The following is a 56439-nucleotide window of genomic DNA, read 5'->3' on the forward strand; positions in this document are numbered from 1 at the left end:
CTGAGGCACGGCTTCGGACTGGACCGCTGCACGGCCGCGGAAGGCTGGATCGACGAGGCGGCCACCTTCTGGAAGAGGCCGCGCGGCAGGCAGCAGGCCCAGCAGAGCCCGGCCTCTATAATGAGCTGAGGCAACGCAGCACTATGTCCCATTTCGCGCCGGCCCTTCCGGGTCAGGCCTTTTTCTAAACAAGGAGAAGCGGATGGCTGAGCATCTTCTGAGAGAAGGCGCGGCGGATTTCGCCCGCAAAGTGTTCGATGACGTAAGAGAATTTTCGAAGGACCCGGTGATCGGCATCTCGCGCCAGGGCTACAGCGAGAAGGAGAACAAGGTCCACGAGTACGTGAAGGCCTGGGGCCGCAGCATGGGGCTCGAGGAGAAGGTGGACCGCTGCGGCAATCTTTTTCTCACGCTGCCCGGACGCGACCGGTCGCTGCCGTGCTACATGACGGGCTCGCACGGCGACAGCGTCCCGCAGGGTGGGCACTACGACGGACTCGCGGGCGTCGTGGCCGGCATGACCGTGATCTACTGGCTCAAGCGCCAGGGCGTGACGCTCCGGCGCGACCTCACCCTCGTCGTCTTCCGGATGGAGGAGAGCTCGTGGTTCGGCAAGGCCTACGTGGGGTCGCTTGCGATGACCGGACAGCTCACCCGCGCCGACCTCGCGCTGCGGCACCGCAGCAAGGACCAGACGCTCGCCGACGCAGTGCGCGAGGCGGGCTTTGACCCCGAGGACATGATAAAGACCGAGCCCTCGATCGACCTGTCGAGGATCGCCGCCTTCACGGAGCTGCACATCGAGCAGGGCCCGGCCCTCGACTCAAACCCGAAGGCGCGCGTGGGGATTGTGACCGGTATCCGCGGCAACCTCCGCCACAAGCTCTGCCGGTGCCTCGGCGTCACGGCCCACTCCGGGGCGGTCGACAAGCGCTACCGCCACGACGCGGTCATGGCCACCGCGGAGCTTCTGTCCCGGATGGACCGGCACTGGGACGCCTGGCTCGCGCGCGGCGAGGACCTTGTCTTCACCACCGGGGTGCTCAGCACCGCGAAGTCCGCGGCGATCTCCGTGATCCCGGGAGAGGTGAGCTTCACGCTCGACATCCGCAGCCTCTCGATGGACACGCTCCGGCGCTTCCTCGCGCTCTTTGAGGCCGAGGCGGCCGCCGTCGGGGCCGACCGGGGCGTGAAGTTCGAGTTCGACAAGACGCTCGCCACGCAGCCCTCGAAGCTTGACCCGGAGCTCGCCGCACACCTTGAGGAGTCGGCCCGCAGGACCGGAATCGCCGTGGTGCGGCTGCCGTCCGGCGCGGGCCACGACACGGCCGTGCTCTCGAACAAGGGCATCCCCGCCTCCATGATCTTCGTGGCGAACCAGGACGGCTCGCACAACCCCTATGAGAAGATGAAGCTCGAGGACTTCATGCTGGGGGTCGAGGTGCTCTACGCCTCGATCGCCTCCTACGACGACTAAGCACCGCGCTCGCCTCCTCCCCAAAGGCCCGGGCGCCGGATCTTTCCGGCCCGGGCTTTTCTGCGCTCCGGGTTTTTCATTGATATTTTTATTGTATTTTTCAAAAAGAGATTAATATACGGATATCCGCGTTTTCTCCCAATGAGGAATTCAAAATGGATGAAAAGCCAGACAACGCCCCATCCCCGCGCGGGGGAAGCCGCCCGGGGGCCGGGCGCAAGAAAGGCGGGGGGCAGCATCTGACCGAATCTCTCCAGGTGAGCGTCACCCCGGAGCAGAAAAAGGTCTTCACGGCACTCGGGGGCACCAAGTGGATCCGCTCAGTAATCGACCAAAGGCTCAACGCCCTGCCGCCCGGGGCGGCGAGGCTCTCGAGAAGCCCCTCGAGGCTTCGCATCCGGCTCATGGACTCGCCCGTGCAGGCGGGGTTTCCCTCGCCCGCGACCGACTACGTCCAGGACGAGATCGACCCGGTCTCGTTGCTCACCGAACACGCCGAGAGCACCTTTTTCCTGCGCACTAAGGGCGAATCCATGATCGGCGCGGGCATCTTCCCGGGCGACCTGCTGGTTGTTGACCGGGCGCTCGAGCCGCGCAGCGGCGACGTCGTGATCGCGAACGTGAACAACGAGTTCACAGTAAAGCGCTACTACCACAGAGGCGGAGTCCTGGAGCTGCGCCCCGAGAACCCGGAATACCCGGTGCTGCGGCCCCGGGAGGGCGACGAGTGGTCGATCGTGGGCGTGGTCACCCGCTCAGTGCACCCATTCCGAAAATGAAGGAGAAAAGGCCGCGGCCCGTCTTCGCGCTTGTCGACGCAAACTCGTTTTACGCCTCCTGCGAGCGGGTGTTCCGACCGGACCTCGCGAACCGGCCGATCGTGGTGCTCTCCAACAACGACGGGTGCGTCGTCACGCGCTCGGCGGAAGCCAAGAAAATGGGCATCAGAAACGGAACCCCGGCCTTCAGGCTCGCCGGCCTCATCCGCTCGGGGGCGCTGGTCGCCTTCTCCTCGAACTACGAGCTCTACGGCGACCTCTCGGCGCGGATGATGAGGACGGTGGCGGGGATGGTGCCGCGCATCGAGCCCTACTCGATCGACGAGTGCTTCGCCGACCTCACGGGGATGCCGGGTGATCTTGCGCCGCTGCTCGCGCAGATCAGGGCCCGGGTACTCAAGTGGATCGGGATCCCCACCTGCGTGTCCTGCGCACAGACCAAGACGCTCGCGAAGCTCGCCAACCACCTCGCGAAGACCTACCCGGCGCTCGGGGGAACGCTCGACTGGACGGCGCTTGCCGCCCCGCGGCGCGAAAAGGCGCTCTCGCTCGTGCCCGTGGGGGAGATCTGGGGCGTGGGAGGCCGCAACGTCGAGGCGCTGCGGCAGATGGGGGCCCGCACGGCGCTCGAATTTGCGAGGCTTCCCGCCTCGGCCGTGCGCCGCAGGTTCGGGGTCGTGCTCGCGCGCACCCATGCGGAGCTCAACGGCCTGCCCTGCATCGAGCTCGAAAGCGCCCCGCCGCCGCGCCGGCAGATCATGCGCTCGCGCTCCTTCGCCCGCCCGAGCGGCGAGTTCCAGGACGTGGCGGCAGCGCTTGCCTCGCACACCGCGGCCGCCTGCCGGCAGCTGCGCTCCCATGGGCTCGCCGCCCGCACCGTGAGCGTCTTTTTCCAAACCAATGTCTTCGACCCAAAGGCGAGGCAGTGCTTCGCGGAGCAAAGCTGCGGACTCTCGCGGCCTTCGGCCGACACGCTCGTGCTCACCGAGGCCGCGGTGAAGGCCGCGCGCCGGGCCTGGCGCAGGGGGTTCGCCTGGAAAAAGGCGGGCGTGATGCTCTCCGGGCTCGAGCCCGAGGGCGAGGCTCAGCCGGATCTCTTCGAGGCGGAGTCCGATGCGCGCTCGCGCCGCCTCATGACCACGCTCGACCGGCTCTCCGGACGCTACGGCCGCAGCGTACTGCAGACCGGCACCGAGAGAGCCTCGGACGAATGGGCCATGAGCCGCAGGCTCAAGTCGCCCTGCTACACCACGCGCCTTTCCGACCTTCCCCGGGTGAGTTAGGCCCCGGCCGCGATGCGCTTCTTCACGTCCCGCAGCGGCGGCTGGCCGAAGAGCCTCTTGTACTCGCGCACGAACTGCGTGGGGCTTTCGTAGCCCACCTCGTAGGCGGCGGAGGAGACGTTCGCGCGGCCGGCCATCAGGAGGCGCTGCGCCTCGTAGAGCCGCAGCCGCTTCACGTACTGCAGGGGCGAGAGCCCGGTGACCGACTTGAACTGGCGGCGGAAGGCCGAGGGCGACATGTGGACGCGCTCGGCAATCTCCTCGACCTTATGCTCGCGCGTGAAGCTGCCGCGCAGCCACGAGAGCGCCGTGTACACCGCGTGGCTGCGGGTGCCCGCGGTCAGCAGCGAGCGCAGCTGCGGGCCGCACTCCGAGCGGGTGAGCAGGTAGTGGATCTCCCGGCTGTAGATCGGGGCGAGCGCCCTGATGTCCCCGGGCCGCTCAATGAGCTCGAGAAGCCGCAGCGTCGCGTCAAGGAGCCGCTCCCCGGACTGGAAGACGAAAACGCCCGAGCCGACCGACAAAGGAGGAGGCTGCAGGTCTTCGGATCTCCCGAAATCGGCGAGCATCTGAGGGTCGAGCGCGAGGCTTGCCGCATAGAAGGGCCGCCCGGCGCTCGCCCCCACCGCGTGGAAGGTCGAGGGAACGGCCGCCCCGCACACGAGGCACTCGCCTTCGCGGTAGCGGTAGACGCGGTCGCCCACGGTCGTCATCTTCTCGCCCTGCACCACCACGGAAAAGGAGACGTAGCCCAGGCTGCTGCCCAGGGTGTTCGAGTTCTCCGCCCGGTAGACTGAAAGCCCCGGCACCGGCGAGGCTTTCGTCGCCACCGCTTCCGATCCGAAGTCCATGCGGCCGAGGATCTGCTGCATGGCGCGGATTTTCGGGCTCACGGCGCTCTCTGTCATGGCTTTCTCCCTCCTCCCCTAAAAGGCGCGGCCTTTCCTCCTGCGCTTCCCGGAAACGCGGGAAGGAGGAAAGAACCGATTCAATTGTGTTCATTTTAGGCAGAATTAATATGGGAAAGAAGCCTGAAACGATTCCATTTTTATCAAAAATGGCAAGCCTGAGCCCAGCCCGCGGGGATGACGGCCCGGAACGAGGCGCAGCAGCAGGAAAAGCCCCCTCTGGATTTTCAGGCAAATCTTCCTTCCAAAAGCACTCACCTTTTCCCCCCGGCCCGTCTATAGTTCATGTCTGTCACCCGGCGGGATCCGTCCCATCGAGTACCGGGACAGGCGGCGGATTCTGCTTCATGCATCCCGCACTGCGGCCCTTCAGTTGATAAAAGGAAAGAAAAACATGCATTCCTACAATCTTTACCTTCCCACGCGTCTCGTCTTCGGCGAAAACGCGATTGAAAAGCTCCCCGAGCTCACGAAGGGCTTCGGCAGGAAGGTTCTCATCGTCTACGGCGGCGGCAGCGTCAAAAGAAACGGGATCCTGGATCGCGCCAAAGAGCTGCTGAAAGACCGCGAGGTCTTCGAGCTCTCCGGAGTCGAGCCCAACCCCCGCATCACGACGATCCGCAAGGGCGTTGAACTCTGCAAGAAAGAAGGCATCGAGTGGTTGCTCCCGATCGGCGCGGGCAGCGTGATCGACTCCGCCAAGGCGATCGCGGCCGGCGCCTTCTACGAGGGCGACGCGTGGGACCTCGTGCTCGACTCCTCGAAGATCAAGAAGGCGCTCCCGATCTTCGTCGTCCTCACCAACGCCGCGACCGGCAGCGAATATGACGCGGGCGGCGTGATCTCCAACCTCGAGACCGACGAGAAGCTGCCCATCACGTCGCCGCTGCTCTTCCCCGTCGCCTCGATCATGGATCCCGCCTACACCTGCACGGTGCCCCCGAAGCACACCGCCGCGGGCGCGGCCGACATCTTCTCGCACACGATCGAGCAGTACATCGTGATGGACGGCAACATCCTCACCGACGCGATGTGCGAGGGGATGCTGAAGACCGTGATCGAGTGCACGCCGAAGGTTCTGAAAAACCCGAACGATCTCGACGCGCGCGGCCAGCTCATGATGGCGAGCTCCTTCGGCTGCTGCGGGCTGCTCTCGATCGGGCGCTCGCCCTCGCCCTGGCCCTGCCACGGCATTGAGCACGAAATCTCCGCCTGGCACGACATCACGCACGGCGAGGGGCTCGCCGTGATCACTCCGCACTGGATGCGCTGGAGCCTCACGGAAAAGACCGCTCCGCGGCTCGCGCAGTACGGCGTGCGGGTCTTCGGCCTGGACCCCGCGGCCCCCGCGATGGAAAACGCTGAAAAGGCGATCGAGAAGACGAGCGAGTTCTTCCGCTCGATCGGGATCCCGGCGACCCTGTCCGAGCTCGGCGTCACCGACGAGCACTTCGAAGCGATGGCCGATCACGTGATCAGCCACTGGCGGCCTCTTTCCGGGGCCTTCCGGCCGCTCGACCGCGAGGGGATCCTTGCGATCCTGCGCGCCTCGCTTTAAAAAGCGCCTGAAAGGAGCGCCCTTCGGGGCGCTGGCGCGGCGGCCGCAGAACCGGAGTTTCCAGCCCGGGAAGCGGCCGCCTTCTTTTTTGCCTTTTCCAGTCAAACTTTCAAAAAATTCACCAGAAGGTCATTTAAGGCAATTTTAAGCGCATAATCTGTTCTTTTTTAGGTTCTGAAGCGCATATATTGTTCACATCCGAAAGGATCGCGCACCACTTCAGGCGCATCGCAAAAAGAACCTAAAATGACACACAGCTTCTTCTCTTCCCGCCGCAGCCTCTTCAAGGCCGCCTGCGCTCTTGCCGCCGCAGGCCTGCCCGCGCTCGCCCAGGCCGCGTCCGGGCGTAGCATCGTCATTCTTTTCAGCCGCACGGGAAACACGGCGTTCCTGGCCGAAACAGTAGCGAAGGAAAAAGGGTTTCCGCTTCTGCGCCTGCAGCTGCAGAAGCCCTACGCCTCGAACTACAGCGACATGACAGACATCGCCCGCGACGAACTGCGCCGCGACGCGAGGCGAGAGATTTCAACCCGGATCCCGGATCTCTCCGGCTACAGCAACGTCTTCATCGCAACGCCGCTCTGGTGGGGGCATGCCTCGATCCCGATGAGAACTTTCCTCAAAGATCACCCTCTGGCCGGGAAGAACATTTTCCCGATCATCACCTCGGGGAGCTCCACCCCTGAGGACGTGGTGGCCGACATCCGGCACTTCTGCCCGAAGGCCAGCGTGCGCAAGGAATTCTGGGTGCCGGGCTCCCGCGCCGCGGGCTCGAGGAAAGAGCTCCTCGCCTGGCTCAAGGCTTCAGGCTTCTGAAGCGGGCAGCCTGCCATCCCCTCATTCTCTTTTTTGAAAAGGAAAAAACACAATGCATCCCTACAATCTTTACCTGCCCACACGGCTGGTCTTCGGCGAAAACGCGATTGAAAAGCTCCCCGAGCTCACGAAGGGCTTCGGCAGGAAGGTTCTCATCGTCTACGGCGGCGGCAGCGTCCGCCGCAACGGCATCCTCGAGCGGGCCCGGGAGGTTCTGAAAGACCGCGAGATCTTCGAGCTCTCCGGGGTCGAGCCCAACCCCCGCATCACGACGATCCGCAAGGGCGTCGAACTCTGCAAGAAAGAAGGCATCGACTTCCTGCTTCCGATCGGCGCGGGCAGCGTCATCGACTCCGCTAAGGCGATCGCGGCCGGCGCCTTCTACGAGGGCGACACGTGGGACCTCGTGCTCGACTCCTCGAAGATCAAAAAGGCGCTCCCGATCTTCGTCGTCCTCACCAACGCCGCGACCGGCAGCGAATACGACGACTCTGGCGTGATCTCCAACCTTGAGACCAACGAGAAGCTGCCCATTATGTCGCCGGTTCTTGCCCCGGTTGCTTCCGTGATGGATCCCGCCTACACCTGCACGGTGCCCCCGAAGCACACCGCCGCGGGCGCGGCCGACATTTTCTCGCACACGATCGAGCAGTACATCGTGATGGACGGCAACATCCTTACCGACGCGATGTGCGAAGGGATGCTCCGGACCGTGATCGAGTGTACGCCGAAGGTTCTGAAAAACCCGAACGATCTCGACGCGCGCGGACAGCTCATGATGGCGAGCTCCTTCGGCTGCTGCGGGCTGCTCTCGATCGGACGCACGCCTTCGGTCTGGCCCTGCCACGCGATCGAGCACGAGCTTTCCGCCTGGCATGACATCACGCACGGCGAGGGGCTGGCGGTGATCACCCCGCACTGGATGCGCTGGAGCCTCACGGAAAAGACCGCCCCGCGCCTTGCCCAGTACGGCGTGCGGATGTTCGGCCTGGACCCCAAGGCCCCCGTGATGGAAACTGCAGAAAAGGCGATCGAGAAGACGAGCGAGTTCTTCCGTTCGATCGGGATCCCCGCGACGCTCTCGGAGCTCGGCGTCACCGACGAGCACTTCAAAGAGATGGCCGACCACGTGATCAGCCACTGGTTCCCGCTTTCCGGCGCCTTCCGCCCGATCGACCGCGAGGGCATCCTCGCGATCCTGCGGGCTTCACTCTGATCCACGGGGGGAAAGTTCCATGAAACGCACTTTCCTCCGCGCGGCCGCGTTCACCGCAGCGGCTGCCTTCATTTCAGGAGCAGTCATGGCAGAAACCATCCAGATGCAGGCGGGCGGAAAAACTTATTCCATCGTCCTGCTGGACAACGACGCCGCCCGCAGCTTTGCCTCGCAGCTGCCGCTGAAGCTGCGGTTCGAAGACTACGGGCAGGTCGAGCGAATCGCTTACCTCAAGAAAAAGCTCTCGCTCGGCTCAGCGCCTCAATCCCATACGCCAAGGCGCGGCGAACTCAACTACTACGCCCCCTGGGGCGACATCTGCGCCTTCACCGGCCCCTTCAGGCACTCTCCCGGCCTGGTGCCCCTCGGGCGCATGGACGAGGACGCGATAGAGGCGATCCGCGGCAGCGCAAGCACCGAAGTCCTGTTCAGGAAACCCTGACTGTCCGTTTCCCGCTCCCCGATGGGGAGCGGGCCCACTCTTGTCCGACTCATGCCGCCGCTCAGGCTTTCGCCCTGCGCGGCAAAGGGAGGCCTTGACCTCTTTCCAGCTTTTTTTAACGGAGTCCCCAGAAATGAAAAAATCTCAGCGTTTTGTGAAAACCCTTCAAAAGCTGGCCGCAGGCATTGCGGCTGCGGGCTGCGCCGCCGCGGCTTTCGCGGCCCCGGCCGACGGCGGCTGGTTCGCGCCGCTGCCCGCGGTGCTGCCCGCGCCGCAGCACGCAGACCACGGAGCCGACAACTTCTACAAAAGCACCCGGCTCAACAGCGAGAACGTGACTTTCCGCACGCAGTTCGACACTACGGTGTCCGGCGTGCTGTTCACGCCGCGCACGATGCGGCCGGGTGAAAAGCTACCGGCCATCGTCGTCGGTCACCCCATGGGGGCCGTCAAGGAACAGTCGGCCGCCCTGTACGCGCAGAAGATGGCCGAGCAGGGGTTTGTCACTCTCGCCATCGACCTGCCTTTCTGGGGCTCGAGCAGCGGCACTCCCCGCAACAGCGTCCTGCCCGACCTTTACTCGGAGGCCTTTATGGCCGCCGTTGACTTCCTGGGCACCCGAAGCTTCGTGGAGCGCGAGAAAATCGGCGGCATCGGCATCTGCGGCAGCGGCTCCTTCCTGATAAGCGCCGCGAAGATCGATCCCCGCATCAAGGCCGTCGCCACCGTGTCCATGTACAACATGGGAGAAGTGAACCGCACCGGGCTCGGCCACAGCCAGAGCCTTGAGCAGAGGAAAGCCTATCTCCGGGAAGCGGCCGAAGCCCGCTATGCGGAATTTCTTGGCGCGAGCCACCGGCTTCTCGGCGGAACGACCCATACGCTCGACGCGAACACGGACCCGATCCAGCAGGAGTTCTACGATTTTTACAGAACCACCCGCGGGGCTGCCGCCGGCCGCGACCAGAACCTGAACACTACGACGCACCCGACCTTCACGAGCAACGTCAAGTTCATGAACTTCTATCCCTTCCAGGACATCGAAACCATCTCACCGCGCCCGCTACTTTTCATCACGGGCGACCAGGCCCACTCCCGGGAGTTCAGCGAGGAAGCCTTCCGCAGAGCCGCTCAGCCCAAGGAGCTCTACTACGTGCGGGGCGCGGGGCACGTGGATCTCTATGACAAGACGGACCTGATCCCGTTTGCAAAGCTCACGGCCTTCTTCAAGGCAAACCTGAAGTAAAACCGCCGGCCCCAGGCCGGGAGGAGACAACCATGATGCACAGCATTGCCCAACGGCAGAGAAGGGAGATGCTCCAGGCGCTTCTCGCCATGGGGCTTTCCGCTGTGGCTGCCCCGGCCGCGCGGGCAGCGCCCCTCCTCCGCCGGCAGCAACCGGCGGAGCGGAGTGCCGTCGGAAAATTCAACTTCCAGACCCGGAAGGTGCTTTTAAACAGTGGCTGAGACATGCCGGTCGTCGGGCTCGGGACCTACGCCCTCTCCGACCGGGAGTGCGAGGCCTCAATCAACGTCCTGCTCGAAGCTGGCGGAAGACTGATCGACACGGTCCATGCCTACGGCAACGAAGCCGCCGCCGGTCGCGCGGTGAGGCGCTCGTCCGCCCCCCGCGGCGACATCTTCGTCATCACAAAGATCTACCCCAGCCAGTTCAGCCATCCCGAACATGCGATCTAAGAAACCTTTAAAAAAAACGGGCTCGACTATATCGACATGATCCTGCTGCACCATCCCGGAGAGGGCAATGTCGCGGCCTGCAGAGCCCTTGAAAAAGAGGTGTCCGCCGGACGCGTTCGCTCCCTTGGGCTCTCAAACTGGTACGTGAAGGAACTGAAAAGCTTCCTGCCTCAGGTCAAAATCCGCCCTGCTCTCGTGCCGAAAGAAATCCATCCGTACTACCAGGAAAACGATGAGATCCCCTTCATCCAGCAGCAGGGCATCATCGTGCAGGGCTGGTATCCGCTCGGCGGACGGGGCTACGTGCACAAGCTGCTCGCCGACCCGGTCCTCACCGGGATCGCCGGAACCCACGGCGTCTCGGCCGCCCAGGTGGTGCTGCGCTGGAACCTGCAGAAAGGCGTCATCGTGATCCCGGGCTCGAACAAGCCCACTGAAATCCGTGAAAACCTGAATCTTTTCGGCTTTTCACTGAGCAGCGAAGAGATGAAGCGGATCCGGGGGCTCGACCGGGGCGGAAAGCACGACTGGTACTAAGGCGTCAGAGGGAAAAAGGCTGCACTGCAAAGGGCGCTCAAAGGCCGAAGCGCGGGCCGCGGCCTCCTCCGCCCTTCAAAAAGGGGCGAAGCGGAAAGTCACAGCAGGGCGTAGCTGCCGCCGCCCATCACCATGAGGGCGAGGGCCATGCCGACGTACAGATAGGGAATTTCAGCCACGAAGCCGCCAAAGGCATCACGCTTAAAAAGGCTGCTGCGGTAGGCTACGAAGAGGATTGTCAGGGTGTTGCCGAGAATGACGAAGGCCGCGAGCGGCGTCAGGATGCCAAGGATCAGCATGACGGGGGCGACGACTTCGCCCAGGTAGGCGCCGTAGGCCGCAAAGGCCGGAATGCCAAGCGGGGTGATCATCGACTTCACCGCGCCGACTCCGTGACGGACCTTGGCAGCCCCGTGCATCAGCAGGCAGATGCCCAGCGCGAGGCGAAGGAAAAGAAGCCCGAGGTCGGGATTGAAGTAGTGGAGCATATCGCTGTTCTCCTGAAAAGGGGGGCTCTGAGTGTGCGGAATGCGAGGCACCCCTCCGGGCGACTCCTGAAAAGGAAAGAGCCGGAGGATCCGCCGCCGGAGCCTATGACTGAGAGATCTCCCCGGCCAGGCGGGGATCCCGGAAATGAGATGTTAGTCTCAGGCCCAGCAAGCCGTGAGGCCCCGCCCCGATCTCAGGAGAGGAGGCTGCCCCGCGGAAACGCGGGATCGGGTAGAGAGTGACCTCACGGTCACTCCCTCCCACACCGCATTGCCCCAGTGAGGGTTGCGGACATGCCGTTCGGCATCCGGCGGTTTTCAAACGTAAGAGGCGGGCTTACTGCATCTTGATGACGCTGAAAAGCCCCATCCGCTTGAAGAAGCTGTTGTCGAACGCTTGCCGCATGTGGAGGGCTTTCGAATTCCACCACGCCCCGCGGCCGTTGACCGAGCTCTTCCATGCTCTTTCGGGGGCTATGCCCCTTCTGATCAGATTTCGCTCTCTCGTCCGCGGGTTCTTCCACGCAATCCCTATGAGCTTGCGCAGATGTCATCTGATGTGAATGTCGAGTTCCTCGAAAACGCCCTTGCGTTCGTCCAGTCTGAAGTACTGTCTCCATCCTCGCAGGACTGGGTTAAGCCGCGCGATGGCTGCGCGCAGGGAAGTTCCTCGCGCACAGTAGAAGATGTCCTTCTGTTTGTCACGGAGCCGTCCGAAGCTTTTCGGGTGCGCGCGGGGCGCACCACCATAAAAAGGCATCGCAGAACAAATCCACGATGCCTTTTTCTCTCTCCGTGCTGCAGCGGCCGCTCCGAAGGGCGAACCGGACCGCAGTCCCACGCCCGCGCCGCCTGAAACACCCGGCGGAGCGAGGATACTGTTGTTACTGAATCGCAATCATCTTGTGTTCAGGCTTCTGGGCCGCAGCCTTCGGAACGTTGATCGTGAGGATGCCGTCCGCGAAGGACGCGCTGCAGTCGCCCTGCTTCACGCCCTCGCCCACATAGAACGTCCTGCTGCAGGAGCCGGTGCTACGCTCCGAGCGGATGAGCCGCCCTTCCTTCTTGTCCTCGTGCTTCTCGTCCTTCCGGGCCGAAACCGTGAGGTAGCCGTCCTTCAGCTCCGCGCTGATCTCATCCTTCTTGAAGCCAGGCAGATCCATCAGCAGCGTATAGCCCTTGTCGGTCTCACGCACATCGGTCTTCATCAGGCGATCGGCGTGCTTGCCGAAGACGCCCGCGGCAGGATCTGGGAAGCGGATCCCGGAAAACACATCAAACGGATCGAAAACGCTGAACGGAGTTTCATCAAAGATAGTCGGAACATTAGCCATAATTCTTACCTCCATTAGGGCCGTCGTCCGAGCGGTCTGTTCTTTTTCGGGAAGCCCTCGCTGCAACCGGCTTCCCGAAGGGGGAAGCGCCGGGTCTTCGTCCTTTCGGACTCTCCCGGGGGCTTTCCCCTTTGCTAACTTCTATATGGGGGCGGTTTCCCAGTTTTCAAGGCCCGCAGTCCAAAAAATACTTCCCCCTAAATGAACGGGGGAGCCCCTGATTCCGGAGCTTCATTTCCCGCCGGCCGAGCCCGCCCCGGCTGTCCAGCAAAGGCCGCAGGCCCGGAGGCAAAACGAGGCCAGCCGTTTTCAATCACCCGTCACTTCTGCCGGATCCAGGCCTTGATGAGATCGATCACTTCCCTCTCCATTCCCGCAAAGCCGTGGTGCGAGAACGGCTGGCAGGCCGGCCCGTCATCGGTGCCGCCATCGACGGCGATGAAGTCCGTCCCGTATTTTTCAGCCGAGCGCCGGGCGGACTCAAAGTCCGTGGCTTCGCAGCCGTCCCTGCGGTGATGCACGATGAGCTGGCGGTTTTTCAGCTTCCGCGTGTCAAAATCTGCAATCATCGAAAGGCTCGAGGCATGGATCACGCCTTTCACAACGTCCTGGATGTCCGGGGCGAGGCTCATCGTAGAGCGGGCCCCCCGGCTCGTGCCGATGAGATAGAGGTCCGCGGAGGGAAAGCGGGCCTTCAGATCGGAGGCGAGGCACCGGAAACGACCCAAATTCGTGGTCGAATCCGCGGCCGCGGCGGCAAACTCCTCATCAACCGCGGCAGAACGGGCCCGCAACAGAAAGTTGTCCTTCTTGCGGTAGACGATCCGGCCTTCGGCGTCCCGGCGCGGGTTCACGATGCCGTCGCCGCCCGGAAAGAGAATCAGCATATAGCGGGGAGAGCCTTCCCCCGTGCGGTCCAGCACATACGGAACCGTCATGCCGGGGCAGGAGGCGGTCTCCAGAGACTCCGACAGGCCCTGCGCGCCCGCCAGAGCGCAGGCTGACAGTCCCGCCAGCAGGAAAATCGCGCGCATTGAAAAAATCCCCCATCATCTGCCGCAGCCGCAGAGGCCGGCCCGCTTTGTCAGCGCACCGGCCTCCAAACGGCCTTTCAGCAGGCCGCGTCCCCCCGCGGCCTTAAAGACTCTTGATCAGTACTCATCGAAGATCCTCTGGATTTCCTTCGGGTCATGCGTCCGGGTCAGGGCGAGCTGCAGCAGGATGCGGGCCTTCTGCGGATTGAGCGTGCCGCCGTTCAGGAACCCCTCGTCGGTGTAGCGCTTCACGGAAACCGTGACGGGGCCGTTGCCCACGCGAGAAGAACGGACGACGACCACGCCGTTCTTAATCGCCTCCGCGGCGCCTTTTTCCTCCCATTCATGCAGCGAGCCGTTGCCCGAGCCCGCCATCACGAGCCCTTTGGCCCCGGCCTTCACAAAGGCATCGACCGGAACACGGTCTGCGTTCGCGTGCGAATAGACGATGTCGACCCTCGGCAGGGCGTCAAGCTTTGTGACGTCGAATTCGCTCGCCGAGGTATGGCGGCGGGTGGACTGATTGAAGAAATAGTTCTTCCCGGCCGCGATGTAGCCCATCGCGCCAAGCTCCGTAGCCTTGAAGGTCGCAACGTTCGTCGTGTTGGTCTTCGTCGTGTCTCGGGCCCCGCCGATCGTGTCGTTCATCGCGATCAGAACGCCCCTGCCCTTAGCCTGCGGGTCGGCGGCAAGCTTGACCGCATTGAGGAGGTTGAGCGGCCCATCGGCGGAAATCGCGGTAGCCGGGCGCATCGCGCCCACAAGGACCACCGGCTTGTCGCTGTGAACCGTGAGGTTGAGGAAGTACGCCGTCTCTTCCAGCGTATCTGTGCCGTGGGTGATCACGATGCCCGACACCTTCGGGTCTGCGAGGAGCTCATTGCACCGTTTCGCAAGCCGGAGCAGGACCGCGTCCGTCATGTTGTTCGAGCTGATTTTGACGATCTGCTCTCCGGACACATCGGCGAAATCCTTCATCTGGGGAACGGCGTTGATGAGGACCTGAATTCCCAGGTCGCCCGCCTTGTAGCCCGTCATCTGGGTCGAGCTCGAAGCAGTTCCGGCAATGGTGCCTCCTGTTGCCAGAATCTTCACCTGCGGCAGGGCCTGCGCTCCGGCAGCCAGAGCCAGACCAACACCTAAAGTTATGATCTTACGATACAAAGCTGACATTTCACCTCTCCTTGTTTGCCCCAAAATGGGGCAAAACTAATTAAAACTCCTTAGGAAGCATTTCGCAAGTATCTGCTGATCCCTGTTGCACCGCCCATGTCGTCTTCCTGTTGAGTAAGAGGCCTGCCGAGGAAATGCCAGCTCCTTGTTGTTGCGAAGGCTTGCCCTGTGAGGCCCTAACTTAAAGTCAAGGGGCAGTATTGAAAATGCAAGGGGATCGCCTGTCCGTGCGAACGTCTTAACAGCTCTTGTTCAAACGATCCGGCCTCACTGTCTCATGGGTAAAAACAGGACCGTGTTAGCGGGCTACACTGCTTATTCCACGAATACCCCGGAAAACATATGGAGTTGGCCGTCGAGCTTAGATTTCAAGGCCGGAAGAGAGTTCACATTCATTTTTCTGTACACAGCTTCCCGGTGGTTTTCCACTGTCCTTACTGAAAGCCCCAGCCGGCCGGCTATGGCGGTGTTCGTAAGCCCTTGCAAAATGAGGGCGGTGATCTGGCGCTCCCGGGGCGTCAGCCTCTGCAGAAGCGCCTGCGCTGCTTCCTTAGAAAGCTCCTGCCTTTTTTCTTCCTGTTCCATGCACTCCCTGATCACTTCCACGAGTTCCCCGGGATTGACCGGCTTTTGCAGAAAATTCGCGGCCCCCTTTTTGACGGCTTTAACAGCCATGCCGATGTCGCCATGACCGGAGAGGAAAATGACAGGGTGAGGATATTTTCGCCTGATCAGCTCATCCTGAAGCTCCAGCCCTGACATTCCCGGCATTCTTACGTCAATGATGACGGCCCCTGGAACCGAGGGGGAGTCTCCCTGAAGAAACGAGAGCCCCGAAGGGAAGGTTTTCACCTTCCAGCCTTCCATCCGCAGCAGGTATTCAAGCCCGTTCCTGACAGAATCATCGTCATCGACAACCCGGATTAGTGTTTCTTTGTCCATCATGCCCCCGTATCCGCCGGCGGAAGTTCAATTCTCACTTCCAAAGACCGAGATTTCGTCCGCTCGAAAAAGACTTTTCCCCTGTGCTCCTCGACCAGACTGCAGACAATCGGAAGCCCCAGGCCGAGTCCCTCGGGCTTGGTTGACTCGCCAAGGGCAGCAATTGCCCTGAACTCTTCGTCCGACAGAGCCCTGCCCCCGTCGGTAACCGTAAGGATTACGGTCTTTCCGCCCTGAAGGCGAAGCTCTATCCAAGGATTACCGGCCCCCGCCTGCGCTTGAGCGGAGTTTCTTAAAAGATTAATGACAACAAGTTCCATCTCCATGGGATCGCAGCGAATCACGGTCTGGTCACGATTCTCGAACAAAAGGCGAATGGGAATGCTGCCCGCGCTTGTCGTCTTGAAATTAGCGGCCGATCTCTCGAGGATGTCCGCAAAGCTGTGCGCATCTTCCCTGCTGGACTGCGACCTCACGTAATTGCGCACTTTTTCGACTATCGCGCTCGCCTTTTGGATCTGAGTGTTGACGGCCGCAATTCCCTCTTCAATATCCCGGTCCGGCTGTTGAATTTTCCGTCTTATGGCTTTTTCAATTCCGTAGGCGTAGCAGTTCAGGGCATTGAGGGGCTGCCTCAGCTCGTGAGCGAAGAGGCTTGCCATCTGCCCGATGGTCTGCAGGCGCTTCATCTTGTCGAGCCTGTTGCGGATTTTGTCCGCCTCGCCCCTCAAAGCCTTTTGCTCCTGCAGCGCATCCTCAAGCTGCCGGGTACGCTGCTTCACAAGCCTGCCCAAAAGCACCATGTTGCAAAGAAGGAAGAAAGCAAATCCCAGCACGCCGGCCAACCACGGCCAGTAATGCGCGATAAGGCTTTTGACGGTGGGTTTCCTGTAGGATGCCCAGGGATCGGAGTCAAGTTCGTGGAGAGCGGAGTCGACGGCACTGAAATTGGCCCCGATCACCCAGAGCCGCTTCGAGCCTTCCGACTTGAGCGACAGGAGAGCGGAAAGGATCCTGTTGTAAGCCTGGTAGTCAAGCGTCGGCATGGTGGCAAGAGTCAGCCCCGGAAAGAGCTCCGTTGAATGGAGGCAGGAAAGGTTCTGGTCCTGCTTCGGGCGCAGAACAACCAAGTCCCGAGCATCGAACCCGCCTCGCTCGGATGCCCGCTCCAGGGTACAGGCGGGCAAAACCAGAACGTCGGCCTCGCCGGCCTGGAGCCTGCGGAGAGCCTGTGCCGGCGAAGCTTCATTGGCGGTGGCTTCGCTTAATTTTTCTTTCTGCCTCATCCTTTGCAGTTCCAGGTTGGCGCTCATGAGGGCAGTGCCAGAGAGCTTCCCGGAGGTTAAAAACCGCAGTCCCTTCTTTGAAAGCAGTTCATCGCTGGCCCCCGTCCCCAGCGGAGTCAGAAAAACGCTGCCTTCAAGCCGGTTCGGATTGACGGAGCCTGCCGGCATAAGAACCGCGACGTCACGGGTTCCGCTCAGGCTTGACTGGCGGTAAAGGGTGCTGGAGGAAAGGAAAAGCTCCACCTGGTTTCTGGAAACGGCCCCAAGAAGATCCCTGCTCGCGTAGGGATGGATTTCCAGCCTGTAATCCGGAGCGAGGAGCCGGCCGAGGGAATCAAACGTCTTCTTGACGAAAGGCTGCGCTTCCTGCGGGATTTCATCTTCGGCAAAGCCGATCCTCAGAACCTCCGAGCCTAACGAGGCGGTGCAGCCAAGCAACAGCGGGCCCCAAAGGAGGATCGCTCGCCAGGCCCGCCTCATGACTTCGCTCCCGCAATCGCATCCAGTGCAGCGATTCGTCCAAAAACCTGCGCCTTGCTGAAACCGGTGCCCATGATGAACGTCGTTCCGTGGAGCCCCCCGGTCACTTCCCCTGCGGCCCAGAGCCCGGGGATGACATGCCCCTTCCGATCAAGTACACGAGCATGGCCGTCAATCGTCACACCGCAATAGGTTCCAAGCAGGCACACTGTGGCCGGCATAATGAAAAAAGGTGGTTCAGCCACCGGCAGCAGAGCGGGATCCGCATTGGAAAGCTTGCCTCGCGGGGGATGCCCGCCCTTAAGACTGACGTTGTAGGCATCAATGCTTTTTTGAAGCTCCACGGGGTCCAGTCCTGCTGCACCTGCGGCTTCCTTAAGCGTCCGTCCGCGGATCACATAAGAGGGCACCCTTCCCCTTGAAAGGGGCTCCCAGAGATGCCTGTCGAAAGGGTGTGCCAGAGCTTCCTTGCGAATTTTTTCATCAAACACAAGCCAGCTTCTGCCTCCTGTTTGCATCAGGACTGAATCTGCGATTTTCTGGTATGGCAGCGACTCGTCCACGAACCGATGGGAATCGGAGTTTACAATGACAGCCCCGTAGTAGGAGATAAGGGTCATGTCATCCACGGTCGAAGGATTCAAGGTAAAAGCGTAGGAACCCCGCAGGTACTGCATATCGGAAAGTCCCGCCCCGACAGAACGCGCCATCCGAAGGCCGTCTCCGCGCGAACCCTGGGCAGAAATGGAAGACACGAAGCGCATCCGGGGTGAAAAGGCGGCGAGCATTGCCCGGTTTCGGCCAAAGCCGCCGGTGGCGAGGACAACGCCGGCCCGTGATTTAAAGTTATAAATTTTCCCACCCTTCACCGCTTGGCAGCCGCAGATTCTCCCGCTTCGGCGGTCCTGATCAAGGGTGCCCGCTCTCATGGAGCAGAAAATGTCCGCTCCCATCGATCTTGCCCGCCGGTAGAGTCCTGCGACGAGCGCTCTTGGATTCATCGCATGCGCACGTTCAACCCCCGCTCCGGGCACAACGGTTCTGGCTTCAATCCCTAGCGTGCTACGCACCCAGTTGAACTGCCTGCGGTTGTTGTCGATGTAAGCTCTGACCTGCTCCTCGCTGTTCCTGTGCTGTCCAATCTCGAGGATGTCCTGATAGAAGCGCTCGTCCGAGTCCTGGATATGCAGTTTTCTCTGGAGTTCTGTGCCGGAAACTGCCCACAGCCCGCCGCAGATGGCGCTCGAACCCCCGACCACGGGCTCACTTTCGAGGACAGCCACCCGCCTCGCACCGGCCCCAAGCGCGATGCAGGCGGCGGTCAGCCCCGCGCCCCCCGCCCCGACAATCACAAGGTCATAGGCAGCCTCCGAAGCTGAAGCGGCGGGGAGACCCATCACGCCCTCTAGGGCGCAACCGGCAAAGCCGGCAAGGATCCGGCGGCGATTGAAGGATGGCATGATCAAAGAAATGGGCTGCGAAAACTCAAATTCCGCAGCCCATTTTATTAAAGAGGACCAGACTGGTCTGCTCTTTTTAGCTTCACATCAGAGCCGGTCAGTTACCTGGCCGCAGCGATGGAACGAACGGCGATGCGTCCGAAGCACATAGCCTTGGAGAAAGCCGTGCCGGTCATGTAGGAAGCCCCGTGCACGCCTCCCGTCATCTCGCCTGCGGCATAGAGGTGCGGAATCGTCTGCCCAAAGACATCCACCACCTCTGCCTTCGGCGTAATGCGGATGCCGCAGTAGGTTCCGATCATCGCACCGACCGAGGGATAGATGAAGAACGGCGCTTTTTCAATCTTCACGAGCTTGCCCTTGCCGGACGCGAGGCCCTTTCTGCCGAATTCCGTGTCGTTGCCGGTGTCAACGGCCTTGTTGTATTTTGCGACCGTCTCGGCCACTGCTTTCGGGTCCAGGCCTGCCTTTTTCGCCGCCTCCTCGATCGTGTTGCCCATGAAAACGTAGGGCGGCACCTTGCCCTCGTCTATCGGCTTCCAGAGGATGCCGTCCTGCAGAGGATCCATCTTCATCGCGGTGCGGCGAATGGCATCGTCAAACACCATCCATGACTTGCCCTCGGGCTGCATGAAAGCGACGTCGGCCTGGATCTTGTAGGATACGGACTCGTCGATGAAGCGCTTGCCCATCTTGTTGATGAGGATCGCGCCCTTGAACTGGGTCAGCGCCATATCCTTGATGGTGGAGGGGTTGAGCTTAAAGCCGTAAGAGGCCTTGATGTAGTTCGTATCGACCATGTCGGCACCGTAGGCCTGCGCCATCAGAATGCCGTCGCCCTGAGTGCCGAGGCCCGCGATCACAGCGGCCTTCTCAAGCTGCGGGGCGTACTTCTTCAGCATCTGGGGATTGCGGGAGAAACCGCCGGCAGCGAGAACAACGCCTTTCTTCGCCTCGATGAAGCGGACCTTTCCGCGCTGGTTCACGCGAACGCCTGCGATGCATTTTTTGGCCGAATCCCAGACCAAGCGCTCCACCTTAACGCGAGTGACAACCTTGATCCCGTGCTCTTCAGCGTACTTTTTATAGACCTGAAGCACTTCCGTCGGCTTGAAGGTATGGGCGCGCGGAACGCTCATGCCGCCCGACAGCGTCACTGAAACGGGCCTCACGCCGCGTTCGGTCACCCAGTCATAGAGGGCTTTGGACTCATGGACATAGGCCCGCACCACTGCAGGGTCGTTCTGGTGGCGCCCGGTGGTCATCATGTCATTGAAAAAGAGATCCTCGGAGTCCTTGATGCCGCGCTTGGCCTGTTCGTCCGTCCCGCCAACGGCCCACTGTCCGCCGCAGATGGCAGACGAGCCGCCGTACGCCGGCTCTTTTTCAAGCACAATGGCAGTTAGATTGCTGGTCGCGGCCTGGGCAGCCGCAGAAAGTCCGGCACCGCCTGCGCCCACGATGACCACGTCATAGCTTTCGTCCCACTTCTGGGGCTTGTTCACCGGAACAGCCTGGACCGGAGCCGCCAGAGAAGCTGATACCGCCGCGAGTCCCATTCCCAGAAACGTTCTTCTTTTCATGATTTCCTCCTGACACACTCATGCGGATAATCCGGACAGAACCTGCAGTCCCTCAAGACCGCGCAGCGCGGAGAGAGTGGACGCTGCGGGCCCCAGGGACTATTGCCCGTTAGGAGTATTTTCATAAATCGAAGTACCTAGGTATATTTGATTAATGTTAAATGTTCTGCGTTACCGATTCGGAAGGCTCAGATAAATCCGCCTGCGGCCGATGCTTTTTGCATGCAAGGAAAGGACTAGAACTTAATAATAATTATTATTATTAAATTTCATATATTTATAAGATGAATTCAGGTTCATGGTGCCATACCGGGAAAGGCTGGTACCCACAGTCCTGATTTCAACACAAAAGCATGAAGTTTCTGACCCTCATCCGTTCAAACGTCTCCTAGGTACGCGAAGAAATTGATGCCTCTCGGGAAGAGGTTGGGAAACTAGAAGCCGTATGCTCGTTAGATCAAAAAGTGAGCGGCGTCACCTTCCGTCGCCTGCACCGGCTTTTCATTGTCCGACAACGCACTCGCGCGGCTTCGCGCGGGTGAAAAGGAAGAATTTGAACGTCGTCTGTATGTCTATGTCTTCTATAACAGGAACCACGCCGGCAGGGACGAGCAAAACTTAATCAACGATCCACCCGAACTCAGGCGCGCCGTTGAGGCTGGAGATCCTTTGACCGATGCGGGCCAGAGGAAAGTCGAAAAGTTCCTCATCTGCAGCCGTGCCGGCCGAGGAGGCGCGCTCGAGGTCTCGTTTAACGAAGATGCCTTTAGACAGGCTGGACAGCTTTTTACAAGCATTGAACAACCAAAGAGCCGGCGCAAGACTGCTTCCCGGCTCTTTCATAGCCTCCTCCCGTTAAGGAGGAAAACTAGATTTTTCCCAGCGCAATCAATCGAGATAGGCTTTAAAGTCCTTGTCGAGCCTCGCAAGGGATTCGTTAATCTTCATCGTTTCAGACTTCGTCCACTTCCGGTTCTGTTCAATGACGTCGTCCGTACGCTCCAACGCCTTCTGGAGCTCTGCCTTCTGGGGGCCGCCGGAAGTCTTGCGGTTTGCAATGATGGCCGCAGGATTCAGCGCCTTCCTCAGGTCGGCTTCGCTCATCGGGCACTCGCGGGAGGCGGCCGGATATTCCTTGTCTATGACTTCGGCGTAAAACTGCTGCATCTTTGCGTAGGGAAATTCCGTCGGCTTGATATTGTGAGCCTTGGCGTAAGACACCATTTTGCTGGCGACATGGTGCCCGACGCGGAACGGCAGCTTGTAGTTGCGCATCAGCTCATCTGCAATTTCCTGCGAAGCCGTCCAATCACTGTTGAGCTCTTCAAGAGAGCGCTTCGGGTCAATGCGAAGGGCCTTCAAAACATGCATGTACTGGTCCAGCATCTTGATGGTGTCGTTCACCATCCGGGAATTCGGCGCAACGCGCTTCGGATCGATCATTCCCGGGACTATGTTGTGGGCGCGGATAACCGGCGACAGGCCCTCGCTGATGACGTTGCTCGCCGATTCACGCACGTTGATCATCAGTCCGGGATTGCGCTTCTGCGGCATGGCCGACGAAACGTAGGTATTGCTGCCTCCCTCCTGAAGCAGAATCCAGGGACGGGGCTGGGCATACTGCACAGACACGTCCTGAATAAAGCTGCCGACATGCAGAGCAATGGAAACAAGAATGGAGCCGAGCTCGACAGGCTCATCGACAGGCTTGATTTGGGCGGCGTCATAAGCATTGGGCACCGGAGCGCTGAAACCTAGGTAGTTTGACATGCGCTCGCGGTTTAGAGACCAGCCTGTGCCGTTGAGCACCGTCGTGCCCATCGGGCAAAGGTTCAGCCGGGCATAAAACTGGCGCAGCCGTTCGGCATCGCGCGCAAAGCCGGACTGGAACCCTTGGAGATAATGCGCATAGCTGTTCGGCTGCGCCGCCACTCCGTTGGTGTAGTTGGGCACGATGGTGCCGACGTTGCTTTTGGCCAGTTCGTTGATCACCGCCATGGTATCGGCGAGCTTGCCGGAAAGCCGCAGAACGTTGTCGCGCATGATGGCCGAATAATAGGTTGCGTGCATATCCTGGCTGGACCTGCCGACATGAAGCATTGTGGCGTCCATGCCCGCCTCTTTGATGAGATAGGGCTCGAATTTAATCACACGGCTCGGGCGCGGGCCGCCTTTCTTATTGCCATTGTCCAGCACCCTCTCAAGGCCGCCGGCTATTTTCCGGCTCACGCCTTTGGGCAGCAGTCCCTGCTCGGCATTGATGACAAGCGAGGCCTTGTTGATTTCACCAAGCCAAAAAAATTCATCGCGCTGCTGCGCGGCTTCCGCAGCACACCCCATCTGTGCGAACAACGCCGCTGACACGGAAAAAGCAATAAGCCCGAGTTTCATCTGTCAATCTCCTTTTTTGGCCCCGCCGCCATCGACGGGCGATTGCGCAGCATGGTAGCGGCCGGCCTCAAACCAATAAAAGCATTCATAGCAATTATTCATTTGCTGTTTATGCAATAATCAAAGCGGATTTGCACCGTGCATGAGAGCAGAAATCCTGAAAGAGAAAGTTTCGGGGACATCCGCCCCTCGGCCGTTCCCTGTCGCCCGAGGGCTGAGCGAGTGCAAGGTTCGAGAACATGAAACTTCAGAGTATTACCGCCTGGCGCTACCTGACAGCCTTTAGCTCTTTCGGACGCATCTGCGATGTGGCGTCCCATTTCGACGTCAATGCATCCAGCGTGAGCCGAGCTCTCAGAGAGCTCGAAGCCTCCCTAGGCTATCCCCTGTTTCGCGCCGAAAGTCGAAATCTGCGCCTGACAGAGCGCGGGAAAGCCACTGTCAAGCTGATGAAGCCTGCCATTGAAATGTTTGACCGCCAAATCGCGCAGATCTCAAAACTTAACGCCTGCGTAAGCGGCCATATCCGTCTTTCTGTCGCCGGCGGCTTCGCCGCCAGCTTTCTACTGAACTACCTTGACCGCTTCAAGGCCTTGTACCCGGATATTGTTTTTGAAGTTTCATCCGGACGGAAAATTCCAGCCCTTCGCAGCGGCGTCTGCGACATCGTTACGGTAACAGGCAGGCCCGAGGACGAGAATGTGGTCTTTCTGCCGCGAGGCATCAATCACTATGTGCCCGTTGCCAGCCCCGCTTTTCTCGAAAAAAACAGACAGCTTTCCTCCCCCGATGACCTCCGCCGAATCCGCGTCTTCGCCTATGGCGGAGCAGAAAGGGCTCCTACCCGGGTTCTAGTGCGCGGAAGGGAAAAATGCGAACTGGAGCTCAAGGAATACCTGCGCATCGACAGCGTCTTGGCCATCAAGCAGGCAGTCCTGCAGGGCAAGGGAATGGCCGTCGACCTTCCTGTCCTGCACTGTGCCGCAGAGCTTGCCGCAGGGAATCTCGTTCCGGTCCTCTCAGGCTGGCACCGGCCCGACGAAGAGCTTTACGTCGTAACGAGCCGGATTGGCTGGCAGGCTCCCCGGATCCGGATTTTTGCCCAGTGGTTTGCGGAGGAATCCCGGAAGGAATACGAGCGCTGTTGGAAAGAGATCGAGCCTGTCCTCAACCGCTGCAGACTGAAACCCGGCAGCCAGGGGCGCACGGACTCTCCGAGAACGCCGTACTCCCCTGAAAGCGGGCACACAACGCCGACAACCCAGCTGAAAAAAGATCACTTTTGATAACTTCTTTCATAGGCTGCGTCGTGCGGTAAAGCAAGTCCCAAAGCGTAGCAGGCAGGGAAATTCATTCATTTTCCCGCCTGCTTTCCTGGGACGGGCTCCCTGCAAAAAGAGGAAGCCATCGCAGATTCACTTTTTATTTCAGCCCGAGAGCTGTCTTCGCGGCGATGCGCCCGAAAGTGGTCACATCAGCCGTAGCGTTGCCGCCCAGACGGTTGGAGCCGTGGATACCGCCCGTCACTTCGCCTGCAGCATAAAGGCCCGGGATCACGTGCCCCTTCGTGTCGAGCACCTGCGCGCGGCTGTTGATCGTGAGTCCGCCCATGGTGTGGTGGATGGACGGAGCGCGCGGCGTCGCGTAGAACGGACCCTTCTCGATCTTCTTGTCGAAGAGCTTGCGGCCGAACTTCGGATCGTTCTTCGCCTCGACCTGCTTGTTGTACTCAGCCACAGTCGCCTCGAGGTTCTTCGGCGGGACGCCGATCTGCTTGGCGAGGTCCGCAAGCGTGTCGGCCTTGTAGATGCGGCCCAGGCTCACGAGCGTATCCACATCCTCGTTGAAGCTGTTCGTCTTTTTCACGATCTGGCTGTCGTTGATGTCGTAACACATGGCGCCGGGCTGCTTCTTGATCGCGGCGACGAACTCGTCGCGGCGGGCGTCTTCCTTCACGAAGCGTTCGCCGTTCTTGTTCACGTCAATCACATCGTCCAGACCCGACATCTTGCGGGCGCGGCCCTGCAGGGTGCCCGAGCCAGGAGTGGCGAGCGGGTAGACCTGGACGTAGTTCATGCCGGTGGTGCCCGCGCCGATCTTCGTGGCCATGATGATGCCGTCGCCGGTCGCGCCGGGCTGGTTCGTGGAGACCATGTCAGGCGTGAGATTCGGAGCGGACTTCTGCCGCATTTGCTTGTTCTGGGAGTAACCGCCGGTGGCGAGGATCACGCCGTGCCTGCCGTTGAAGACATACTTGTCGCCCAGCGTGTCGGTCGCCCGCACGCCCACCACCTTGCCATTCTTCACGATGAGGCTCTGCGCGCGCATGCCGGTGACGATCTTCACGCCCTGCTTGTTCGCCGCCTTAAGAAGCGGCTCGATCAACGCGTTGCCCGCCGGGGCGTCAAACTGGTGGGTGCGCTGCCAGAGCGCGCCCGCGCCCTGGGAGACGCGGTCGAGAACCGGAGCGCCCAGCCCCTGCAGCCAGTCGAGCGTACCCTTCACATTGGACGCGTAAGTGCGAATCAGCGGAATCTTGCCCACTTTGTCGCCGCCGTTGTAGGTCTGCAGGGCGTGCCACTCGGGGCAGTCGAAGAGGCTCTTGGAGCCGGACTTGAGATAGGCCTCGTACTTCGCCTTCACGTCGGCCTGCAGCTTCGCGTGCTCCGGATTGGCGGGCTTCTCATTGATCGCCTTGACAACTGCGTCCTTGAGGGTGTCGGTCATCGGAAGACGCGACTGGCGCTCAGGGTCGGCCGCGTTGAAGGCCGAGGCGCAGCGCAGCGTGTTGCCGCCGATCACCGGCATCTTCTCGATCACAATCACGTGCCGGCCGCCCTTTTCCGTCGCAGTCACGGCCGCGGACAGGCCTGCGCCGCCCGAACCCACGATCACGAGGTCATAGGCCTCGGTCTTCGTGCCCTTGAACTTCTTCTTCATCGGCGGAACCGGAGTCTGCAGCAGGGCGAGGCTGCCGCCCGCCTGGCTCAGCGCTTCACCCACCGCCTTCTTAAAGGCCGCGGAGGTGACCGTGGCGCCCGAGATGCTGTCGACGTTGAGCGTCTGGTAGCGCAGGATCTGGTCGGTGAGCTTTTCCACCGCCATGCCGCCCATCAGGCGGGTCTCGCGGAAGTCCGGAGTCTTAATGGATTTGATCCGATGCTCGTCGACCGTTACTTCGACATTCACCCAGCCGTTCGAGCCGTAGGCCCTGGCCGTATAGGTTCCGGGCTTGAAAGTGACCTTCTGGGCGCGGCCGCCGTTCTTGTCCTTGGCAAGCGCTCCTTCGACCGCGGTCATGATCGCCTTCGAAGTCACCGTGGCGCCGCTCACCGCCTGCACTTTGGGGGAGCCCGCCTTCACGATCTCACCGGGGACCTTCGCGATTGCACGGCTTCCAATGCCCTGGGTCTCCTTGTTCTCGGTGACCTGAACCGCAGTGACGCGGCCCTTGTCGACCGTGACCTTGACGGTCATGGGACCGTTGTGACCGACCACCTGCTCGGTATAGGTGGCGGCAGTCGCAGAGCCTGTCGCAAAAACTGCCGCAAGCACAACCGGCAGAATGGACTTGAGTTTGAGCTGCATAGTTTTCCCTCCTATGAGGATAAACGTCAAAACGCCCTATCTGTAGTTTAAATGACGCCATCTTCGCGTAGAAGCGGGTATTTACTATCTTTTTAAGCTCAGCCTGCGGGCCGGCAGATCCTTTCCCGCGGCCGCCGGCTTTCCGGAAGTAGAACCTAACCTATTGCTGTATTTTTGGAAAGACGCCCTGCTGAACCGCGTGAAATCAACCCCGCCGGATAGATCCGAGCGGCCGCCGTCCAATCTCTTCCAAATGAACGCAGCGGATTTTTTTTGTTGCCTGAAAACAACGGATGTCTATCCGTAGTGACGAAAATACCGGCCCCGGACACACGGCGGGATCTGTCGGTTAAATTTCATGCGGCAGAGCTTCGCCGCTGCGCTGACCGGCGGCTTTTCTGCCTTGCCCCTCGGCAGAAAACTGAAGCCTGGCTGATCCGGATGCTCAATGCTCCCTCAGCTGAAACGGCTTTGGCCGCAGACCAAGCCGATGCCGCGGCACACACGGCCGGCGGCGGCCTTGCCGGTCATAAGCCTGAGCGAGTCGGCCTTGCAGAGCGAACCGGGAAAAGTCTTGTAAAAAAAGCGGCGCAGAACCGGGCTTTCAGGCCGAAAGCGGCCTGCAGCCTCCGTTTCTAGTCCTTCCGGTCCGCGAGGAGCTTGCCCGGGTTCATGATTCCCCTCGGGTCGATCGCCTGGCTGATGCGTTCCATGATCTCGAGCTCCAGCGGATCCTTGAGCGCGAGAAAGTGCCCGCGCTTCAGCTGTCCGATGCCGTGCTCGGCGGAAATCGAGCCGTTTCTCTTCACCACTTCCTCGTAGGTGATCCTGCGGATCCCCTCTTCGTTTTCAAACGCGAGGTTCGAGGGAATGGAGCCGATGTTGAAGTGGATGTTCCCGTCCCCGAGGTGCCCGTAAAGAGAAGGGTCCAGCCACGGATAGGCGTCGTAGAGCCGCTTCACAGTCACCTCGAGGAATTCCGGGATAAGGGAAATCTTGAGCGACACGTCGTTGTGGAGGTTGTTTCCGACGATCGCGTCGGCCTCCGGGATCGATTCGCGGATCCGCCAGAAGGCTTCGGAGTCGGACAGCGACTGCGCGAGGTAGGCGTTCGCAACTTCGCCCGCCTCGAAGGCTTCCGCTAGAATCGCCTCCAGCGAAGCACCTTCCTGCGCCTGGCTCGAAAGCTCCGCGAGAATCCACCAGGGGCAGTCGTCCACCGGCCCCGGAAGCTCGACGCCGGGGAGCTGCTCGGCCACCCGCTCGATGCACTTTCTCTGGATCAGCTCAAACCCCGTGAGCTCCGAGCCGGCCGCGGCCTTCACGCGGTCCAGCAGCTTCACCGAGGACTCGAGGTCCGGGATCCCGACCAAAGCCGTCTGGCGGCCGCGCGGAATCGGAAAGAGCTTCAGCACGGCGCGCGTAATGACCCCAAGGGTTCCTTCCGACCCGATGAAAAGCTGCTTCAGGTCGTAGCCGGTGTTGTCCTTCCTCAGGCCGCGCAGCGCCGTCATCACGCGCCCGTCGGGCAGCACCACCTCAAGCCCCAGGCAGAGGTCGCGCATGTTGCCGTAGCGAAGCACCGCCGTGCCGCCTGCGTTCGTCGCGAGGGCCCCGCCGATCTGGGCCGATCCCTGAGTACCGAAGGAAAGCGGGAAAAACCTCCCCTTCTCCTCCACCGCCCGGTGAAGCTGCTCCAGGATAAGCCCGGCCTCCACCGTAACGGTGTCGTTGCCGGTGTCGATTTCCTCGATCCTGTTCATCCGGCCAAGAGAAAGAAGGATGGCCCGGCCCGAATCATCCGGAATGGATCCCCCGACCAGGGTCGTGCCGCCCGACTGCGGAACGACCGGCGTGCGGGTGTCGTAGGCGACTGCCATGACCCGCGAGACTTCCTCGGTGCTGCCCGGGCGGACAACGACCGCCCTGCCCCTGAAGCGCTTCGTCCAGTCAATGAGGAAGGGCCGCGCCTTTTCCTCGTCCGTGATCACATAGTCGCTTCCGACCGCTTCCTTCAGCCGGCTGATGATTTCGCTGTCCATTTCTTTTCCGCTCGACACTTAAAGACTGCACTGCAGGCCGCCCCGGCTGCCTTAAGCCGGAACCGCCGCGGCCTGCCCGGCTGCGGCGGGAGAAGCCCCCCTTCCCTGCCGGAAGATCTCAGAACGCCGGGACGACGGCTCCCTTGTACTTCTTCAGGATGAAATTCTTTGTTTCCTTCGAAGTGAGTGCCTGCACGAGCTTCTGGATCTTCGGATTCTTCTCGCCGCCCTGGCGGGAGGCGACCACGACCGCATAGGGGCTCTCCTTGTTTTCAATGAAAATCGCGTCCTTCAGAGGATTGAGCCCCACGCCGAGCGCGTAGTTTGAATTGACGACGGCGAGATCCACGTCCCTGATGGAGCGCGGAACCTGGGCCGCGTCAAGCTCCACGAACTTCAGCTTCTTCGGATTTGAGACCACGTCGAGCGGGGTCGCCTCGTAGCCCACCCCCGGACGCAGCTTGATCAGGCCCGCGGACTGCAGGAGCAGGAGCGCGCGGCCGCCGTTCGTCGGGTCGTTCGGGATCGAGACGCGGCCGCCCTGCGGCACCTTCTTCACGTCCTTCAGGTTTTTGGAATAAACGGCAATCGGGAGGATGTGCACCGGAGCGACCTTCTCGATCTTCAGGCGGCGCTGCCGCACGGCGTTGTCGAGAAACGGGACGTGCTGGTAGAAGTTCGCGTCCACTTCCCTCGCATCAAGCGCCGCGTTCGGGGCGACAAAGTCCGTGAACTCCACGATTTGAAGGTCGATGCCCTGCTTCGCGAGAATGGGCTTCACGAATTTCAGAAGCTCGCCGGAAGGCACCGGGGTGCAGGCGACCCGAAGCTTCTGGGCGGGAGCGGCAAAAGCCGGAAGGGAGGCCGGGGCGAAAAGGGCGGCTGCAGCGGCGGAAGCGATGAAGGTGCGGCGGTTCATTTGTTTTTCCTTTTGTCTTTCAGTGAGAGAGTTCCCAGCACCCGGAGGAATCACCCTCGCAGCCGGATTTTTTTGTAAAAAGCGTAGGAAAAGCATATCTGGCGGAAGGAAAAAAATGACGCCGCAAATGAAGGTTCGTTGAGGTATTACTTTCAGGGCCGGCGTTTTCCCCGGCTTTTTCCGGGGAAATGCGGGTGAACGCGCGCCCGGAGGGCTGCGGGCCGAAGCGGATCCTGAAGGATCGGGCGGGAGGGACGGGAAAAAAGGGGAAAAAGAAAAGGCGGCGGCACAGGAAAAACCGGCGCTGCCGCCTGGATCGGAGAAGCAAAGAGAGCCTCCTCCCCGCCCTTTGGTCCTCCCGGAGACCTCCTTTAAGGGGGAGATGCCAGGGAAGGACCGGCGGGGAGGCTCTCCGGGTCAGCCGAGAATCGCCTTCAGGTCGGCCTCGGGCGTGGTGACAAGCTTCAGGCCGTAGCGATCGGAGAGGACCTTCAGGATCGTCGGGCTGATGAAGGCAGGAAGCGACGGTCCGATGCGGACGTTCTTCACACCGAGGTAGAGGAGCGAGAGGAGAATGGCCGCGGCCTTCTGCTCGTACCAGGAGAGAACGAGGGAAAGCGGCAGGTCGTTCACCGTGCACTTCAAGGTCTCGGCAAGCTTCAGCGCAAGGACCACAGCGGCGTAGGCGTCGTTGCACTGGCCGAGGTCAAGAAGACGGGGAAAGGGACCAATATTGCCGAGCTGCTTCTTGAAGAACTTGTACTTTCCGCAGCCCAGAGTCAGGATCAGCGTGTCCTTCGGGGTCTGCTCGACGAAGTCGGCGTAGTACTGGCGCTCCTTTTTGATGCCGTCGCAGCCGCCCACGAGGAAGACGTGCTTCACGGCGCCCGCCTTCACCGCGTCGATGATCGCGGGGACGGCATCAAGAAGAGTCTTGCGGCCGAAGCCCACCGTCACGCTCTGGCCTTCCTCGTCCTCGGCATAGCCCGGCATTTCGAGCGCCTTCCGGATGACAGGAGACCAGTCGCCGTTGGAAATGTGGACGCAGCCCGGCCACTGGACGACGCCCGAAGTGAAGACCTTGCCCTGGTAGAGGCCCGGGTACTGGATGCAGTTCGTCGTGAAGACGACCGGCCCGGGGAAGGCCGGAAGTTCGGCGATCTGGTTCTGCCAGGCGGTGCCGAAGTGGCCGGCGAAGTTCTTGAACGCGCGCAGCTTCGGGTACGCGTGCGTCGGGATCATCTCGCCGTGGGTGTAGACGTAGATGTCGGTGCCTTCAACGGCTTTGAGGATCTCGTAGAGATCCTTGAGGTCGTGGCCGGAAACGAGGATCGCATGGCCCTTCCTGTGCCCGAGGGAAACCGGCGTGGGCGTGGGGTCGCCGTAGGTCTTCGTGTTGCCTTCGTCCAGGAGCTGCATCGCGCGGACGTTAATGCGGCCCACTTCGAGGGCGAGAGCGAGCCAGTCCTCGAGCGAGCGCGAAACGCCGTCAGTCGCGGAGGCGGCAAGGCACTTCGCGGCGGAGACGACCATCGCGTGGTCGCGGCAGCCGAGCTCCTGCGCATGGTAGGCGTAGGCGGCGACGCCCTTCAGCCCGAAGAGGATCGTCTGCAGCGCCGAGCGGACGTCTTCGTTTTCCGCAAACGCATCGGGAGACGGGGCGGTGAGCAGCAGCTCGTCGGCAAGTGACGCGGCCGTGCGGCCGGACTTTTCGCAGCCCGCCTTCGCGCGCAGGTTCTCGGCGGTCTCAAGCACCCGCACCAGCATCGCCTTCAGGGCCGCGGAGTCAAAGTCCACGTTCGTGAGGGTCGAAAAGAGAGCCGAGAAAAGGAGGTCGTCCGCAGAGACGTCGACGACGCCCGCCTTGTCCGCGCAGAGGATCGCCTCGGCGAGCTTTCTCGCGCCCACCACCAGAGTGTCCTGCATGTGGGCGACGGCTTCCGTCTTCCCGCAGACCCCGCCCATCGTGCAGCCGGTGCCGTTCATCGTCTGCTCACACTGATTGCAAAACATGTATTCCTGTCTCCAAAAAAAGCGGCGGGTGCTCCCGCCTGTATAAGATGTATTTTAAATACATATTATCAGAAACTCCGGCGCTTTTCCTTAACAAGCGGACAGAAACGGGACAGTCTCTGGCCTTATTCAAATAATTCAATGGACAACAAGCCGTCTTCAACCCGGCGCGAAGGCACGGTCCCCCCTCGCGCCGCCCACGGGCAGACAAGAAGGAGACCGCTGAAATGCAAAATCAGCTGCCCGCCCCGGCGGACAGGGCTGTTTCGAATGCGGCGGCAAGCACGATGTGACCTGCGCCAAATGAATCCCTGCCGCGGGACCGGTCGGTCCGGCAGACCGCCCGCCGGTGAGGAGGCAAAGCCTCCGGTCAGCGGCTCTTCACGGTGCCCGAAAAGCTTATGATGGGCCTTAAGCGCGGGGCGCAGAGAAGCGTCCCTCACGAAACGCAAAAGAAACGCAAAACTCAAGGACTAAGGCCGTGCTCACTAATCCCACTGAGACCGCCCGGGCCGTCTCGAACTGGATCCGGGACTATTTCGACCAAAACTGCCCGAAGGGCCGGGCCGTCGTCGGCATTTCCGGCGGCAAGGACTCTGCCGTGACTGCGGCGCTTTGCGCGCGAGCCCTCGGGAAAGACCGGGTGGCGGGCGTGCTGATGCCCGACGGCGCGCAAAAGGACATCGCCGACAGCGAGGCGGTGGTGCGTCTGCTCGGCATTTCCTCGGTCACGATCAACATCGCCGGGATGCACCAGGCCTTCCGGGACGAGATCGCCGCAAACAGCGGCTTTGCGGCTCTCGCCGGCCGGGAGTCGCTTTCCCGCGACTCGGAGATCAACTTTCCTGCAAGGCTTCGCATGGCCACGCTCTATGCGGTCGCACAGTCTCTGCCGGGCGGAGCGCTTGTCATCAACACCTGCAACAAGTCCGAGGACTGGGTCGGCTACTCCACGAAGTTCGGCGACTCGGCCGGGGACCTGAGCCCGCTTGCCGTCTTCACGGTCACCGAGGTGCGGCAGCTTGGAAGCGCCCTGGGGCTGCCCGACTCGATCGTCCGCAAGACCCCCTCGGACGGCTTAAGCGGCCTGAGCGACGAGGCAAAACTCGGCTTCACCTATGAGCAGCTCGACCGGCTGATCGAGACCGGCGAATGCGAGGACCCGGCTCTGAAGGCGAAGATCGACCGGATGCATGCGGCGAACCTCCACAAGCTGCAGCCCATGCCGCATTTCCCGAGAAAAGACTAAAAGGGCCCAAAGACGCCAAAAGGAGCTCCCCCGGTTCGGGAGAGCCTTTTTTAGGCCGCCCGCAATCAGTGCTTCAGGAGGAAATGCGCCGTTCCTGAACTGCGCAGCCGAAGCGAAAAGCGCGCCGCACGGAAGAAGTCAGCGCGGCAGGGAATCCCAGGCCGTCTTGAGGAACAGCACGGCGAGCACCGCGAGAATGATCGGGCGCACGACGCGGCTGCCGTTTTTCATGACGAGCCCCGCGCCGATGTAGTGGCCCGCAATGCCGAAGGCGCCCGCGATGAGGCCGAGGATCCAGTCGACCTCGCCCGCAAGGGCGAACGTGGCCAGAGCGGCGATGCCGCTCGAGAAGTTGACGATCTTCATCTGGCCCGCGGCGTCCCTCACCCCGAGTCCTGCGGCCGCGGCGAACCCAAGCAGCATGAAGGTGCCGGCCCCCGGGCCGTAGAAGCCGTCGTAGGCTCCGCAGGCGAAACCGACGAGGGCGAGCATCCGGCGCCTTCTGCCCTCGTCCATCGGCCGGGAGTCGGGCGAGAGCGTGCGGCGCCGCATCACGAGAACGGCCGCCACCGGCAGGCAGAGCACCAGGAGAATCTGAAAGACCTGCGCGGGGACCATGAGCGCGATGCGGGCTCCCGCGAGACTCCCGGCAAAGGCCGCCGCGATCGGCACGAGGGCGAGCCGCAGGTCGATGAACCCGCCCCGGTAGAGCCTCACGGTCGAAATGCACATACCCATGCCGCTTGAGAGTTTGTTGGTCCCGATCGCGAGGTGCGGCGGGACGCCGGCCAGAAGATAACCGGGCAGCGTGATGAGGCCGCCGCCTCCCGCGATGGCGTCTACAAGCCCCCCTAAGAAAACGAGCGGGCAGACGATGAGAAGCGTGGTGAAGTCAGGCAGCATGGGCTTTTCTTAAAAAAATCGGGTTCGGACCGCAAGCTCCCCGAAAGGGCGCGGTCCCGCGGCCTGCAGGCGGCAGGCCTGTCCCGAAAGCGGCGGCGCCTAAGGCGTCAGCCGCCGCGGGGCCAGGTCCCTTCCCCGGGGCCTGACCCGTATTGTAGTTAAAGAAAACCACGGCCCCTGCCCGGGCTCCCGGAAGTCCGGGGACCAAAAAGGGCGCCGGCCGATTGAGGCCTGTGCCCTGAGAGCAAAAAAACCGGGACCGCCCGCCGGGCGGTCCCGCATCCGCTATTACCGCGGCCCGCAAGGGGTGCCCGCATCAGCGGATTTTCCAGTGCTCACTGGATTGAAATCATCTTGCGTTCAGGCTTCTGAGCCTCGGCTTTCGGAACGTTGATCGTGAGGATGCCGTCCGCGAAGGACGCGCTGCAGTCGCCCTGCTTCACGCCCTCGCCCACATAGAACGTCCTGCTGCAGGAGCCGGTGCTGCGCTCCGAGCGGATGAGCCGCCCCTCCTTCTTGTCCTCATGCTTCTCGTCCTTCCGGGCCGAAACCGTGAGGTAGCCGTCCTTCAGCTCCGCGCTGATCTCATCCTTCTTAAAGCCAGGCAGATCCATCAGCAGCGTGTAGCCCTTGTCGGTCTCGCGCACATCGGTCTTCATCAGACGGTCGGCATTTTTACCGAAAACACTGGCAGCCGGATCCGGGAAGCGGACGCCGGAGAAAACATCAAACGGATCGAAAACGCTGAACGGAGTTTCATCAAAGATAGTCGGAACATTAGCCATAATTCTTACCTCCATTAGGGCCGTCGTCCGAGCGGTCTGTTCTTTTCCGGGAAGCCCTTGCTGCAACCGGCTTCCCGAAAGGGGAAGCGCCTGGTCTTCGTCCTTTCGGATTCCCCCGGGGGCTTTCCCCTTTGCTAACTTCTATATGGGGGCTGACTTTCAATTTTCAAGAGCCCGCCTAAATTTTTTTTCCTCCTAAGCTCTGCCCAAAGCCGCAGCGGAAAGTCCGGCCTGATTCGGCGTGGAACGCTCCCATCCGCTGATCTCGTGCGGACGCTTCTTCCGGCTGCAGAATCCCGCCCGGACCCGCGCCCGCTGAAAATCTTCCTGATGTCCATCGGATCCTTCGTCCTGGTCAGGGCGCGGCGCTGCAGAATGCGGGCTTACGGCGGCTTGGCAGTGCCGCCGTAAGCCCCCTTGCCAGTGCAGCGCTTCATGAAAACCACAGCGCTCCGAGTCCTGGCACAGGATGAGCGGCTGACGGGAACACCCGGGCGAAGAGCGCTCCCAGACGCCCAAGCGAAGTAAACAGGTGCCGGGCGGCTCTTCCCGCTGGCCGCCGAAAGTGAGCCTTGTTATCCTTTACTGGCAGAACGGCAAAGCGTTCGGGCAGCACCGAGGGGAGGGGCGTTTTCAACGGCACCCCGGACTCGGGCGATGCTTTCCAAAAAATCAAATCGACAAAAGGAGTTTCTCAGGATGGCTAAGCCCTATATCGTCTGCCACATGATGATGTCCGCAGACGGCCGCATTGACTGCGCGATGACCTCGAAGATCAGAGGCGTCGATGAATATTACGGGACTCTCCGGTCGCTTGAGGCCGACAGCACCGTAAGCGGCCGGACCACCGCAGAGCTTGAAATGGCGCTGCCGGGAAAGTTCGAATCAAAGTCGGGCGAGTCCTACGGCCACTCGGGCTTTTCAAGGAACCGCAGCGCCAGAGGCTACGAGATCGTTGCGGACAGCGAGGGGACGCTTCTCTGGCCGGATCAGGTGAGTGCGGCAAAGCCGCTTCTAGTTCTTACGAGCGAAAAAGTCGGGAAAGAGTACCTCGATTACCTGGACTCGCGACGGATTTCCTGGATCGCCTGCGGGAAAAGCAAAGTCGATCTCGTCCACGCGATGGATATCCTCGCCCGAGAATTCGCGGTCAGGCGGCTGGCCGTCGTAGGCGGCGGCACGATCAACGGAGCGTTCCTCGACGCAGGTCTTCTCGATGAAGTGAGCCTTCTCATCGGCCCCGCGATCGACGGGAGAAAAGGGATGGCCTCCGTGTTCGACGGCATTGCCGGGGACCGGGAGCCCTTCGGGCTCACGCTCAAGTCTCTCAAGCAGTATGGAGACGGCGCGGTCTGTCTTCGCTTCGAAGTGGAGAAATGAAAACGAGAGAAGGCGCTCAGGCCTTCCCTTCCGGACATGAGAAAAGCGCCGCGATTGCTCGCGGCGCTTTTTCCTTTCGGCTTTCCTCGAAAACCCGGGCGAACCCGGCTCCCCGGGGGAGCCTCAGCCGAACCTTTGAACTTACTGAATCGCGATCTTCTGGGTCTGAGGCTGCAGAGCAGAAGCCTTCGGGACATTGATCGTCAGGATGCCGTCTTCAAAGGAAGCGCTGCAGTCCTCCTGCTTCACGCCCTCGCCCACGTAGAACGTGCGGCTACAGGCGCCGGTGCTGCGCTCCGAGCGGATAAGCCGCCCTTCCATCTTTTCCTCGCGGCTCTTGTCTTTCTGAGCCGAGATCGTGAGATAGCCGTCCTTGAGCTCAGCGGAAATTTCGTCTTTCTTGAATCCGGGCAGATCCATCATGAGGGTATAGCCCTTGTCGGTCTCGCGAACATCCGTTTTCATCACGCGGTCAGCATGCTTGCCAAAAACGCTCTCGGCAGGATCCGGGAACCGAACGCCGGAGAAAACATCAAAGGGGTCAAAAGCGCCGAACGGAGAATCTTCAAAGATAGTCGGAACTGAAGCCATAATAGCTACTCCTCATTATGGACCGTCGTCCGAGCGGTCAGGAAATCTGGCGGCCGGGCGGAATCCCCGGCCTATCTGGGGAGAAAGTCCATCGCTCGCGGGGCTCTTTTCGAACCCCCCGGGCTTTCGCCCCTCACACTTTTCAATATGGGGGCCCTTTCGGAGATTTCAAGTCCCGGTCAGATTTTTTCCATCGCGATGAGAAAAAGCCGGGACACATGCCCCTTCGCCCCGGTGACGATCACCATCTGGTCAGGATCGCTCAGTCTGAGCGACAGATCCCGGTCCAGGGCGCGAAGCCTGAGTCCCGCCTTTTTAAGAACGCTGACGTCCCAGTCAGGACGATCCCGATCCGTTACGGGGAGACGCTCGGCGATGTCGTTTCGCTCGCGAAGCTGTGCGGCGGTCTGTCCCGGATGCACGGGCGGCTATCCGGCCTGATCCGCCACCCGGAATGTCCTGCCGTAGTTTGCGTCGATGTTGACGAAGACGCCGCCGCGCTTCAGGACGCGCGCAACGCCTTCATAGGCGAGTTCAGGCCGCGGCAAGGTCCATGTCACGTTGCGCGATAAGACGAAATCAAAGCTCTCGTCAGGAAAATCAAGCGCCTGCGCGTCCATCTGCCGGAACTCAATGGAAAGGCCACGCGCCCGGGCATTGCAGCGCGCCTGCTCGAGCATGGCCTCGGAATAGTCGACCCCGGTCACCCGCAGGCCTTTCTGCGCAAGAAGCAGCGCGAAAAATCCCGCGCCCGTGCCCAGGTCGAGCGCGAACTTCGCCCCGGAAGGAACAAGCGGCAGGATCACCTCCTCGTAGAGACCGCTCAGTCTTCCGCCGTACTCCTTCACTCACGCGCCGGTGTTTTGGAACAGGGCTTCCCCAAAGAATCAGGCCTTCGGGATCTAAGAGAGGTACCTCACTTCACCGTTTACCGTCCGCATCGCCCGACTAATACCTCTAAAGTGATAATAATTCGTCTTCCTGCCCCGGGTTCCCGATCGCGGCAGAAAATCGCCAAAAAGGGGGATGGCGGGACTGGACAACCGGGCATCCTTATGTTTTAATTTGAGTGTCAGGGCCATCGCCGTGGCTTTGACACGCTCTTTTAAGTATTTCTTTCGCAACCCGCGGCTTTCACCGCGGGCTTTTTTTATCCTATTTATATATCTTTATAGGTATTTTTCTTTTTTCTGACCCGGCAGGTCCTTCCTTTAAAATGGAAGGAAAAACGGAGGTGCAAGCGATGAAGCGGCACTTTGTAAACACACTTGCGGCCGCCCTCGCGCTGCTTGCGGCAGGCTGCTCCAGCGTTTCGCTCGGAGGGGGCTACGGCGGCTGGGGCGGCAGCCACGGCGGCTGGGGCGGCGTCGGCGTAGGCATCAGCCTGGACGATCTCTTTTCGGGCCCGAAGGACGAGGCCCTGCCTGAGCTTCGGTCCGGAAAGGCCGAAATCACGGCCTTGAAGCTGCGGAAGGCGTCCGACTCCGAATACCGCCTCACGGGCACGGGCGGCAGCGGCACGGACAAGGCGCTTCCCGCCCTCGTCTCCATTCCCTGCGGGGATCCGGCTCTTTCGGGCGCCCCCGCCCTTCGATTCAGCTTTCTGCTGCAGCCCGGGCGCGGCAGCCGGGTGGAAGCGGTGACGCGCGAGATCCCGCAGGGCTGCCGGCCGGATCCCTCCCGCGCCGCGCTTGAGATCCGCGCCGAATCCGCCTCTAGCGCTGAGGGCCGGTGAGGGCCCGTTCGCGCTTGTTTTCCTCCGGCGCTTCCTCCTGAAGCGCCGGACGCACCTGCTGCCTGGCGAGGCGCTCCGCGGTCGCCTCCACAATCGAGCGCACGGGAGGCAGCGCCCTGTAGTATTCGGCGAGCCGCCTCGCAAGCTCCAGATCCCCGGGGCTGCCGCTTTCCCTAAGCTCCCTGATGAACCCCGCGGCATAACCCAGCACCTTCACCCGGTTGCGCCGCGTCATATCGGCCACGGGATCGGGCTCGGGCCTGCCCTCAAGAGCCTCGCCCACCTGGCGCAGCACTTCCCTTCGGCCCGAGGGCGAGAGGTAAAAGCCCCCGGACTTGTTCGCGGCATAGGCCCGCCGCAGCAGCGGCTGCCACCTTCTTCCGCGCGTAAATGGCCGGGTCGCGTTCGCGACTATTCCCCGCTCCAGAAGCCTCGAGGCAAAATCTTCCCTCAACAGCCTCAGCTCGCGCCGCTGCAGGCGGAAGGTCCGCCCGTCTTTCCAGTTTCGGCTGCGATAGAGAAGATGAGCGTGGGGGCTCTTCTCATGCTCGTAGTGGAAGCACACGACCCAGGGCCGCTCCCGGATGTGCTCGCGGGCCCACTCGCGCACCGCCTCCTCAAAGCGCTCGCGGGGCACCTCGCCCGCAATGCCAAGAATCATCTGGCCCAGGGCCCGCTCTGCGGGCCGAGCCTTCCCGTCGCAGGAACGCCAGGCGACAATCACCTTTTCAACGGCGTCGCTCGTCCGGTAAACGCAGTCTTCCTCATCGTAGGCTGCGGTCGTGCCGTTTCGCGAAATGTATTTCGCATAATTAAGCACCTGGGACGCGCTTGAGCAGACCGCAACCGCATAGGCGCTCGTGCGGGCGTTGCAGAGTACGGAGACCTCGGGCCAGCCCCGCACCATGCCCCAGGCCTTCTGTCGGGCCGTCAGCGTCCTAATCTCTCCCAGCCCCGCGGGATGGGGCCGGCGCGCAGCGTCATCAAACTCATTTTCGGGATCCCGCAGGGGTTCCCGAACCTCCCGCCTGATTCCCCTCATCACGCCTCCCCGCTCGGCAGGAGCCGCGCCCTGCTCTCCGCGGCCTCGGTCACGCGGCGCGCGGCCGCCGCACATGCTTCGAGCATCGCAAGCGTGTTGGGCAGCCCGGCCAGGCAGCGCTCGAACCCCTGCGGGGCCTGTCCGCAGTCCAGCGCCATGATCGCGGCGGCCGAGGTCTGCGTGAGGCCCGCCGCGCATTTGCTGAGCTCAAGCTGCACGGAGCGCAGCAGCGCGGTCTCCTCGCGCGTGAGGTACGGCCGCGAGAGGAAATACCCCCGCAGCACCCGCACGACAAGCGCGGGCCTGCTCATGCTTTCTTCGCGAGCCCTTGCTCCGAGCATCTCGAATTCGGAGTTTGTAAGCACCAGCTGCATGTTCACGCGGTGCAGGGTGTGCTCGAGCGAGGCTTCAAGCCTCGGTCCGGAGGAGACAGCCGGCAATTTGTCTTCCCTCATTTCTCTCATGGATTCAATTTCCCGCATTCCTGAATTCCGTTAAAAATTTAATAATATATGTATAATTTTCTACACAAAGAAAAGCTGCTTTTCTCCGGGCTGTTCACTGCCCCCGGCCTTAGTAGGCCTCGCTTCGGGCAGGACTGACCCGGAAGGCTTTCGTCTGCGCCCTCACTTCGAGTCACGGCCGCCTCCCGCCTCTTCAAAGCGCGCGAGCAGCGCCTCGTTTCGTGAGGAAAGGGCCGCGAACTGCGCCTTCAGGTCCCGCAGCTCCACGGCCTGGTCCGCGAGCTTTTCGCGAAGCGAGGCCGCGCTTTCGGATTTGGCAGAGGGGCCTCCGAAGCGCCAGGACACGCCCAGGTTCAACATGTGGTTGTCGGATGCGGAGGCCGCATAGCCCGCCGAGAGCATCAGGTTTTCAGTCGGCCGCAAGAATGCACCCACGGCGACTCCTTCGCGGTTCTTGAAGTGGCCGAGTCCCGCCGCAATGCTGAAGCGGTGGCTTTCGTCGTAGTCCTGGGGATGAAGGGCGGCCAGGGCCGCGGCCCCCGCCCCTACCTTGGCGAGGTCTTCCTGCAGCCCCGTGATGCTGTGCCGCAGGCCGCTCTGCGCTTCATAGAGCTGGGAGCCGTTCACAGCGTCGGAAGACCCCGGGGCGACGCGTCCCGAGCCAAGCCCGGTGATCCGGCCGCCGCCCGCATCGATCCCCTCGCCCGTGATCACAACGGAGCGGCCTGAGCCGCCCACGGAAAGGCTCTGGAGCGAAAGATTGGGATTCACGGCCAGGCCGTAGGCGCGGCCGCCCCTGCCATTCACGCCTTCGCTTACGACAAGCGTATCGTCCGCGGCCTCAAGGCTCGTGTGCGCTTCGGCGATCTTTCGCACGCCCTCAAGTGCCGTATATACCGTGCCGCCGCTCACGACCCCGGCGTTTTTATCCGCCACCTCGCCGTCCGTGACAACGGAGACCCGGTAGCTGTCCGAAGCGGCTCCCGCCCCCGCGGTCTTCTCAACTGTGACGTGGCTGCCCGGAACCACTTCAACCGCGCTTCGTGCGATGTCCCGCACGGTCTGCGCGCTCTCGTCCGAAAGCTGCAGCCCGCCCTTCACTGCGAGGCTTCCGGTCGTCGCATCGCCGAGAATCGAATTCCCCGCTTCAAGGCTTCCGGTCGTGGTTTTGCCCGCGGTTGTCGTATTCCCCGAGACTGTGGCGTCGCCCTTGACCGCGAGATTTCCGGTCGTGGTGTCGCCCAGAGTCGAATGCCCCGCCTCAAGGCTTCCCGTCGTGGTTTTGCCCGAGGTCGACGTGTTCCCGGAAACCGAGGCGTCGCCGTTGACCGCGAGGATTCCGGTCGTGGTGTCGCCCAGAGTCGAATGCCCCGCCTCGAGGCTCCCCGTTGTGGTTTTGCCCGAGGTCGTCGTGTTCCCGGAAACCGAGGCGTCGCCGTTGACCGCGAGGATTCCGGTCGTGGTGTCGCCCAGAGTCGAATGCCCCGCCTCAAGGCTTCCCGTCGTGGTTTTGCCCGAGGTCGACGCGTTCCCGGAAACCGAGGCGTCGCCGTTGACCGTGATATTCCCGGTTGTGGTGTCGCCGAGAGTCGAATTCCCCGCCTCGAGGCTCCCCGTGGCGGTTTTGCCGCTGATCGAGGCGTCCCCGCTCACGCTGAGCGTCTGACCCGAGAGAGCGCTGCCGCCCGAACCCATTCCAAAGAGGTCCTGCGCCGACCCCAGCAGCTGCGCCGCCTCGTAGGTGACGTTGAAGTCTTTCGTGTCGGTGCTTCCGCCCGTGTTCACGCTTTCCGTGTAGGTCTTGGAAAGAAGGTAGACGTTGCCGCCCTTGAGCGTGGTCGCGGTGCCGCCCGAGCGGTTGTCGCGCGACGTCACCGTGATCGTCTTGTCATTGGCGAGGTAGACGAGGACGTTCTGGGTGCCGACGAGGTCCCCGTAGCCGCTCACCTCCAGGTTTCCGCCAAGCGCAATGGAAAAGTCCTGCGAAAAGTCGGGACCCGAGTCCGCGCTCCAGTGGCTCGAGATGTAGCTCGCGAGCTCGGACTGCTTCACGCTGCTGTTCACAAGCGTGGGCAGCGGATTGGCGGAGCTTAGGCCTCCGTCGTTTGAAATCTGGATCTGGGAGGCCTGCGCTGCGCCGGAAAGCGCGATGGCCGCAGCGGCTGCGGCGGTAGACAGAATCGCTCGGGGGAGAGCAGCCTTGCGGCTTTTGTTTTTCTGCATGTTCGTCTCTTTTGTCTTCAGGGGCCTGAGGGGAGTCAGGGCTTTCAGTCCGCCCTCCCCTCCAGCGCCCCAGGTGGTTGGTAAAAAAGCAGAGCTGATATAACTCCGCAACAAAATTATGGTTTATTTTATACACGTTTGGCGCAGTTTATAGTTATTATTTGACTAAAATCAAATTAGAAAATATAGAAGATCAGAGAGCCCCCGCCGAAGGCCGCGGCAAAGAAGGCTTTATTCGAAGGAAGCGCAGGCGACGCAACGCACAGCTGCGGCACCTCTGTTTTTGAGAGGTTGATTCCCGAAGAAACCCGAGGGAAGGAAGGCCGCCGTCAGAAGACCCGCAGGCGGCTCACGGCGAGCACGGCCCCGAGCACCACAAGGCCTTTTTCAGCCATCGCGGCCGGGATCTGCTCGCGGGGAAAGCGCGTGTTTTCGTAGCTGATCGAAAGCGTGCCGTCGAGCAGCGTCTGCAGTCTGCAGCAGCGCAGCCGGCCGTTGTAGAGGGCGGCATAGATGCCGCCCGCAAAGGGCCCCGCAGAGTCCTCGGACCCCCGCTCGATCACCACCGCGTCGCCTTTTTGAATGAGGGGGTCCATCGCATCGTCTTCCGAGAGCGCCGCGACGCACCCCTCCGCGCTGATCCCGCGCTCGGCGGCCCAGGAAGCCTCAAGCAGCACAGAGCGGGGCGCGGCCTGAGGGTCTTCGCTCCAGCCGGCCCTGCCGTCGGTGAGCGAGGGCCTTGAGATTGCGAGCCGCAGCACGCGCTCCTCAGGGGGCTTGTCGACCCCGTGCTCGTGGTCCATCCAGCCGCGCTCAAGCCGCAGCCTGTCCTCGATTTCGCGAGCAACCGCATCGCCCATGAGCCTGATGTGCCCGTTGGAGAAACGCGTCCCGCTCTTAATCTGCCTTAAGGTCGAGTCCGCCCTCGGCCGCCCGATCGCAACATTGAGGTCTCCGACGCTCTTGAACTGCCGCAGCAGCTCCATCAGGTTTTCATAGCGGATTTCTGAGGCGGTTTTCATTTCGGTCGCGGCCGCCGTTGGCAGGGAGCGGCAAGAAAGTCCTGGTTGCCCGCATTTTAACAAAGCACCGCCCCTCGTGTTTGAAAATCTACCTTGCGAAGGATTGACTTTGGGCGATCGATATATATAATTTCTACTGATATAAAGTTATAAATAAGATTTAATATGCGTCAAAAACAACTATCCGCAGGAGGGACCGCCCCTTTGCGGAAGGAAGGAGGAAAAAGCATGAAGTCAGTCGAATCGAAGGCGGCCTGGGCCGCCTCGGGGCTTCTCGCCCTCTCCGGGAGCGCCGGCGCGGCAGCTCCCGGGGATCTGCTCACGGGCGAGGAACGCTGGGGGTGCGAGGTGCTGCTCTGTCTCTCTGACCCGCGCGGCCCCGAAGCGCAAGCCGAATGCAGGCCGCCGGTCGAAAGGCTCTACCGGTCGCTTCGGTCGCGGCATCCGCACTTCCCGAAGTGCCCCCAGGCGGGCGCCGGGAACTACGCCGAGCGGGTCTCGGATCCCTTCGACCTCTGCGGGCCCGAGGGGCTCGAGGACGCCCCCGCGGGCTACGTGGCCGAGGGCCGGTCCGAAGGGCGGGGGAAATGGCTTTTGTCCTCCCCGCCCGCCTGGAACGGCGCGGGAATCGGCAGCGGTTCCCAGCGCACCAAAGCCTGCGTCGCGGGACGCGAGGGGATTTACAGATGGAGCGAAGACTATGGAGACAGCCATGAAGAGAAAACAGCCGTCGTCTACCGGAAGGTCGTCTGGATGCGGGAACAGTCCCCGCGCGCGATCGACCTCTACCTCGGCGGAAGCCTTGTGCGGCGGTTGCGCTACTAGCCGCAGGCCTCCGCAGCGCGGCAGGCTCATAAGAGAAAAGGGATCCGCCCAGCCCGAAGCGCTCACGCGCTTCGACACTCCCCCGAGCTTTTTTGGCCTGGCAGATCCCCGCCTCATTATGAAGCTTTTCGCGCCGGCCGTGGCCTGCGCGCTGCTCTTCGCGGCCCCGGCTCCAGCCGCCCCGCGCCTGCAGGGCCCGGAGCTCTCGCGGCTCATCCGCTCCTGCGCGCCGGGAGCCGCCCTCGACACAATGGCGGCGCTCGTACGGGTCGAGTCCGGCGGCCGCCCCTTCGCGGTGGGCGTGCGCGGGGCGCCGGTCCCGCAGCCCGAAAACCTGGGAGAGGCCCTGGCGGCCGCCTCGAGGCTCGCGCGCGAAGGCCGTGTCTTCGCGCTGGGAATTGCCCAGATCAACGTGCGGAACCTGAAGCGGCTGGGGCTGGACTTCGAAGCCGCCTTCGACCCCTGCAGAAACCTTGAGGCCGGAGCGCGGATCCTCTCGGAGTGCTTCGCGCGCTCGAAGGCGCCCACGCAGGCCCGCAGGCTCTCGGAGGCCTTCTCCTGCTACTACTCGGGCGACCTGAAGCGCGGGATTGCGCTCGGCTACAGCGAGCGGGTCGCCCGCGCGGCAGGCGTCGTCCCGGGCGCGGCCTGGAAGCCCGCCCCGGCCGTGCCCCAGGACCCGCCCGGAGGCGTCCTCCGGGCCGCAGCGCCTCTTTTCTGAACTTTTTTTTTCAGTCAAACACAAGGATTTCCCATGAAAAACCGCATTGACGCGGTCCAAAGGACCGCACTCACCCTTTTTTCGGCCGCGGCCGCCTCTCCGGCCTGGGCCGCGAGCGGCACGAACAATGTGAACACGCTCTTTACGACGATCCTCACCACGATGCAGGACGTCTCCTCGATCATCGCGACGATCGCCTTCGTCTACGCCGGCATCAAGATCCTCTTCATCCAGGCGCCGCTACGCGAGGTGGCGGGCCCCATCATCGGGGGCGTCGTGATCGGGGCAGCGGGCTGGCTCGCGAGCCTGCTCGTGTCGTGAAAGGAGGTCCCCGCCATGGACATCACCTCCCCCATCTTCAAGGGCGCGACGCGGCCCGCCTGCCTCTTCGGCGTGCCGATCAAGCCCTTCATCGGAGTCACGCTCGGCTGCTTCATCGCCGGGATGTGGACCTGGATCCCGGCCGCGTTTGCCTGCGTGCCGCTTGTCGCCCTCATGCGCGAGGTCACGCGCGAGGACGACCAGAAGTTCCGCGCGATCGCGCTCCGGCTGCACCTTCTGGGGCTGCGAAGCGGCATCGTGCGCTTTGCGCCCACGACGCGAAGGAGGGTCCCGTGAAAAGCCTTCGCCCGCACCCGGGCCCCGCGCTCGAGGACTTCATCCCCTACTCCTCCCAACCCGCCCCCGGCATCGTGATCGGGCGCGGGGGCGAGCTCTACGCCTCCTGGCAGCTCGAGGGCGTGCCCTTCGAGGGCGAGGACGACGCCGAGCTCGCCCGGGGCGCCTCGGAGCTGAACCTTCTCTACCGAAGCCTTCCGCCAGGCAGCGCCGTCACCTGCCACAGGATCCACCAGTCTTTCGAGGACGAGCTCAGAGCGCCTTCCGAGCCGGGTTTCGCGCGCGACTTCGCCCGAAGCCTCGCAGAGACGACCCGCAGCCTCATGAAGACAGAGCTCTTCGTCACGCTTCAGGCTCCCGCCCCGGCAGCCCCCGGCCGGGCCCTGAGGCTAATCCCCGAACCCGCCCGCGCCGAGGCGCTGCGAGCCCGAATCGAATCTTTCGCAGAGCTTGTCCGAGGATTCGAGCGGGCGCTGTCGCACTTCGGGCCGCGCCGCCTCTCCGAATACCGCCGGGGCGGCCTCCTCTTCTCCGCCCAGCTCGAGCTCTACAACGCGCTGCTCACCCTCGAGCGCCAGCCGGTGAGAATTCCTCCGGGCCCGGTTTACAGCGCTCTCGGAAATGCGACGCTTTTTGCCGGCAGCGACCTCCTCGAAGTGGAGTCCGCCACCGGCCGGCGCTTCGCTTGCGGGCTTGAGATCAAGGACTTCTGCGAGGCCTCAGACCCGGGGCTGCTCGACGCGCTCCTTTTCCCCGCCGCAGGGCCCGCTGGCCCCGGGGGCGGCTTTATCGAGACCCAGGCCTTCAGGATCCTCGGCCGCGCCGAGGGCGAGCGCTTCCTCAAGACCCAGCAAAGACGCCTCATCGCCTCGTCGGATGCCGGGGTGACGCAGGTCTCAGAGCTCTCCGAGGCGATGGATGGACTCGCCTGCGGCTCGTTCGTGATGGGCGAGTACGGCTACGGGATTCTCCTCCTGGGCGAGAGCGCCGATGAGGCCCGCCGCGCCGCGCTCGACGCCGCCGAAAAGATGAAGAGTGAGGGGCTGCTGCCCTACCGCTCGACTCTCGCGCTTCCGGGGCTTTACCTCGCGGGACTTCCCGGGAACTTCTCCCTCATGCCACGCGCGGCCACCCTCACTTCGGTTAACTTCGCACACCTCGCGCCCTTTCACCGGCTCTCCTCGGGAAAGCGCGACGGAAACCCCTGGGGCGAGGCGCTCATGCTTCTTCGAACGCCCTCCTTCGAGCCCTTTTACTTCAGCTTCCACGCGAGCCGCGCGGACCGCTCGAGCCTGGGCGACAAATCGCTCGGAAACACGGTCGTGATCGGCTCCTCGGGAAGCGGCAAGACCGTCTTTCTCAACGCCTGCGCGGCGCTCGCTCAGAAGTACAGAAACGAAAAGGAGCCTTTCTCCCTGGTCTTCTTCGACAAGGACCGGGGCGCCGAGGCAGCGGTCCGGGCGCTGCCCGAAAGCGCCTATTTCAGCTTCACCGCGGGCGACCCCACGGGGCTCAACCCCTTTGCGATGGAGCCCACCGAGGAGAACCTGTCGTTTCTCTTCGAACTCGTGCGGCAGCTGCTCGAGTCCGAGGGCAGCCCCTTAAGCCCCGCCGAAGGAGCGCTCTGCTCGCGCTCGATCCGGGCCGTGATGGCGCTGCCCTCGCGCTGCAGGCGTCTTGCCGCCGTTCGCCAGAGCCTGGTGAGCCGCAGCGGCTCGGGCGAAGAAGGCCTGGCGCTGCGGCTCGCACCCTGGATCGAGGGCGGCGAATTCGCCTGGGTCTTCGACAACGAGCGCGACACGCTCGACTTCACGGAGCACGAGAACATCGGGATCGACGGCACGGCCTTTCTCGACCGCCCGAAGATCTGCGGCCCGATTGCCTTCTATCTCCTCTACCGCATGGAGCAGGCCCTGGACGGCCGCCGCTTCGTGTTCTTCATGGACGAGTTCTGGAAGTGGCTCCGCTCCGAGTCCTTCTCGGGCTTTGCAGTGAACAAGCTCAAGACCGTCCGCAAGCAGAACGGGCTCGGGGTCTTCGCCACGCAGTCGCCCGCCGACGTCCTCACCTCGAAGGCCGCCCGGGACGTGATCGAGCAGTCGGCGACCCAGGTGTTCCTGCCCAACCCGCGGGCGACGGAGGCTGACTACGTGGAAGGCTTCAAGGTGCCGCGCGACCAGTTCGAGATCATCCGGGGGCTCTCCGAGAGCTCGCACCAGATGCTCGTGCGGCAGGACGGACGCGCGGCGCTTTGCAGCTTCGACCTCTCGGGGCTGCCCGAGGCGCTTTTCGTCCTCTCGGGGAGCACCCGCGGCGTGAAGACGCTCGAGGGGCTCATCGGGCGGGACCCGGTTGCGCCCGTTCCGGCCGAAAAGTGGCTGCCGGAATACCTGCGCGCCATGAAATCCCAAAAGGAGGAAGAGAAATGAAAAAAGCCGTGTTTTTCCCGCTTCTTCTTGCGCTCTCGCTTCAGGCGCTCGCCTCCGGCATCCCGGTGGTCGACGCCGCGGCACTCTCCCAGTCGCTGCAGAACTACCTGCAGCTCGCGCAGCAGTACCAGATGCTCGTGAGCCAGTATGAGCAGCAGCTGCGCGCCTACCGCTCCATGAACGGGACGAGGGCCCTGGGGCGGCTGCTTTGGAATCCGGCGCTGCAAAGCGCGCTGCCGGAGGACTTCCGGGAGACGCTTCGGGCGGCCGCGAGGCTGGGCGAGGCGGGGCTCACCGCTTCGGCGCGGCGCCTCTACGACGAGTCGGGGGCGGCAAAGCGCTGCGAGGCCTTCCCCGCGCGGGAGCGCGTCGCCTGCGTGCGCGAGGCCGCGGCCTCGGCCCAGGCGCTCGACCTCTTCGGCAGGGAGGCGGAGACGATGTCGCGCCGGGCGAAGACGATCGAGTCCCTGATGGATGCGATCAACGGGGCGGAGGACGCAAAGTCGACCGCGGACCTCACGGCCCGGATCGCAGCCGAATCGGCCGCACTGCAGGCCGAAAAGCTCCGGGTCGACGCACTTCGGGCGATCGCCGAGGAAACCCGGCTCGAGGCCGGGCGCGAGGCAAGAAAGGCCGCCCGAGAGCGCTTTGCCGTGCGGGCGGACTGGAAAAGCATCTGGAGTGAAGCCATGGGAGCGTTCGAAAACTTCGGACTCGCGGTCGAGTCCCAGATCTCGGGATTTTCCGAGAGCGTCTCCTCGCAGCTCATCGCGGGGCTTGGCCCCATCGCCGCCGCCTCGATCACGATCTACGTAACCGCACGGGCCTGGGCGATCCTGATGGGCCGCGAAAACGGCGCGGTCGGCGGTCTCATTCTCTCAACGGCTCGCTGCGCACTCGTCGCCTTCTTTGCGCTCAACGCCGGGAACTACACCGCCTACGCTCTCTCGGCGGCCGGAGGGCTGGAGTCGTGGCTGCTGCAGACGCTGCCGGGCTCCCCGCGCAGCGCCTGGGCCGCGATCGATGCGCTCTGGGCGGCCTGCGCGGGCGGAATCGAGTCGCTCTGGGGGCTGCTCGATGCCTACGGGATGACGCATTTGGGCGAGGAAATCCTCACCGCGCTCTGCGTGGTCGCAATGACGGTGCTTGGAGTGCTGCTCACCTCGGCCTCGCTCGGGGTGCTGCTGCTCGCAAAGATCGCGCTCGCCCTCACGCTGGGGTTCGGGCCCGCGTTTCTCTGCTGCCTCATGTTCCCCGCGACCCGCGGCTGGTTCGACCCGTGGCTGCGCTCGACCCTCACCTACGTCTTCACCGTCGTGATGGCCGGGGCCGTGCTGCTTTTCTTCTCGGGGCTTTTCACCGAGCGGATCGCGCGCGTTGCGGCCGCGGCCTCGGGCAACGCCGGCCCCGACGTCTTCGGCGTCTGGCTCGAGCTCGGGGTGACGCTCGTGATCACGCTCACCGCGAGCTCAATCATCAGGCTCATTCCTTCGATCGCGGCAGGGCTCGCGGGCGGGGCCTCGATGCAGGCCGTGGGCCTGGGGGCGATGCTGGCCGGCGCCTTCGGACCCGCACGGGCGGCTGCGGGAGCGGCGGCCGCGGGCTTTGGCGCCGGAGCGGGCAGCGCCTCGGTCGCAGCGCTTGGCCGCAGGGTCCTCGGACACCGGGGGCTCGAGCAGCCCGGGGCCCTCCCGATGGCGGCCCTGGGCGCCGCGGCCGGCGGCGCGGGACGGCTCTCCGCCGCAGCGGCCAGGCGCCTCTCGCGCACCCTCCGGGACGCAAGAGGTGGCGGCCTGTGATCTTCCCCCTCTTTCACGATTTTTCAAAGATAAACAGAATCTTAAAAGGACGAAACAAATGAAATCGCCACTTCTTCAAATCGCCGCCGCGGCCCTCGCGGCGGTGCTCCTCGCGGGCTGCGCCTCCGGCGCCCCGGCTCTTCCGGAGCCTTCCGGCGAGTGCATTCCCGTGAACGCTCCCTCGGGAGGCGCGTCATGAAGCTGCCCCGGATTTTCCAAAGAAAGGCCCCTGCGGAAAAGGCTGCTGCGGTCCGCCAGAGCCCGTCCGGCACCGAAGCCTTCACGTTCGAAGCCGCACGCGAGGATCTCGCCGCGAAAAGCGAAGCCCGGGCCTGGCGCTGCGCCGCGGGGCTCGGGGTGCTCCTCGCGCTCGAGGCGGCGGCGCTTTGCGCGCTGCTGCCGCTTAAAAGCTCAGTGCCCTTCGTGGTCCAGGTCGACCGCAGCACGGGCGAGTCCGTGGTGCTGCCGATCGCGAACACGCGCGAGATTCCCGCCTCCGAAGCCCAGGACAAGTACTGGCTCGGCCAGTACGTGCTCGCCCGCGAATCCTACGACTACCGGACGCTTGAAAACGACTACATCAGGACCCGGGAGCTTTCAACCCGCTCCGTCTTCGAGCCCTACGCCTCGCAGTTCGGGCAGAAGGAGGGGTCGCTCGAGAAGCTCTACGGCGACAGCCGGGAGATCCGCGTGAAGCTCCTCTCGGTGGTCCCCAACGGCAACGGCGTGGCCACCGTGCGGTTTGCCAAGACCCTGCGCAGCACCCGCAGCGGGATGACCGAGCGCGAGTCGCGCTGGACCGCGACCCTGGGCTACGAGTACCACCCCGAGTTCAAGGCGACCGAGGCCTCGAGGCTCGTGAACCCGTTCGGCTTCCGCGTGACCTCCTACCGGGTGGACGAGGAGGTGGGGCGCGAGCCCGAGCCCCCGAAGGAGGCGTCATGAAGCGCGCGCTTTTCACGCTCTGCTGCGCCGCGGCCGCCGCTTCCTCGCCGGTGCCGGCGTCCGCAGGCGCGCGGGTCGCGCAGCGGCTCTACGACCCGGGCGAAGTCGTCCCGCTCCTCACCGCCGGGGGGCTCGTGACCACCGTGGTCTTCGAGCAGGGCGAGGTGATCCAAAGCTACGTCTCGGGCTTCAGCTCCGCCTGGTCATTCGCGGCCGAAGGCAACCGCCTCTACCTCAAGCCCAGGGCCCCGAAGGCCGCGACGAATCTCACCGTCGCGACCGACCGGCGCATTTACCTCTTCGACCTGCGGGTCGCAAAAAGCCCCTCAAAGGCGCTCTACCGGCTCACTTTCCTTTACCCCGGGACGAAGGCAAAACGCGCTTCGAAAAGCCCCGCCGCAGCCTCGTCCCTCCTTCCCGCGCCGAACGCGGCCCTCAACGGGAACTGGGCCATGCGCCTCGGGAGCGATCCGCAGTCCCGGGGAATCGCCCCGGTCTGGATGGCGGACGACGGGCGCTTCACCTACCTCAGGTTCGCGCCGGGCGCGGATCTCCCCGCGGCCTTCTGCCGCAGGGGGCAAGAGGAGTCGATCGCGAACTTTCACCTCGAGGAGGACGGGACGCTCGTTATACACGGCGTGTGCACCGAACTCAGGCTGAGGTCCGGGCAGGCCGTGGTCGGGCTCTATGCGGAAGGCGAGCACGGGCAGAGGAACCGGACGCCCGCCGCGCTGAAGGCCGAAGAGCCGCAGGAAGAGAAGAAGGAGGAGGACGACGATGAAAGCGGAAGATGAAAAGGCGGAAAAGCCCCTGGCCGACCAGGCTGGGGTGACTCACCTCGACGCGAAGGCGAGAAACCTCAGGGCCGCGGCAGCTGCGGCTGCCGCGGTGGCGGTCCTCGGCGCGGCCGCCGGGGTCGTCTTCTGGAAATGGGAGGGAAGGGGCGGGGCCGCCACTCCGGCCGCCTCCTCGGGCGCCGATGCCGGCGCCCTTGAGACAAGCAGCAGAACGCTGAAGATCGAGCCCCTGCCTGAAAGCGCCCTCGCCCCGGGGAGGGACGCACGGATTAAGCCCGCTTCAAGCCCCGCGGCAGGGGAGCCTTCCCCAGGAGAGAAAGCCGCCCAGGGGGCCCGGACGCGGGCCGCGGCTCCCGACCCGGTCCGGGTACCCAGCATCCGCGAGGCCGCGGGGAGGGAGGCCCCGGAAGCCGACCCGCGCTTTACCTCTCCGCTTGAGGCCGGGACGGGGATAGCCCCGGGCGGCCAGGCAGCCTCCGGAAACAGGCTCGGAGGAAAAGCCGCTTCGGCGCCTGCCCCGCAGGACACCGACGCGAGGCTCCGGGGCACGTTCGCCCCCGGGGCGCGGGCCGGGATGGTCCGCGGACGCAGCCTCAGGATCGCCCGCGGCACGGCGATCGAGTGCCTTCTCACCACCCGTATCGACACCACGGTACCGGGTCCCGCAGCCTGCGTGATCCCTCGCGACGTCTATTCGGAGGACGGCAGGACGCTGCTTCTCGAAAAAGGCTCGAAAGCCTTCGGCGAATACCGCGGCGCGGTCCAGCACGGACTTGCCCGCATCTTCCTGCTCTGGACCCGGATAGAGACCCCGAGCGGGGTCGCCGTGAACCTCAACTCGCCCGCGGCCGACGCGCTGGGCGGGGCGGGCCTTGACGGCACGGTCGACCGCCACTGGTGGGAGCGCTTCGGCAGCGCCCTGCTCTTCTCGCTCGTCTCCGACGCCTTTGACTTCGGAGTCGCCCGCGAGACGGACGCGAACGGGGGCGTCAACTACTACGCGAACACCTCGGAGAGCATGTCGGGGCTCATCGCCGAGGCGATGCGGCACGCGGGCGACATCCCGCCCACGCTCACGCGCGCTCAGGGCACGAGGCTTACGATCATCGCCGCACGCGACCTCGACTTCAGCGGCGTGTATGCCGGAGGGGAGACTCAGCCATGAGCCGGAGCCTTGCGCGCGACGCGACGCTCTCTTTCGAGCTCGAGCCCCTCGCGCCCTTTCTCGAAGATCCGGCCGCGACCGAAATCTGCGTGAACGGCCCGGGCGCGGCCTTCGTGCTGGCGGGCGGCCTCTGGCGCGAGGAGCCCTGCCCCGGGCTCACTCCCGGGCGGCTCTCGGACCTCGCCAACGCGGCCGCGGTCTACGCGGGCCGGCCCTTCGGCAGCCTCTCGCCGCTGCTTTCGATGACGCTTCCGGGCGGCGAGCGGGCGCAGTTCGCGGGACCCCCGGCCGCGCCGGAAGGCCGGCTCTACGTCTCGATCCGCCGCCCCGCAGACCGGGTGCGCACCGTGGACGAATTCCTGCGCGAGGGATTTTTCGACGCGCCGGGCCCGGGCCGGCAAGAGGATCCGGGGGAGCTCGCCCGGCTTTTCTCGCGCGCCGCCGGCACCGGGCCGGAGGCGCCCGCGGCCCGGGCCGCCTTTCTCAAGCTCGCCGTCGCGCTGCAGAAAAACATCGTGATCGCGGGCGAGACGGGCTCGGGCAAAACCACCTTCATGAAGGCGCTCATGCAGGAGATCCCCGCCTCTGAGCGGATCCTCACGATCGAGGACGTCCCGGAGCTTCGCGCGGGGCTGCCGCGGCACCGCAACCAGGTGAACCTCTTCTACCCCCCGGAAGCCCGCGACGGCGACCCGCTTTCGGCCGGGCGGCTGCTGCGGGCCGCGCTTCGCATGAAGCCCGACCGGATCCTCATCGCGGAGCTGCGCGGCGCGGAGACCTACGAGTTCCTGAACGCCTGCCTTACCGGGCACGGGGGTTCGATCACCTCCTGCCACGCCGGAGGGTGCGAGGAGGCGCGCGAATACCTGCTGCTCAAAGTCCTGCAGTCCGAGGCGGGCTCGAGGCTCACCGAATCCGCAATCCGGCGCCTGATCGGCCTCACGGTGGACGTGATCGTGCACGTGAGCGCCCGCGGCCCCGGCCGCCGGGCGGACGAGCTCTGGTACCGGGGTGCGGCGGGAAACGCAGGGAATTCCAAACAGGACGCATCAACTTAATTAAACAAATTTTGTAAATAAAAACGCGTTTAAAGGAGCTTCAAGCAATGCCAAACCACGTGAAGAACATCCTTGACTTCGAAGGCGAAGAGGCCGACATCGAGCGCCTCAAGTTTGAAACCCAGTCCCCGGGAGCCCCGGGCGAGGAGGACCTCGTGCTCGACTTCAACCGGCTTATCCCCATGCCCGCCTCGCTCGAGATGGTGGGCGACGGGGTACCGGGACTCTCGACCGCGGCGCTTCTGCTGATGAGGGGCGAGTCCGTCCCGGAGTCCCTGTCCTGGGACGCGGACCTCATTCTGAGGCGCTTCGGCGAGGACGGCCCGAAGGCGGGGCTGGGCGGCCCCGGGGATCTCCCCGGATTCATCCGGCGCGCGTCGCTCGACCACAGCTACGGGATCGACCTGCGGCTGGGAAAGTCCGGGCTCGAAAACCTGCGCCGCTACGGCGCCGTGAGCTGGTACGAATGGCGGGTCGAACACTGGGGGACGAAATGGAACAGCTACATGCCCACCGAGGACGGCAGACGCATCTCCTTTCTCACGGCCTGGACGCCGCCCGAGCCCGTCTACAAGGCACTCTCCGAGCGTTTCCCGCGGGTCGCCTTCACGCTTCGCTGCGCCATCGAGGGCGAGGACCGCACGTACTGGGAGGGCCGCTACGAAAACGGCGCCTGCCGCTCGATGCGCGCGATCGAGGACCCCGCGCGGCTCGAGGCGATCTGGGCCGAGGCGGGCACGCCCTTTGTCTTTCGGGAGCGGGCGCTGCAGAAAGCGGCGCAGCCTTCCCGCTCTCCCCGAGGCGGCCGGAGCCGCTCGCTCTGAAAAAGGAGGACGCCGGCCATGAAAGAAAGGCTTACGCGCGGTCAGCTCCTTTTCGGGGCGCTCGGGGCGGCGGGGGCAGCCGCCGTGATCCTTGCGATGCTCACCGTCTCGGGGGCTCTGTTTCTGCGGGCCTATGGGCTCAATCCCCGGGCCGCAGCCCCCTTGACGATCCCCGCCTACTGGCGAACCTACGGGAAGGAGGCCCCGCCCAGGCTTCGCGCCGCGATGGCGTTTTTCCTCCTTCTGCCCTGGCTTGCCTTTGGCGGGGCTGGTGTGGCTTGCCGCCTCGGAGCGCAGACGGCGGCCACTGCACGGCGATGCGCGCTTTGCGGGCCGCGCGGAGATCCGCCGCGCGGGGCTTCTGGGCAGCGCCTCGGACCCGCGCTCGATCCTCATCGGGAAGTGGCGGGGCGAATTTCTCGCCTTCGCCGGGAGCCAGTTCGCGCTGCTTGCCGCTCCGACCCGCTCGGGTAAGGGAGTCGGGGTGGTGGTCCCCAACTGCCTGCACTACGGCGAAAGCCTCATCGTGCTCGACATCAAGGAGGAGAACTTCGACCTCACCTCGCGCTACCGGCGCGACGTCCTGGGCGAAGAGGTCTATCTCTTCGCCCCCTTCAACCCCGAGGGGCGCACCCACCAGTGGAACCCCCTCTCCTACGTCTCAAAGGATCCCGCGGACCGGATCGGGGACCTCGACTCGATCGCGGCCTCGCTTTTCTCCACCTCGTCGGAAAAGGAGCGGTTCTGGTCCGAGAACGCGAAGGACCTCTTCCGGGGGCTCGCGCTTTTCGTGCTGGAGACCCCAGGGATCCCCCACACGATGGGCGAAATCCTGCGCCAGGCCTCGGGCTGCGGCAGGCCGCTCAAGGAGCACGTCGAGGAGGAGGCGAAGCGGGCCGCGGAGGAGGGCCGGCCCTACAGCCGCGCCTGCCTCGACTCGCTCAACCGCGTGCTCCAGAACGGAGAGAACACGCTCACCTCAATCCTGTCAACCTTCAACGTGCCGATGCTCGCCTTCCAGAACCCGCGGGTCGACGCCGCCACTTCATCCGACACCCCGGGGTTCGACCTGAGGGAGGTGAGGCGGCGCCGCATGACGGTCTACCTCGGAATCTCGCCCGACCGGCTGAGCCAGGCGCGCGTGATCGTGAACCTCTTTTTCGAGCAGCTGCTCAACCTCAACACGCGGCGGCTCCCCGCCCAGGACCCGGAGCTGCGCTACCAGTGCCTGCTCATCCTGGACGAGTTCACCTCGATCGGCAGGATCCCGATGATCGCGCAGGCCGTCGCCTACATGGCGGGCTACAACATGCGGCTGCTCACCGTGATCCAGAACAAGAGTCAGCTGGAGAGCGTCTACGGGCGGGCCCAGGCGGTCACCCTGATGGCGAACCACGCCCTGCAGGTGATCTACGCGCCCTCGCCCGTCGTGATGGACGATGCGCGCGAGTACAGCGAGATGCTGGGCTACAGCACGGTGCCCGCCCGCTCGAGGACGAGAAGCCTGGGTTCGCTCAAGGGCAGCCGCTCGGAGAGCGTCTCCGAGCAGCGCCGCGCCCTGATGCTGCCCCAGGAGATGCGCGAGCTCGGGACGAGGCGCGAGATCATCGCCTGCGAGAACACGCGCCCGGTCCTCGCGCAAAAGATCCGCTACTACGAGGAGCCGCTCTTCAAGGCGAGGCTCCTCGGCTCAATCCGAAGCGACATCCCGCGGCTCGCGCCGCGCAGGGACCCGCCGCCCGCGCCGAAGGAGCCCCCGCCCCGGCCTCAGGAGAGCCCCGGCGGGAAAGCCGCCGCCCGCCCCGCCCGGGCCTTCTGCGAAGGCCTTCGCGCGAAGGACAAGGAGATGGAGCAGGCGCTGTCCGACACGGCGTTTTCCTATTTCGAAGTGCTCCGGGGAAGAACCCCTGCGGCCTCCGGGCCGCGCCCGGCGCAAAGCGCCGGTGCCGCCCCGGAAAACCAGACACCTTAAAGGAAAGAAGACATGGAAACCAAAGACCAGGGCGCGGCTTTGCCCGCACTTTTAAGCGCGCAGCTCACGGGGTCCCCCGCAAGGCTCCCCGGCGGGGCCGGGCTCGAGGCGGACGGCCGAGCGCTTCTCGCCGACGGCACGGTGACCCCCTTCCGGGTCCGCGTGAGCCGCTACGAGGAGCGGGTGCAGCTGCTCGCCCCCGAAGACCTGCCCGCGGACCTGCGGCCCGAAGCGCTTGAAGAGGAGCTGCTCGAGCTGGTGCAGGGCGACCTGCAGTGGCTGCGGCGCGCCGCGATTCACAAAAGCCCCGAACCCCTGCCTCCGCCCCGGGGGGCCGCCGCAGGCGTGAAGCTCAGCGGCATCGAGCTCGAGGACGCGGTCGAGGAGCTTCGCAGCGAGCTCACGGCCCGCACCCTCGCCCTCGCCTCGGGGATCGAGGAAGAGG

The 56439-nt window shown here is 63.3% G+C and carries 52 protein-coding genes and 1 pseudogene (2 of these 53 cut by a window edge); 28 read left to right on the plus strand and 25 right to left on the minus strand.

The features are described 5' to 3' along the window. The 4 genes from MAF45_RS01050 to MAF45_RS01065 form a co-directional block, all read left to right on the plus strand. Positions 1-129 carry the end of an alpha/beta hydrolase family protein gene (locus MAF45_RS01050; protein ID WP_237977698.1) on the plus strand. Its footprint begins 135 nt before the window's first position, so the window shows 129 of its 264 coding nt (coding positions 136-264); the start codon falls outside the window, past its left edge; its stop codon occupies positions 127-129. Between the two features lie 73 nt (positions 130-202). Beyond that, positions 203-1477, plus strand: coding sequence for a Zn-dependent hydrolase (locus tag MAF45_RS01055; protein ID WP_237977699.1), 1275 nt, complete (start codon positions 203-205; stop codon positions 1475-1477). Between the two features lie 155 nt (positions 1478-1632). Beyond that, positions 1633-2256 carry a LexA family protein gene (locus tag MAF45_RS01060; RefSeq protein WP_237977700.1) on the plus strand — a complete coding sequence of 208 codons (624 nt, stop codon included), beginning with the start codon at positions 1633-1635 and terminating at the stop codon, positions 2254-2256. Beyond that, complete coding sequence (locus MAF45_RS01065) at positions 2253-3539, plus strand: Y-family DNA polymerase (RefSeq protein ID WP_237977701.1); 1287 nt, start codon at positions 2253-2255, stop codon at positions 3537-3539. Before MAF45_RS01060 ends, MAF45_RS01065 begins: the two co-directional genes overlap by 4 nt. Here the strand turns inward: MAF45_RS01065 and MAF45_RS01070 are convergent. Next, positions 3536-4447 carry an AraC family transcriptional regulator gene (locus tag MAF45_RS01070; protein ID WP_237977702.1) on the minus strand — a complete coding sequence of 304 codons (912 nt, stop codon included), beginning with the start codon at positions 4445-4447 and terminating at the stop codon, positions 3536-3538. The genes MAF45_RS01065 and MAF45_RS01070 overlap by 4 nt on opposite strands. 394 nt (positions 4448-4841) lie before the next feature. Between MAF45_RS01070 and MAF45_RS01075 the strand changes: the two genes are divergently transcribed. The 6 genes and pseudogenes from MAF45_RS01075 to MAF45_RS01100 all read left to right on the plus strand — a co-directional run bounded on the left by MAF45_RS01075 (position 4842) and on the right by MAF45_RS01100 (position 10714). Next, positions 4842-6005 (plus strand): iron-containing alcohol dehydrogenase, encoded by a 1164-nt coding sequence (locus MAF45_RS01075; protein WP_237977703.1) that lies wholly within the window; start codon positions 4842-4844, stop codon positions 6003-6005. Positions 6006-6251: 246 nt separating this feature from the next. After that, the gene (locus tag MAF45_RS01080; protein WP_237977704.1) at positions 6252-6821 is read left to right on the plus strand and encodes a flavodoxin; all 570 of its coding nucleotides are present in this window, start codon (positions 6252-6254) and stop codon (positions 6819-6821) included. Between the two features lie 52 nt (positions 6822-6873). Further along, entirely contained in the window at positions 6874-8037 is a 1164-nt protein-coding gene (locus MAF45_RS01085) for an iron-containing alcohol dehydrogenase (protein ID WP_237977705.1), read from the plus strand. A gap of 85 nt (positions 8038-8122) precedes the next feature. Next, positions 8123-8479, plus strand: coding sequence for a cyclophilin-like fold protein (locus MAF45_RS01090; RefSeq protein ID WP_237977706.1), 357 nt, complete (start codon positions 8123-8125; stop codon positions 8477-8479). A 133-nt stretch (positions 8480-8612) separates the two neighbouring features. Then, entirely contained in the window at positions 8613-9725 is a 1113-nt protein-coding gene (locus MAF45_RS01095) for an alpha/beta hydrolase (RefSeq protein WP_237977707.1), read from the plus strand. A gap of 224 nt (positions 9726-9949) precedes the next feature. Then, a pseudogene (locus tag MAF45_RS01100) lies at positions 9950-10714 on the plus strand (aldo/keto reductase). 98 nt (positions 10715-10812) lie between these two features. Here MAF45_RS01100 and MAF45_RS01105 read toward each other — a convergent pair. The 11 genes from MAF45_RS01105 to MAF45_RS01155 all read right to left on the minus strand — a co-directional run bounded on the left by MAF45_RS01105 (position 10813) and on the right by MAF45_RS01155 (position 22885). Continuing rightward, the gene (locus MAF45_RS01105; RefSeq protein WP_237977708.1) at positions 10813-11202 is read right to left on the minus strand and encodes a DoxX family protein; all 390 of its coding nucleotides are present in this window, start codon (positions 11200-11202) and stop codon (positions 10813-10815) included. A 550-nt stretch (positions 11203-11752) separates the two neighbouring features. Next, complete coding sequence (locus MAF45_RS01110) at positions 11753-11962, minus strand: group II intron maturase-specific domain-containing protein (RefSeq protein ID WP_237977709.1); 210 nt, start codon at positions 11960-11962, stop codon at positions 11753-11755. A 124-nt stretch (positions 11963-12086) separates the two neighbouring features. Next, the gene (locus tag MAF45_RS01115; protein WP_237977710.1) at positions 12087-12536 is read right to left on the minus strand and encodes an Hsp20/alpha crystallin family protein; all 450 of its coding nucleotides are present in this window, start codon (positions 12534-12536) and stop codon (positions 12087-12089) included. A gap of 320 nt (positions 12537-12856) precedes the next feature. Then, complete coding sequence (locus MAF45_RS01120; RefSeq protein WP_237977711.1) at positions 12857-13570, minus strand: hypothetical protein; 714 nt, start codon at positions 13568-13570, stop codon at positions 12857-12859. Positions 13571-13687: 117 nt separating this feature from the next. Beyond that, positions 13688-14743 carry a type II asparaginase gene (locus tag MAF45_RS01125; protein WP_237977712.1) on the minus strand — a complete coding sequence of 352 codons (1056 nt, stop codon included), beginning with the start codon at positions 14741-14743 and terminating at the stop codon, positions 13688-13690. Positions 14744-15058: 315 nt separating this feature from the next. Next, the gene (locus MAF45_RS01130; protein ID WP_326520663.1) at positions 15059-15688 is read right to left on the minus strand and encodes a response regulator transcription factor; all 630 of its coding nucleotides are present in this window, start codon (positions 15686-15688) and stop codon (positions 15059-15061) included. Further along, the gene (locus MAF45_RS01135) at positions 15685-17451 is read right to left on the minus strand and encodes a sensor histidine kinase (protein WP_237977713.1); all 1767 of its coding nucleotides are present in this window, start codon (positions 17449-17451) and stop codon (positions 15685-15687) included. Before MAF45_RS01135 ends, MAF45_RS01130 begins: the two co-directional genes overlap by 4 nt. Next, the gene (locus tag MAF45_RS01140) at positions 17448-18911 is read right to left on the minus strand and encodes an FAD-dependent oxidoreductase (protein ID WP_237977714.1); all 1464 of its coding nucleotides are present in this window, start codon (positions 18909-18911) and stop codon (positions 17448-17450) included. Before MAF45_RS01140 ends, MAF45_RS01135 begins: the two co-directional genes overlap by 4 nt. Positions 18912-19012: 101 nt before the next feature. Next, entirely contained in the window at positions 19013-20494 is a 1482-nt protein-coding gene (locus MAF45_RS01145; protein ID WP_237977715.1) for a flavocytochrome c, read from the minus strand. A gap of 618 nt (positions 20495-21112) precedes the next feature. Next, positions 21113-21337, minus strand: coding sequence for a hypothetical protein (locus tag MAF45_RS01150; RefSeq protein ID WP_237977716.1), 225 nt, complete (start codon positions 21335-21337; stop codon positions 21113-21115). Between the two features lie 45 nt (positions 21338-21382). Further along, positions 21383-22885: a lyase family protein gene (locus MAF45_RS01155; RefSeq protein ID WP_237977717.1), complete on the minus strand. Its 1503-nt coding sequence runs from the start codon at positions 22883-22885 to the stop codon at positions 21383-21385. Positions 22886-23124: 239 nt separating this feature from the next. Here MAF45_RS01155 and MAF45_RS01160 point away from each other — a divergent pair, with 239 nt between their 5' ends. Further along, positions 23125-24171, plus strand: a complete 1047-nt coding sequence (locus MAF45_RS01160; protein ID WP_237977718.1) for a LysR family transcriptional regulator — start codon at positions 23125-23127, stop codon at positions 24169-24171. A gap of 136 nt (positions 24172-24307) precedes the next feature. Here MAF45_RS01160 and MAF45_RS01165 read toward each other — a convergent pair whose 3' ends face one another. The 4 genes from MAF45_RS01165 to hcp form a co-directional block, all read right to left on the minus strand. Continuing rightward, complete coding sequence (locus MAF45_RS01165) at positions 24308-26473, minus strand: flavocytochrome c (RefSeq protein WP_237977719.1); 2166 nt, start codon at positions 26471-26473, stop codon at positions 24308-24310. Positions 26474-27108: 635 nt separating this feature from the next. Next, positions 27109-28515: an FAD-binding oxidoreductase gene (locus MAF45_RS01170; RefSeq protein ID WP_237977720.1), complete on the minus strand. Its 1407-nt coding sequence runs from the start codon at positions 28513-28515 to the stop codon at positions 27109-27111. Positions 28516-28633: 118 nt separating this feature from the next. Further along, the gene (locus MAF45_RS01175; protein WP_237977721.1) at positions 28634-29434 is read right to left on the minus strand and encodes a MetQ/NlpA family ABC transporter substrate-binding protein; all 801 of its coding nucleotides are present in this window, start codon (positions 29432-29434) and stop codon (positions 28634-28636) included. Between the two features lie 417 nt (positions 29435-29851). Then, entirely contained in the window at positions 29852-31447 is a 1596-nt protein-coding gene (hcp, locus tag MAF45_RS01180; protein ID WP_237977722.1) for a hydroxylamine reductase, read from the minus strand. Positions 31448-31928: 481 nt separating this feature from the next. Here hcp and nadE point away from each other — a divergent pair, with 481 nt between their 5' ends. Next, a complete protein-coding gene (gene nadE / locus MAF45_RS01185) occupies positions 31929-32696 on the plus strand; it encodes an NAD(+) synthase (protein ID WP_237977723.1) in 768 nt (255 codons plus the stop codon). A gap of 138 nt (positions 32697-32834) precedes the next feature. On the opposite strand, the gene MAF45_RS01190 is transcribed toward nadE, so the two are convergent. After that, positions 32835-33599, minus strand: a complete 765-nt coding sequence (locus MAF45_RS01190; protein ID WP_237977724.1) for a sulfite exporter TauE/SafE family protein — start codon at positions 33597-33599, stop codon at positions 32835-32837. Positions 33600-33934: 335 nt separating this feature from the next. Next, positions 33935-34384, minus strand: coding sequence for an Hsp20/alpha crystallin family protein (locus MAF45_RS01195; protein ID WP_237977725.1), 450 nt, complete (start codon positions 34382-34384; stop codon positions 33935-33937). Positions 34385-35083: 699 nt separating this feature from the next. On the opposite strand from MAF45_RS01195, the gene MAF45_RS01200 reads away from it, so the two are divergent. Then, positions 35084-35764 (plus strand): dihydrofolate reductase family protein, encoded by a 681-nt coding sequence (locus tag MAF45_RS01200; RefSeq protein ID WP_237977726.1) that lies wholly within the window; start codon positions 35084-35086, stop codon positions 35762-35764. Between the two features lie 141 nt (positions 35765-35905). Here the strand turns inward: MAF45_RS01200 and MAF45_RS01205 are convergent, their stop codons facing one another. The 3 genes from MAF45_RS01205 to MAF45_RS01215 form a co-directional block, all read right to left on the minus strand. Next, on the minus strand, positions 35906-36355 hold the full coding sequence (locus tag MAF45_RS01205; protein WP_237977727.1) for an Hsp20/alpha crystallin family protein: 450 nt from the start codon (positions 36353-36355) through the stop codon (positions 35906-35908). Between the two features lie 179 nt (positions 36356-36534). Further along, complete coding sequence (locus MAF45_RS01210; RefSeq protein WP_237977728.1) at positions 36535-36777, minus strand: hypothetical protein; 243 nt, start codon at positions 36775-36777, stop codon at positions 36535-36537. 6 nt (positions 36778-36783) lie between these two features. Next, positions 36784-37203: a class I SAM-dependent methyltransferase gene (locus MAF45_RS01215; protein WP_237977729.1), complete on the minus strand. Its 420-nt coding sequence runs from the start codon at positions 37201-37203 to the stop codon at positions 36784-36786. A 386-nt stretch (positions 37204-37589) separates the two neighbouring features. Here MAF45_RS01215 and MAF45_RS01220 point away from each other — a divergent pair, with 386 nt between their 5' ends. Further along, positions 37590-38090, plus strand: coding sequence for a hypothetical protein (locus MAF45_RS01220; RefSeq protein ID WP_237977730.1), 501 nt, complete (start codon positions 37590-37592; stop codon positions 38088-38090). Here MAF45_RS01220 and MAF45_RS01225 read toward each other — a convergent pair. From MAF45_RS01225 to MAF45_RS01240, 4 genes are all read right to left on the minus strand, one after another. Next, on the minus strand, positions 38071-39132 hold the full coding sequence (locus tag MAF45_RS01225) for a hypothetical protein (protein WP_237977731.1): 1062 nt from the start codon (positions 39130-39132) through the stop codon (positions 38071-38073). The genes MAF45_RS01220 and MAF45_RS01225 overlap by 20 nt on opposite strands. Further along, the gene (locus MAF45_RS01230) at positions 39132-39587 is read right to left on the minus strand and encodes a hypothetical protein (RefSeq protein ID WP_237977732.1); all 456 of its coding nucleotides are present in this window, start codon (positions 39585-39587) and stop codon (positions 39132-39134) included. Before MAF45_RS01230 ends, MAF45_RS01225 begins: the two co-directional genes overlap by 1 nt. Positions 39588-39758: 171 nt before the next feature. Next, the gene (locus MAF45_RS01235) at positions 39759-41819 is read right to left on the minus strand and encodes a YadA C-terminal domain-containing protein (protein WP_237977733.1); all 2061 of its coding nucleotides are present in this window, start codon (positions 41817-41819) and stop codon (positions 39759-39761) included. A 329-nt stretch (positions 41820-42148) separates the two neighbouring features. After that, complete coding sequence (locus tag MAF45_RS01240; RefSeq protein WP_237977734.1) at positions 42149-42841, minus strand: S24 family peptidase; 693 nt, start codon at positions 42839-42841, stop codon at positions 42149-42151. A 228-nt stretch (positions 42842-43069) separates the two neighbouring features. Between MAF45_RS01240 and MAF45_RS01245 the strand changes: the two genes are divergently transcribed. From MAF45_RS01245 to MAF45_RS01310, 14 genes are all read left to right on the plus strand, one after another. Beyond that, positions 43070-43666: a hypothetical protein gene (locus tag MAF45_RS01245; protein ID WP_237977735.1), complete on the plus strand. Its 597-nt coding sequence runs from the start codon at positions 43070-43072 to the stop codon at positions 43664-43666. 118 nt (positions 43667-43784) lie between these two features. Continuing rightward, positions 43785-44387 (plus strand): lytic transglycosylase domain-containing protein, encoded by a 603-nt coding sequence (locus MAF45_RS01250; protein ID WP_237977736.1) that lies wholly within the window; start codon positions 43785-43787, stop codon positions 44385-44387. 33 nt (positions 44388-44420) lie between these two features. Then, positions 44421-44708, plus strand: a complete 288-nt coding sequence (locus tag MAF45_RS01255) for a TrbC/VirB2 family protein (protein WP_237977737.1) — start codon at positions 44421-44423, stop codon at positions 44706-44708. A 15-nt stretch (positions 44709-44723) separates the two neighbouring features. After that, entirely contained in the window at positions 44724-45005 is a 282-nt protein-coding gene (locus tag MAF45_RS01260; protein WP_237977738.1) for a VirB3 family type IV secretion system protein, read from the plus strand. Continuing rightward, complete coding sequence (locus MAF45_RS01265) at positions 45002-47434, plus strand: VirB4 family type IV secretion/conjugal transfer ATPase (protein ID WP_237977739.1); 2433 nt, start codon at positions 45002-45004, stop codon at positions 47432-47434. The genes MAF45_RS01260 and MAF45_RS01265 overlap by 4 nt, the downstream gene beginning before the upstream one ends. After that, positions 47431-49233, plus strand: a complete 1803-nt coding sequence (locus MAF45_RS01270; protein WP_237977740.1) for a type IV secretion system protein — start codon at positions 47431-47433, stop codon at positions 49231-49233. Before MAF45_RS01265 ends, MAF45_RS01270 begins: the two co-directional genes overlap by 4 nt. Before the next feature lie 58 nt (positions 49234-49291). Next, positions 49292-49432, plus strand: a complete 141-nt coding sequence (locus MAF45_RS01275) for a hypothetical protein (RefSeq protein WP_237977741.1) — start codon at positions 49292-49294, stop codon at positions 49430-49432. Beyond that, positions 49429-50178, plus strand: a complete 750-nt coding sequence (locus MAF45_RS01280; protein WP_237977742.1) for a VirB8 family type IV secretion system protein — start codon at positions 49429-49431, stop codon at positions 50176-50178. Before MAF45_RS01275 ends, MAF45_RS01280 begins: the two co-directional genes overlap by 4 nt. Next, the gene (locus tag MAF45_RS01285; protein ID WP_237977743.1) at positions 50175-50972 is read left to right on the plus strand and encodes a TrbG/VirB9 family P-type conjugative transfer protein; all 798 of its coding nucleotides are present in this window, start codon (positions 50175-50177) and stop codon (positions 50970-50972) included. The genes MAF45_RS01280 and MAF45_RS01285 overlap by 4 nt, the downstream gene beginning before the upstream one ends. After that, positions 50956-52140, plus strand: a complete 1185-nt coding sequence (gene virB10, locus MAF45_RS01290) for a type IV secretion system protein VirB10 (RefSeq protein ID WP_237977744.1) — start codon at positions 50956-50958, stop codon at positions 52138-52140. Before MAF45_RS01285 ends, virB10 begins: the two co-directional genes overlap by 17 nt. Further along, positions 52137-53198 carry a P-type DNA transfer ATPase VirB11 gene (virB11, locus tag MAF45_RS01295; protein WP_237977745.1) on the plus strand — a complete coding sequence of 354 codons (1062 nt, stop codon included), beginning with the start codon at positions 52137-52139 and terminating at the stop codon, positions 53196-53198. The genes virB10 and virB11 overlap by 4 nt, the downstream gene beginning before the upstream one ends. A 47-nt stretch (positions 53199-53245) precedes the next feature. Continuing rightward, positions 53246-54022: a DUF1281 family ferredoxin-like fold protein gene (locus MAF45_RS01300; RefSeq protein ID WP_237977746.1), complete on the plus strand. Its 777-nt coding sequence runs from the start codon at positions 53246-53248 to the stop codon at positions 54020-54022. Between the two features lie 259 nt (positions 54023-54281). Next, positions 54282-55994: a type IV secretory system conjugative DNA transfer family protein gene (locus MAF45_RS01305; RefSeq protein ID WP_237977747.1), complete on the plus strand. Its 1713-nt coding sequence runs from the start codon at positions 54282-54284 to the stop codon at positions 55992-55994. Between the two features lie 12 nt (positions 55995-56006). Beyond that, a protein-coding gene (locus MAF45_RS01310; RefSeq protein ID WP_237977748.1) for a hypothetical protein crosses the window boundary here: on the plus strand, positions 56007-56439 show its 5' portion. Its footprint extends 95 nt past the window's final position; only the first 433 of its 528 coding nucleotides appear in the window; it begins with the start codon at positions 56007-56009; the stop codon falls past the right edge of the window.

Origin of the sequence: Mesosutterella porci, from assembly GCF_022134585.1 — a bacterium.
In the GTDB taxonomy this organism is placed as follows: Bacteria; Pseudomonadota; Gammaproteobacteria; order Burkholderiales; family Burkholderiaceae_F; genus Mesosutterella; species Mesosutterella porci.

Bases quoted from the DNA above. Each gene is read 5' to 3' on its own strand.
- MAF45_RS01085 (WP_237977705.1), top strand. From the start codon at position 6,874: ATGCATCCCTACAATCTTTACCTGCCCACACGGCTGGTCTTCGGCGAA.
- MAF45_RS01190 (WP_237977724.1), bottom strand. From the start codon at position 33,599: ATGCTGCCTGACTTCACCACGCTTCTCATCGTCTGCCCGCTCGTTTTC.
- MAF45_RS01230 (WP_237977732.1), bottom strand. From the start codon at position 39,587: ATGAGGGAAGACAAATTGCCGGCTGTCTCCTCCGGACCGAGGCTTGAA.
- MAF45_RS01285 (WP_237977743.1), top strand. From the start codon at position 50,175: ATGAAGCGCGCGCTTTTCACGCTCTGCTGCGCCGCGGCCGCCGCTTCC.
- MAF45_RS01060 (WP_237977700.1), top strand. From the start codon at position 1,633: ATGGATGAAAAGCCAGACAACGCCCCATCCCCGCGCGGGGGAAGCCGC.
- MAF45_RS01155 (WP_237977717.1), bottom strand. From the start codon at position 22,885: ATGAAACTCGGGCTTATTGCTTTTTCCGTGTCAGCGGCGTTGTTCGCA.
- MAF45_RS01300 (WP_237977746.1), top strand. From the start codon at position 53,246: ATGCCAAACCACGTGAAGAACATCCTTGACTTCGAAGGCGAAGAGGCC.
- MAF45_RS01245 (WP_237977735.1), top strand. From the start codon at position 43,070: ATGAAGTCAGTCGAATCGAAGGCGGCCTGGGCCGCCTCGGGGCTTCTC.
- MAF45_RS01095 (WP_237977707.1), top strand. From the start codon at position 8,613: ATGAAAAAATCTCAGCGTTTTGTGAAAACCCTTCAAAAGCTGGCCGCA.
- MAF45_RS01110 (WP_237977709.1), bottom strand. From the start codon at position 11,962: ATGCCTTTTTATGGTGGTGCGCCCCGCGCGCACCCGAAAAGCTTCGGA.
- MAF45_RS01150 (WP_237977716.1), bottom strand. From the start codon at position 21,337: ATGAAAGAGCCGGGAAGCAGTCTTGCGCCGGCTCTTTGGTTGTTCAAT.
- MAF45_RS01130 (WP_326520663.1), bottom strand. From the start codon at position 15,688: ATGATGGACAAAGAAACACTAATCCGGGTTGTCGATGACGATGATTCT.
- MAF45_RS01115 (WP_237977710.1), bottom strand. From the start codon at position 12,536: ATGGCTAATGTTCCGACTATCTTTGATGAAACTCCGTTCAGCGTTTTC.
- MAF45_RS01075 (WP_237977703.1), top strand. From the start codon at position 4,842: ATGCATTCCTACAATCTTTACCTTCCCACGCGTCTCGTCTTCGGCGAA.
- MAF45_RS01160 (WP_237977718.1), top strand. From the start codon at position 23,125: ATGAAACTTCAGAGTATTACCGCCTGGCGCTACCTGACAGCCTTTAGC.
- MAF45_RS01105 (WP_237977708.1), bottom strand. From the start codon at position 11,202: ATGCTCCACTACTTCAATCCCGACCTCGGGCTTCTTTTCCTTCGCCTC.
- MAF45_RS01280 (WP_237977742.1), top strand. From the start codon at position 49,429: ATGAAGCTGCCCCGGATTTTCCAAAGAAAGGCCCCTGCGGAAAAGGCT.
- MAF45_RS01195 (WP_237977725.1), bottom strand. From the start codon at position 34,384: ATGGCTAATGTTCCGACTATCTTTGATGAAACTCCGTTCAGCGTTTTC.
- MAF45_RS01080 (WP_237977704.1), top strand. From the start codon at position 6,252: ATGACACACAGCTTCTTCTCTTCCCGCCGCAGCCTCTTCAAGGCCGCC.
- MAF45_RS01255 (WP_237977737.1), top strand. From the start codon at position 44,421: ATGAAAAACCGCATTGACGCGGTCCAAAGGACCGCACTCACCCTTTTT.
- MAF45_RS01235 (WP_237977733.1), bottom strand. From the start codon at position 41,819: ATGCAGAAAAACAAAAGCCGCAAGGCTGCTCTCCCCCGAGCGATTCTG.
- MAF45_RS01205 (WP_237977727.1), bottom strand. From the start codon at position 36,355: ATGGCTTCAGTTCCGACTATCTTTGAAGATTCTCCGTTCGGCGCTTTT.
- MAF45_RS01135 (WP_237977713.1), bottom strand. From the start codon at position 17,451: ATGAGGCGGGCCTGGCGAGCGATCCTCCTTTGGGGCCCGCTGTTGCTT.
- MAF45_RS01170 (WP_237977720.1), bottom strand. From the start codon at position 28,515: ATGGACAGCGAAATCATCAGCCGGCTGAAGGAAGCGGTCGGAAGCGAC.
- MAF45_RS01055 (WP_237977699.1), top strand. From the start codon at position 203: ATGGCTGAGCATCTTCTGAGAGAAGGCGCGGCGGATTTCGCCCGCAAA.
- MAF45_RS01250 (WP_237977736.1), top strand. From the start codon at position 43,785: ATGAAGCTTTTCGCGCCGGCCGTGGCCTGCGCGCTGCTCTTCGCGGCC.
- MAF45_RS01275 (WP_237977741.1), top strand. From the start codon at position 49,292: ATGAAATCGCCACTTCTTCAAATCGCCGCCGCGGCCCTCGCGGCGGTG.
- virB10 (WP_237977744.1), top strand. From the start codon at position 50,956: ATGAAAGCGGAAGATGAAAAGGCGGAAAAGCCCCTGGCCGACCAGGCT.
- MAF45_RS01240 (WP_237977734.1), bottom strand. From the start codon at position 42,841: ATGAAAACCGCCTCAGAAATCCGCTATGAAAACCTGATGGAGCTGCTG.
- MAF45_RS01125 (WP_237977712.1), bottom strand. From the start codon at position 14,743: ATGTCAGCTTTGTATCGTAAGATCATAACTTTAGGTGTTGGTCTGGCT.
- MAF45_RS01225 (WP_237977731.1), bottom strand. From the start codon at position 39,132: ATGAGGGGAATCAGGCGGGAGGTTCGGGAACCCCTGCGGGATCCCGAA.
- MAF45_RS01120 (WP_237977711.1), bottom strand. From the start codon at position 13,570: ATGCGCGCGATTTTCCTGCTGGCGGGACTGTCAGCCTGCGCTCTGGCG.
- MAF45_RS01260 (WP_237977738.1), top strand. From the start codon at position 44,724: ATGGACATCACCTCCCCCATCTTCAAGGGCGCGACGCGGCCCGCCTGC.
- MAF45_RS01200 (WP_237977726.1), top strand. From the start codon at position 35,084: ATGGCTAAGCCCTATATCGTCTGCCACATGATGATGTCCGCAGACGGC.
- MAF45_RS01175 (WP_237977721.1), bottom strand. From the start codon at position 29,434: ATGAACCGCCGCACCTTCATCGCTTCCGCCGCTGCAGCCGCCCTTTTC.
- MAF45_RS01070 (WP_237977702.1), bottom strand. From the start codon at position 4,447: ATGACAGAGAGCGCCGTGAGCCCGAAAATCCGCGCCATGCAGCAGATC.
- MAF45_RS01165 (WP_237977719.1), bottom strand. From the start codon at position 26,473: ATGCAGCTCAAACTCAAGTCCATTCTGCCGGTTGTGCTTGCGGCAGTT.
- virB11 (WP_237977745.1), top strand. From the start codon at position 52,137: ATGAGCCGGAGCCTTGCGCGCGACGCGACGCTCTCTTTCGAGCTCGAG.
- MAF45_RS01145 (WP_237977715.1), bottom strand. From the start codon at position 20,494: ATGAAAAGAAGAACGTTTCTGGGAATGGGACTCGCGGCGGTATCAGCT.
- MAF45_RS01140 (WP_237977714.1), bottom strand. From the start codon at position 18,911: ATGCCATCCTTCAATCGCCGCCGGATCCTTGCCGGCTTTGCCGGTTGC.
- MAF45_RS01065 (WP_237977701.1), top strand. From the start codon at position 2,253: ATGAAGGAGAAAAGGCCGCGGCCCGTCTTCGCGCTTGTCGACGCAAAC.
- MAF45_RS01090 (WP_237977706.1), top strand. From the start codon at position 8,123: ATGGCAGAAACCATCCAGATGCAGGCGGGCGGAAAAACTTATTCCATC.
- MAF45_RS01270 (WP_237977740.1), top strand. From the start codon at position 47,431: ATGAAAAAAGCCGTGTTTTTCCCGCTTCTTCTTGCGCTCTCGCTTCAG.
- hcp (WP_237977722.1), bottom strand. From the start codon at position 31,447: ATGTTTTGCAATCAGTGTGAGCAGACGATGAACGGCACCGGCTGCACG.